The following is a 54,959-nucleotide window of genomic DNA, read 5'->3' as shown; positions in this document are numbered from 1 at the left end:
CGTCGTGACGGACCCGGTCGAGGGTGTGCTCGTTGCTGCCGGGCTCGGCGGGGCCGGCGGTGAACTGCTTCCAGTCGCCGCCCAGCGCGGCGTCCTTCGACAGGAAGGATCCGCGGTCGAAGGTGAAGCCGACGGCGACGTACTTCTCGCCCAGCATGTCGCGCAGGTAGGCGCCCTGCGTCTTCGGGTAGAGCGCCGGGTCGCCGGAGACGTAACCGGCGTGGGTGTTCTGCGCGGACATGAGGATCTTGCCGCCGTGGTGTCGCAGCCACCAGACGGTGTTGTCGGCCATGACCTGGTCGCGATAGCGCTCGACGACGCTCAGCCAGGACTTGTCGGCCAGGTCGTAGCCGGCGAACTTGGCTGTCTGGGCGATGAACCGGGCATCCTGGACGGCGCTGTCGTACGCGGCCGACGCCTGCGGCCCTCCCAGGCTGACAAGCAGGTCGAGCGCCTGCTGAGCCTTGGCCGCGAGCTGCCGCCGTTCGTCCAGCGGCCGGTTCAGGTAGGCGAAGACGTCGTCGAGCGGGCGCAACCCCTCGTACAGCGCGGCCAGGGGAGCGGTGGAGTCGGGGTGGGCGCCCCGGACGTACTGCGCGATGCGGGCGAAGACCTCCTCGCCCACCTTCGGCGCGCCGACGTCGTCGCCCATGACGTGCAGCGGGTGGCCGGGGTCGCGGCGGTTGTGCTCGCGCATCCACTCCAGCATCCCGACGAGTTCCTCACGCTCCCACGGCGAGGCCCGCAGCACCTCCTTGGCGATGGCCCGCAGGTCGCCCTTCCCCGTCCGCAGGTACTCGTCCAGCCGCACCCCTCCCGACCAGCTGGCCTCCAGCGCGAACGTGGTGAAACCCTTCTTCTCCACGAGATGACGGAAGACCCGCTCCTTCACCGTGAAGAACTCATGCGAACCGTGGGTCGCCTCGCCCATGCCGACGACCCGGGCGTCACCCACCATCCGGCCGAACGCCCTCAGGTCGCCGGACTCCGCGCCCGGCTCGGTCGAGCGCAGTTCCTGCGCCGCCGCCTCCAGAGCTCGCACGGGCTCGGCGGGCGCGGCGGGCTCGGCCGCGAAGGCCGCCTGGGCCAGGACGGGCACGAGGGTCAGGCCCGCCGCGAGGGCGGCGAGCTTCCGGCCAACGGTCATGTCACTTGCTCCTTGATGTCGCCGCTGCTTGACGCCAAGAACCGTATGACGCGCCCGGATGCCCAGACGATGCCGCTGACCTGCGCATTTTTCGGCGTGCACGCTGCCCGGAACAGGTAGGGCCAGCCCTACCGAGGCCGAGTCGTGCACCTCCAGCCGACCGGCCCTCTCGAACGCCGACTCCGTGACCAGCAGCACCTCCGTCGCGCTCAGGCCGGTCACCGGATGCATGCGCCGCCCCTCCGAGTCCTTCGCCGGCACCTTGACGACGGCCTGGGGCCACAACTTCCTGCGCACCCGTGGCCAGGCGTCCCCAGGCGGGCCGGCGCCTCATGCACGAGATCGGCCGCGTCCTCGGAGTTGCCGGTCAGCACGTAGCCGTACCGAAGGAGCGCGTCCCCCCGTGCTCGGACGAACTCGTCGAAATCTTCCACGAAACCAAGGATCAGAACGGAGGCCCTGCTGTTGCACGACGCTCCCGGGAGTGCCTCACCAGTTGGCCGGGTCGCGGCCGCCGCCTTCGGCGGAGGCCGCGATCAGGAGCCCGGCTGCACCAGGCCGGTCTCGTAGGCGAGGATGACCAGCTGCACCCGGTCTCGGACGCCGAGTTTCATCAGGGCGCGGGTGATGTGCGTCTTGGCGGTCAGCGGGCTGATCACGAGCCTGGCGGCGATCTGGTCGTTGGACAGCCCCTCCGCCACCAGACGGACGACCTCGCGTTCGCGATCGGTGAGCACGGCGAGCGCGGTGAGCCGGTCGCCGCTCAGCGGGGCGGGCCGGTGAGCGAACTGCTGGACGACCCGCCGGGTGACGCTCGGCGACAGCAGCGCCTCGCCCGCGGCCACCACGGCCACGGCGTGGCGCAGCTCGGCCGGTTCGACCTCCTTGGTGAGGAACCCGCTGGCGCCGGCGCGCAGCGCGGCGAAGACGTGGTCGTCGGTGTCGAACGTGGTCAGGATAATGACCTTGGTCCCCGGGCGTTCGGTCAGCACCCGGTGGGTGGCCTCGATGCCGTCCATCCCCGGCATGCGGATGTCCATGAGGATCACGTCGGGCTCGGTGGCGCGCGCCTGCCGGACGGCCTCGTCGCCCGTGGCGGCCTCGCCGACCACGGTCAGGTCCTTGGAGCGGTTGAGCAGGCTGCGGAAACCGGCCCGGACGAGGGCCTGGTCGTCGGCGAGCAGCACCTTGATCGTCATGTTGCCATGGGGATGATCGCGCGCACGGCGAACCCCTCGCTCCCTTCGATGCTCAGCGTGCCGCCCAGGGTGGTGACACGTTCGCGCATGCCGGTCAGTCCGTGGCCCCCGGCCAGGACGCCATCGGCCGGGGCGGTCGCGCCGCGGCCGTCGTCGGCCACCTCGACCGTCACCGCGTCGCTCGCATACCGCAGCCGCACCGACACCCGGGTGGCGTCGGCGTGTTTGATGGTGTTGGTCAGCGCCTCCTGGACGAGCCGGTGGGCCGCGACGGCCTGCGGGCCGGTGACCGTGGCGGCATCGCCCTCCTCGTGCAGCTCCACCTCCAGGCCGGCGGCCCGGGCGGCGGAGACGAGATCGGCGATGCCGCCCAGGTCCGGCTGCGGGGCGGCGTCACCGTCGATCCGCAGCACGCCGATGAGCGAGCGCAGGTCGGCCATGGCCTTGCCGCGCACGTCCATCGCGGTGCGCAGGGCCGCGCGCGTCTCCTCGGGAGAGTCGTCCAGCGCGTCGGCGGCCACGTTGAGATGCACGCCGACCACGGCCAAGGTGTGGGCGATGATGTCGTGCAGCTCGCGGGAGATCTCCAGCCGCTGTTCGGCGAGCCGGCGGCGGGCGTCCGCCTCGCGTGCCTGCTCCAGTTGCGCCCGCCAGCGCGCCTGGAGGTGGCGGGCGTTGCCGACCGCCAGCACCAGCGCCAGCCAGAGCACCTCGGCGCCGCCGGAGGCCAGCGCGCGGGCGGGCGAGCCGCCCGCGACGGCCCAGTCCCAGGCCGGCGCGTACAGCAGCAGGAACACTCCCACGCCGGCGGCCCAGCGGGTCCGCCCGGCCGCGGCCACGGTGTAGGCGGCCGCGGTCAGCGGCCACACCCAGCCGCCTTCGAACAGCCCCGCTCCCTGGAAGGCGACCAGCACCAGCGCCGAGGCCAGCAGGACGCCGACCGGCCGGCGCCGCCGCACCACCAGCAACCCGCCGAGCAGCAGCGCCATCGTGACCACCGGCCAGCCGATCGGAGCCCCGACCGCCGCCGTCCCGGTCAGGACGGCGATGGTCGTGAGCACTCCCGGCAGCACGACGGCCAGGACAGCGGAGATCATCGGCCGGTGCGGGGCAGACGGACGGCGGCCAGTGCCATCCAGCCGAGGGCGGCGGCGATGGCGATGCGCTCGGTCAGTCCCACAACGGGAGGAAGTGACCGGGAGACCATGACATCGACAAGAGTGACCACAAACAGGATCATTCCAGACACCAGGGCCACGGTCGCACCGGTGAGCAGGCCGTCCCGCGGCCACGCCCTGGTCAGCACCACGGCGGCGGCGGTGAAGGCGGCGAAGGCCGCCCAGGCGGAGAAGCCGTGCACGCTCTCCGAGACCGACGGGTCGTCCCATCGCCCCGGCGGGTCGGCGGGGAAGATCGCGGCCAGCAGCAGCCCCAGCGACCAGACGCCCAGCAGCCAGGTGCCCGCGCGGCTGGTGCGGGTACGAGCCACCGCCACCGTCAGCGCCGCCGCGCCGAGCGCGAGGGCGACCAGCCCGAGCGGCACCAGCCAACCGGCCCCCGTGTTGACGAACCTGCTGATCGTCTCGCCGATCGGGCTCATTTCCCTGTTGACCACGTCCGAGACGGCGAATGCCGCGACGCCGATGCCGACACCGGCGAGAACTGTCTTCTTCATGGCCCAGACGTTATGAGCGGCCTCTGGTGCCCGGCGTCGTCCATGCGCAGACACCTGCGCGTACACCGATCGGTGTACGCGCATGCACCCCTTGCAGGGGTCAGCCGGGAGAGCGGCGGGCCAGGCGCTCGGTGTGCGCCGAGCGCCCCGCGGGACGGCCCGCCGCGTGCGACGCCTCCTGGGCCAGGCCGTTGAGCGTGGTACGGACCACGCGCGTGGTCTGGAGATCGACCGCGCGCGGGTCGTCGAAGTGCACCAGGCCATCGGCCAGCAGCACGGCCAGCCCGTGCAGCGCGGCCCAGACCACGAACTCCGCCCCCTCACGGGCGGGCTCCGGCAGGCCGCCGGCCGCGGCGAGCCGGTCGAGCTCCGCGGTGAGGACGTCGTGCGGGTGGGGGGAGATGGCGGAGTCGGGGGCGGTGGCGCCGCCGCGCAACACGAGCCGGGCGACGGCCGGGTCGTCGAGCGACCAGCGCACATAGCCGCACCCCAGGGCGATCAGCCGCAGCTGCGGGTCGTCGGCCTGCCCGGGTGCGCGCTCGCATTCCAGCCGCAGGCGTTCCCCGAGCCAGGCGAGCGTGCGCTCGGACAGGGCGCGCACCAGCGTGTCGCGGGAGGCGAAGTGGTGGTAGGCGGCGCTGGGGCTGACGCCGACGCGGGCCGAGGCCTCGCGCAGGGACCAGTCGTCGGCGCCGCGCTCACGCACGAGAGCCTCGGCGGCGTCGAGCAATGCGCTGCGCAGGTCGCCGTGGTGGTATCGCCCTTTCGCCATCGCCCGATCTTAACACTGATCAGATCTCTGCTACGCTCGCCAGCATCTCAACAGTGTTCAGATTGGAGCCGGATCATGTGCCCCGCCGATGTGACGCCGAACCCGTCCCCTGACCTGACCGACCTTCCCGACGTGCGGACGAGCCCGCCGCCGGTCGTGCGCGGCGAGCCCGTCGAGGTCTCCGACGGCGTGTACGTCATCCCCGACAACCGCGTCGAGCTCGTCCCGAACGTCGGCATCGTCGTGGGCGAGCACGCCGCGCTGGTCGTCGACACCGGCATGGGCCCCCGCAACGGCGACCGTGTCCTGGAGCAGGCCCGGCGCCTGGCCGGCGACCGGCGGCTGTACCTGACCATCACGCATTTCCACCCCGAGCACGGGTTCGGGGCACAGGCGTTCAAGGGCGCCGCGACGATCGTCTACAACGCCGCCCAGCGCGCGGAGCTGCACCGAAAGGGCGCGGCCTACGTCGAGATGTTCAAGGGGCTGAGCGCCGCCGCGGCGGCCGAGCTCGAAGGCGTCGAGCTCGTCGACCCCGACCTGGTCTACGAGGGCCGGGCCGAGATCGACCTGGGCGGGCGCAAGGCGGCGCTGCGGGCGGTCGGGCCCGCGCACACGGGCTCCGACCAGGTCGTCGTCATCGACGACCGGGTGCTGTTCGGCGGCGACCTGATCGAGACCCGCATCTTCCCGATCGCGCCCTACTTCCCGCCGTACGACGTGGACGTGGACGGCCCCGGCTGGATCGGCGTGCTCGACGACCTGATCGCCGGCGCGCCCGAGATCGTCGTGCCCGGCCACGGGGAGGTGGGCGGCGTCTCCTTGATCCGCGACGTCCGCGACTACCTCGACTACGTGCACGGCGAGGTCGCACGGCTGCGCGCGGCCGGAGCCTCCGCCGACGAGACGGCCGCGCGGATCGACGAACAGGCGCGCGCCCGCTGGACCACCTGGGAACGCCCCGAGTGGATCGGCTTCGCCGCCCGCGCCTTCTACGCCGGCGAACACCGGTGACGTGAGCGGTCGTGCCCCCGCCGGGGGAGCGCTACGCGTCCGCCGTCACGCTGTAGGAGCCCGACGTGCAGCCGGTGATGCGCCAGCCGCCCGGCGCCTGCCGGACGGCGACGCCGCTGAGCCCGGTGCCGCGGACGGACGGCCGCACGTCGCCCGGGAACCAGACGTCGAGCCCGCACCCGCTGCCCTCGCCCCGGGCCGTGAGGCTCGCGCGGTCCGACGTCAGGCCGGTCAGGCGGCCGGGGGCGGAGCGGGGGTAGGGACGTGAGAGCTCGGCGACGTACTCGGCGGGCGGAGGCAGGTCCTTTCCGGTGGCGCAGTCCTCGATCATGAGGTTGCCGCCGGTCTCGGCGCCGGCACTGGCGTGGGCGTCGCCGCAGGACTGCTTCCAGACCCAGAACGCGCCTCCGATGCGGTGCCGGTCCTCCTGGTCGGTGTATCTCGCGATCGGGGCGGCGGCGGGGTCGCCGAACCAGCCCCACTCGCCCGACCAGAGCCCGGCGCCGTAGTACTTCGCCGCCCGGCTCGCCAGCTCGAAACCGCGCTCGATGCTCGTGACGGTGAGGCCGGTGCCCTGCTCGATGGTGATCGACTCGTTGTAGAGGTGGGGAGCGAAGACGAGCAGCCGGTCGTCGGTGAAGTCCTTGGGCACCGGGACCTCGAAGCCGAGACCCGACCAGAGCACGGACGGCTCGAAGAAGACCAGGTGGGGGAAGCCGCGCCGCTCGCCCGCCCGGATGGCCTTGATCGCCCGGTCGTAGTAGCGGCCGAGCAGGACGCCGGAGGTGATCGGTGGCGCCTCGCCGAAGCCGGGCTCGTTCAGCAGGTCGTATCCGGCGACCATCGGCTCGTTCGCGAACCGCTCCGCCAGCATGCCCCAGGCGGCGACCAGGCGGGTCTGGACGCCGTCCCGGTCCTGGTAGAAGTTGGTGAAGGCGCGGGCGACGGCCGGGGAGATGTCGCGTCCGGTGAACTCGCATCTGGGGGCGCCGTCGAAGCGGTCGGCCCAGGTGGGGGCGCCGTCCCAGCCGTGCATCGGGGAACCGTCGGCGCAGGTGGTGCCGGGGGCGGCGGCGACGCCCTTTCCCCACGCGTCCTGGTGCATGTCGATGACCGTGCGCAGGCCGTGCCGGGCGGCGGTCTCGACGGCCCAGGAGATCTTGGCGAGGTAGGCCGGGTCATAGTGGCCGGGCCGGGGTTCCAGCGCCGACCAGGACAGGGCGAGGCGGACGACGTTGAAGCCCATCCGCGCCATGCCGGCGAAGTCGGCCTCCGTGAGCGGTCGCGTCACCGCCTTGTCCTGAAATTGCTGGAAATAGTCTTCGAGCTGGTTGACGTTCACGCCACGCAGCAGCACCTCGTTGCCGTCGGCGTCGACGATCCTGCGGTCGGCCGAGAGCGTCAGCCCCGGGGTGCGCGGCGGCCGCGCGGTCGTGGCGCCGGGTTGCAGGAGCGGTAAGGCGAGCGCCGCCGCGGCCACGACGACCGCCATCGGGATCCGCGCGGCCGGGGCGACGCCCCTGCGTGCCGGACGGGTGGCGTCGAGGAGGGCGACGAGCAGTGCCGTCGCCAGGGCGAGCAGGGCGCCGAAGGAGAGCGCGGGGGCGAGGCGAAGCATGATCGCCGGCGCCCAGAACAGGCCGCCGCCCGCCAGGTCGCCGGGGATCCCGACAGCCACCTCGACCAGGCCCAGCGTCCCGGCCGCCCCCAGCGCGGAGAGCCCGGCCACGACGGCCCTGGGCGAGGTGGTGGCGCTGAGCCGGCGGTGCGACGCCCAGGTCAGCACGCCGAGCAGAGCGACGGCGGCCAGGCAGCCCAGCGGTCCCGCCTCGGGCGCGGGGGCCAGCGGGGAGTCGCCGATGGCATAGCCGACGGGCGAGCCGCCCCACCACACCCCGCCGACCGACGCGGCCAGGACCACGGCCACTCCCGCCGCAACCCATCCCGGCGCCGACGCCCCCGAGCCCTCGGCGGGCCCCGCGGCCGCCGACGTGGGAGAAGGCGGGACGAGGCGGCGGTGCAGAAGCTGGGCGAGCCAGGCGGCCGCCGCCACCGGCAGGCCGAAGACCGCCGCCTTGACGCCGGTGAAGCCGGTCGACCACACCAGGTAGAGCACGTCATCGAAGGTCATCGCCAGCGACATCAGCAGCTTCGCCGCCATCGCCGACCACACCACCGAACCCCACACCAGCAGCGCCGTACGCAGCGGGGCACGTCCACGGGCGACCGCCCAGGTCAGCGCTCCGACCCCCGCCAGCAGCAGCGGCACGTAGACGGCCGGCGCGGCCACCTGCCAGAGCCCGGCGACGGGCAGCAGATCGGCCCCGGTCCAGGTGTACGGCGCGGCCAGCCCCGAGGGGTCGAACACCGCTCCCAGCGCGATGACGGCGGCCAGTACCACGACGGCGATCGGCGACAACCAGCGGTTCCTCATAGTGACGGCGACCATACATGAGCATCGCTCACAAATGAAGAGCCAAGATCCGCGACAGCACGCGGCCGCGCTCGGCGTGGTGCGCCGTGAATCCCGCCGCCTGGGAGAAGGCGGCGGAGGGGTTCGTCACGCGACCTTGGACTCCGGCGCCTTCCAGGTGTTGCACGCGCCCGGAGTGCCCTTGGTGTAGCCCTGCGTGAACCAGTGGAGATCGTTGGCGCTGAGCTTGTCCTTGCTGAAGCGGTCGCGCCAGCGCTTGTCCTTCGGCGTGGGCTCCTCGGCCTTCAGCGTGGCCTTCCAGTTCTTGGACTTCGCGCCCAGGGCCTTGAGCGTCACGCCGGACAGGCACAGCCGCTGCATGTCGAAGCGACGTCCCTGCTCGTCGAGCTGCTTCTCGTCGGCGTCGTTCGGCATGGCCCAGTAGGCCGCACCGATGCCTGTCTGGCCCATGACCACGCCGCTCCACGCCTGGACGACCTGGGTGCGGATCGGCAGTTCGTCCTTGGCGCTGATCCAGTCGGCGGCGAGCTGGACCTGGAGCTGGGAGTAACAGGAGGATGTCGCCATGAGCGCCGATGCGACAGCGCATGACCTGGTCGAGGCCGCCTGGCGGGACATCCGCGACGACGGCCACGTACGCAAGGAATTGGCCGAAGCCGCCTACGCCGAGCCCCGGCTGCGACAGCTCTTCCCCTGGACCGGCATGGGAGAACTCCACTTCAGCCATTGCACCGGCAAGCGATGGACCTGGGACATCCCCTACGTCCAGCCCGCCATCGGCGGCGGCTACCGGATCTGTGGCCCCCTCCGCACCCAGTCGATCGGGCCCGCCGCGACCGCCGAGGAGGCGATCGCCGTCGTCGTCGAACACCTTCCGCCCGGCTGTGGTCCCGCCTTCGCCGGCACGCCCGCGGAACTCGCCGCCTACGAGGACGATGCCCGGATCCGGTCGGCCGCCCAGGAATGAACCCGCCGCCGAACCGCCTCGTGCGCGGTTCCGTCACCTGGCTCCGCCGTCGACGGCTGACGGCCAGGCGAGGAACGCCGACGGCAGCCCTCGGCCTTCCTGCGTGGCGGGACGACGGGCCGGCCTGTTCACCGGCCGGCGAGAAGGCCGCTCACCTCCCTGGCGAATCCGTCCACGTTGTCGATCATGATGTTGTGGCCGGTGTCCGGGACGGCGACCAGCCGCACCCCGGAGGCCGCCAGCTCGGCCGCCCCGCCGAGCTCGCCGTCCGCCTCCGGGTAGAGGTAGGCGCGCGGGATCGGCAGCCTCCGCAACCGTTCCCGCACATCCGCGCGCGCCAGGTGGACCGCGCTCCGGTGCAGCGCCTCCCGTCCGGCGAGCCTCATCGTGGCCGCCCAGTGCGGCCCGACCCGGGTCAGCGTCTCCTCCCAGCCGTGCCGGACGAAGTCCGCCTCGGTGTAGGCGGCGATGCCCGAGCTGCCCGGCCGCGGCGCGGGTTCGGCCGGGTCCAGATTGGCGTCCACCAGCACCAGCTCGGCCACCAGCTCCGGATGCCGCTCGGCCAGGTGCACCGCGACCGTCCCGCCCATGCTGTGCGCGACCACCTGCGCCGCGCGCACGTCCGCCGCCCGCAATGCGGCCGCGAGCGCGTCCGCGTGCTCCTCCATGGTGTAGCCGAACGCGGTGGGCCGGTCGCTGGTGCCGAACCCCAGCAGGTCCACGAACAGGCTCCGGTGTCCGGCCAGCTCGGGGCGGCTCGCGACCTCCAGGAAGTACGGCGCCGCCGCCGCGCCCAGCCCATGCACGTAGACGCGGACCGGCTCACGACCGGCCACCTCGGCCCAGCGGATGCGGCTCCCGTCCGGCAGCACCTGCGCGTCCCTCATGACCATCCCCTCCGAGATACCTCGATATCGATGTACCAAGACATCGAGATAGCATAGCGGCATGATTGAGCTGTCGATCCTGGGCTTCCTCTACGACGAACCGCTCCACGGATACGAGCTGCGCAAACACGTCGCCGCGCTGACCGGCCACGTCCGGCCCATCGCCGACGGCACCCTCTACCCGGCGATCAAACGTCTGGAGCGCGACGGCCTGCTCCAACGCGACCTGCAGCCCGGCGCCCAGGCCGCACCCAGGCACGTGCTCACCCTCACCGACGCCGGGCGCGCCGAGCTCCGGCGGCGGCTCGCCGAGCCGGACGAGCCGTTCATCACCGACGAGAACCGCTGGTTCACGATGCTGGCGTTCCTGCGCCACCTCGACGACCCCGCGCTCCAGGCGGGTGTGCTGCGACGCAGACTGACCTTCCTCACCGAACCGGCCAGCTTCTTCTGGGACGGCGACCGGCCCTTGCGGGCCGCCGACTTCGACGACCCGTTCCGCAAGGGCCTGTTCACGATCGCCACCGCCACCAGCAGGACCGAGATCGGCTGGCTACGGCAGACCCTGGCAACGCTGGGAGTCTAGAGCGCAGGACGCGTACCGTCCCAAGGACGTCATCCGGGCCCGCCCGAGGCCAGCGCCTTCACCTCGGCGGCCGTCACCGGCTGTCCCGCCACACCCCAGTCGCCGCTCTTGATCTCCTCGATCACGACCAAGGTCAGGGGACGCATGTGCTCACCCTCGATGGCGACGATCGCGTCGGTCAGCTTCCGCACCATCTCGGCCTTCTGGGTGGCGCTGAACACACCCTCGATCACCTTCACGTTGACCAGTGGCATGGGTTCCCCTTCCCCCCGATGGCACCTCACGCCGTCCAGCCGACATGCCCCTGGGCGAAGTGGGCAAACGCCGCCGGGGCGGCGGCGCGGGTGAGGAGCGCAGGCGGCGGGTATGCGCAGGTGGGAGCTGGTGTGAGGGCGAACGGGGGATCCATGCTGGGGCTGCCTGAGGGGATTCGAGGGTGCCTGTTCGACATGGACGGCGTGCTGACGCGCACCGCCACCGTGCACGCCAGGGCCTGGAAGTCGATGTTCGACGACTTCCTGCGGGCCTGGAGCGAACAGACCGGGGCCGCGTTCGTCCCCTTCGACGCGGGCGCCGACTACGACCGCTACGTCGACGGCAAGAAACGGGCGGACGGCGCGCGCGGCTTCCTGGACGCCCGAGGCATCAGCCTGCCCGAGGGGACGCCGGACGACCCGCCCGGCACGATGACCGTGTACGGCCTGAGCAACCGCAAGAACGCCCTGGTGCAGGCCATCATCGACCGGGACGGCGTGGACGTGTTCCCCGGCTCCGTCTGCTACCTGGCCGCGGTCCGGGACGCGGGGCTGCGCCGCGCGGTGGTGTCCTCCAGCGCCAACACCGAGCAGGTCCTCGCCGCCGCCGGGCTCGCCGGGCAGTTCGAGGCCCGGATCGACGGCGTCGTGGCCCGGGACCGCCGGCTCGCCGGCAAGCCGGCTCCGGACATGTACCTGGCGGGCGCCGAGGCGCTGGGGCTGCGGGCGTCGGAGGCGGCGGTGTTCGAGGACGCCCTGGCCGGAGTCGCCGCCGGCCGGGCGGGAAGGTTCGGCTACGTCGTCGGCGTGGACCGGGCTGGGCAGGCGGACGCGTTGCGCGACCACGGCGCCGACGTCGTGGTCACCGACCTGGCCGACCTGCTGGAGCGGGGCGCGCCGTCCCGGGAGGCCGGATGATCCGGCATCCGGCGTTCTCCGTCGAGCCGTGGGCGGTCCGGGAGCGGCATCTCGACCTGCGGGTGCTGGCGCAGACCGAGTCGGTGTTCGCGCTGTCCAACGGTCATATCGGGCTGCGCGGCAACCTGGACGAGGGCGAGCCGCACGGGGCGCCGGGCACGTACCTCAACGGGTTCTACGAGGTGCGGCCGCTGCCGTACGCGGAGGCGGGCTACGGGTACCCGGAATCCGGACAGACCGTAGTGAACGTCACCAACGGCAAGGTGATCCGGCTGCTGGTCGGCGACGAGCCGTTCGACCTGCGGTACGGGACGCTCCACCAGCACGAACGGGTCCTCGACCTGCGCGCCGGCACCCTGACGCGCACGGCGCACTGGAGCTCCCCGACCGGGGCCCCGGTCCGGATCACGTCCACCCGGCTGGTGTCCTTCACCCACCGCGCGGTCGCCGCGATCCTGTACGAGGTCGAGGCCGTCGAGCGGCCGTTGCGCGTGGTCCTCCAGTCGGAGCTGATCGCCAATGAGACCCAGACCTACGAGGGCGCCGACCCGCGCGCCGCCGCCCCGTTGCACGCGCCGCTGGTCGCGGAGGAGAACGTCCCGAGCAGCGACGGAACGGCGATCATGGTCCACCGCACCCGGGCCAGCGGCCTGCGCGTGGCCGCCGGGATGTGCCACGAGATCGACGGGCCGGACGGCACCCGGATCGAGGCGCAGGGCAGCGACGACGTCAGCCGGCTGACCGTGGCCACCCGCCTGTCGCGCGGCCAGACACTGCGGCTGGTCAAGTTCTTCTCCTACGGATGGTCGGCGCAGCGCTCGCGGGCCGCGCTGCACGACCAGGTGGCCGCCGCGCTGGCCTCCGCCCGCCTGGACGGCTGGGACGGCCTGCACGCCGACCAGCGACGCTACCTCGACGACTTCTGGGAAGGCGCGGACGTCGAGGTGGAGGGCGACGCCGAGGTGCAGCAGGCGGTGCGTTTCGGGCTGTTCCATCTGCTGCAGTCGGCCGCGCGCCTGGAGGAACGCGCCATCCCGGCCAAGGGCCTGACCGGCTCCGGCTACGACGGGCACGCCTTCTGGGACACCGAGATCTTCGTGCTGCCGGTGCTCACCTACACGCATCCCGCGGCCGTCGCGGACGCGCTGTGCTGGCGGCGGACCACGATCCCGCTGGCCCGCGAGCGCGCGAAGCAGCTCGGCCTGCACGGCACCGCCTTCCCCTGGCGGACCATCCACGGCGAGGAGTGCTCCGGCTACTGGCCCGCCGGAGCCGCGGCCTTCCACGTCAACGCCGACATCGCGCACGCCGCGATCCAGTACGTGGACGCCAGCCAGGACCTGTCGTTCGAACAGCGGACCGGTCTGCCGCTGCTGGTCGAGACGGCCCGGCTGTGGTGCGCCCTCGGCCACCACGACCCGGCCGGGCGCTACCGCATCGACGGTGTGACCGGCCCCGACGAGTACACCGCCGTGGTCGACGACAACGTGTACACGAACCTGATGGCCCAGCAGAACCTCCGCGCGGCGGCCGAGGCCGCGGACCGCCATCCGGGCCCGGCGGAACGGCTCCAGGTCACCGCCGAGGAGATCCGCCGCTGGCGGGACGCGGCGGAGGCGATGTCCGTGCCCTACGACGATCGGCTGGGGGTCCACCCGCAGTGCGAGGGCTTCACCCAGCACGCGGCCTGGGACTTCGCCGCCACCAGGCCCGACCAGTATCCGCTGCTGCTGCACTTCCCGTACTTCGACCTCTACCGCAAGCAGGTGGTCAAGCAGGCGGACCTGGTGCTGGCCCTGCATCTGCGCGGGGACGCCTTCACCCCGGAGCAGAAGTCCCGCAACTTCGCCTACTACGAGGCGCTGACCGTACGGGACTCGTCCCTGTCGGCCTGCACCCAGGCGGTGATCGCCGCCGAGGTGGGCCATCTGGAGCTCGCCTATCGCTATCTCGGCGAGGCGGCGCTGATGGACCTGGCGGACCTGGAGAAGAACACCATGGACGGCGTGCACATGGCCTCGCTGGCCGGGGCGTGGATCGCCCTCGTCTCGGGCTTCGGCGGGATGCGCGCGGGCCGGGGACGGATCTGCTTCGCCCCGTCACTGCCTCCCGGCATCACCCGGCTCGCCTTCCGGCTGCGTTACCGCGGCAGCCTGCTGAGCGTCGGCGTCGCCCCGGAGGCGACGGTCTACCGGCTGCTGCGGGGGCCGTCGATCACGGTGACCCACCACGGGGAGCAGATCCTCCTGGACGGGACGGAGGTCACCCGGCCCAACCCGTCGCGACCGGCGCCGGAGCAGCGGATCCACCAGCCGCCCGGCCGCGAACCGAGCCCACGCCGTCCCCGAACCTCCGGCAGGAGGGCGAGTGGCTAAGGCTGCCTGGCCCTGTGCCGGAGGCCTGCCATCAGTTGCAGGGGCTGGAGGACCAGGTGACGTAGCCGCTGAGCGTGCCCCAGGTCGAGACCGAACGGTCGCAGAACTGCGTCCTGACGCCCACCAGGTTGGTGCGCGCGGCGTCGGAGAAGTACTGGGTGTTGCACAGGTAACCGACCGGGCAGGCAGGCAGGGCCTGCGCGGCGGCCGGGACGGTGGCGAGCGTGGCGGCGGCCAGAACCGCGACGGCCAGTACGCGACGGATCATGGATCGTCCTTCCTGATTCGCAGGGAAACGGTACGATGCGCACGAAATGATCCGTCGCGTGGGATGAAAACGCAAGGGGATCACCCAGCCCGTCCCGCTCAGCCCTCTCCCTGGCCGGCGAGCAGGTGACCGGTCTCGGTGCGCCGATAGACCACCCGCCGGCCGGCCCGCGTGCCGACGACGAGGTCCGCGTCGCGCAGGACGGCCAGGTGGCCGCCGACGGTGCCGAGTGACAGGCCGAGGTGCGCGGCGAGCTCGCTGCTGGTCGCGGGGTGTTCGAGTTCGTCCAGGATGGCCGCTCGACCGGCGCCGATGAGCCGCTCCAGCGACCGGGCGCGCGGCGAACGGGCCGTGCCGTCGGCGGATCCGCGGGCCGGATAGACCAGCGCGTACGACGTCGGCGGCGCCTCGCACAGCCACGTGCCGCTGCTCAGCACGCTGACCGGGACGAACAGCATGCCCTCGTCGCCGACGACCCGGTCGGGGGAGGGCTGGTCGCTGAAGCGGATGGCGTCGTCGCCGACCCAGGCGCTGCGGCGGCTCATGTGCCGCAGCGCGCGCGGCCACCCGTAGGCGGCCAGCAACCCCGCCCGGTAGGTGACGTCGCGTTCCAGCAGCGCCCGCCGGCGCGGCCAGTCGGGGGCCACATGAGCGCCCCACACGTACCTGAGCAGGTCGGCGGTACGGGCCGCCCAGCCGCGTCCGGTCAGCCAGGCCAGATCGTGCTGCTTCCAGCTGTGCGCCACCGACTCCGTCAGCTCGGCGCGCACCTCCTCGTCGGGCACCTGCGCGACCGACACGAGCTCGCTGTCCAGAGTGGTGCGCATGCCGCCCGTCGGCGGAAGCACCACGTGGCTCGGCAGCCACTTGGTCGAGCTCAGCAACCTGACCAGGCCCTCGGCGAAAGGATCGGCCTCCAGGACGGCGCGGAACGCGCCGCGGTGGCGGCCGTGCCAGGACGCCAGCCACGGATCGGCGCAGGGCCTGTCGAGCACCATCAGCGATCCCAGCGTCTCGGCGAGCGGTGACAGCGCGAACCGCGACCGCGACAGGGCCAGGGTGCTCAACCGCAGCAGCGTCATCTTTCGCCTCCTGCCGAAACGATAGTGTGCGATCCGGTATGTCTGCAGACTCCTGCACATGCTCTCAGCCCTCCTGCGACAGACCGATTTCCGCTGGTTCCTCTCCGCGCAGGCGGTGTCGCTGCTGGGCAGTTCGATGGCGCCGGTCGCGCTGGCGTTCGGGGTGCTGGACGCCTCGGGCAACACCAGCGACCTCGGCGTCGTCCTGACCGCCTACATGGTTCCGCTGCTCGCCTTTCTCCTGGTGGGCGGGGCCGTGGCCGATCGGCTCCCGCGCCGGACGGTCCTGATGGCCGCCCACCTGGGCTCGGCCCTCACCCAGGGCGGCGTCGCCGCGCTGCTGCTCACCGGCAGGTACGCGCTGCTGCCGGTGGCCGCGCTGGGGTTCCTGAACGGCACTCTCGCCGCGTTCACCACGCCGGCCCTGCGCGGCATCGTGCCGCAGCTTGTCGCCAAAGACCGGATACGGCAGGCGAACGCGCTGCTGGGATCGGTGCGGAACGCCACGAAGATCCTCGGGCCGAGCCTGTCGGGGATCGCGGTCGCCGCCGTCGGCGGCGGCCCCGCCATCGCCTTCGACGCACTGACCTACCTCCTGGCCGCGGGATGCCTTGCCCGGCTGTCCCTCCCCGCGGCGCCGGCCGCGCCGCGGCCCTCCTCCGGGATGCCGGCCGACATCCGCGACGGCTGGACCGAGTTCCGCCGCATCCGCTGGGTGTGGACGGTGTCCGCGTGCTTCTGCGTGGTCAACCTGGTTCAGGTCGGCGCCTGGCAGATCCTGGGACCCGTACTGACCAGGCAGCTCAGCGGCGAGGAGACGTGGGGGTTCGTGCTCAGCGCCCGCGGCGTCGGCATGCTGGTCATGAGCGCGCTGATCTACCGGCTGGTGGTCAGGCACCTGCTGCGGCTGGGCCAGCTGATGAGCGCCCTCGGCGCGATCCCCCTGCTCGCGCTCGGTGCGCGCCTGGACGCCCCCTGGCTGATCGCGGTCGCCTTCGTCGCCGGACTGGGCTCCTCGGCCGCCGCCGTCAGCTGGGAGACCTCCCTTCAGGAGCACGTTCCCGCACACGTGCTCTCGCGCGTCTCGTCCTACGACGACCTGCTGTCCTACCTCGCGATCCCCGTCGGCCAGCTGGCAGTGGGACTGCTGGCCGACAGGTTCGACGGCTTCCAGGTGGCCGCGACCGCCGGTCTCGTCTACGCCGTGGCGGCCGTCCTCCCGCTGGCCTCCGCCGCCGTGCGCCGGCTCCCGCACGCCCAGGACGACCGTGCCCGTAGCGGCCCATAGGACACGGCCGTCCGGGACCGCACCCGGCTGCGATCATCGGAACATGACGATCGCCGCGATCTACGCTGAATTCGCCGCGCGCGAGGCGCACGGTGTGTCGCCCACGTACGAACGCCTGGCCTCCGCGGTGGCGCGGGATCCCGGCCTCCTGGACCTGCTCGCCGGGCTTCCGCCGGCCAAACGGCAGCCCAACCTGCTGTTCGGCGTGGTCAGGCTGCTCGGCGGGCCGGTCGACGATCCGGCCGCGTTCCACGACCACACGGTGGCGAACTGGCCCGCGATCGAGGCGGAGATGCGCACCCGGACCACCCAGACGAACGAGGCCGGACGGTGTGCCGTCCTGCTGCCGGTGCTCAACGCGCTCCCGCAGCCGCTCGCGCTGCTGGAGGTCGGCGCGTCCGCCGGGCTGTGCCTCTACCCCGACCGGTACGGCTACCGCTACGGCGATCACCTGGTCGGCTCCGGCGACCCGGTCCTCGCCTGCACGGCCGCCGGCCTGACGCCGCCGACCACCCTTCCCCAGGTGGTGTGGCGGGCCGGCCTGGACCTGAACCCGCTCGACGTGACCGACCCGGCGGATCTGGCCTGGCTCGACGCCCTCATCTGGCCCGAGCACACGCACCGCCGGGCCCGGCTGCGGGCGGCGGCGGCCGTCGTCGCAGCCGACCCGCCGCTGCTCGTACGGGGCGACCTGGTGGACGACCTGCCGGCCCTGGCCGCGCAGTCCCCGCCCGACGCGACGCTGGTGGTGTTCCACAGCTCGGTGCTGTACCTCGTGCCGACGCCGCGACGGACGGCGTTCGCCGAGGCGGTACGCGAGCTCCCCGCACACTGGATCGCGAACGAGACCCCCGACGTGCTGCCCTACGACACGCTCCCGACGCCGCCGGGCGAGGCGAACCACCACGTGCTCGCGCTGGACGGGCAGCCGCTCGCCTGGACCCGATCGCACGGTCAGGAGATCATCTGGTTCACGTGACGCGAGGAGACGGCCCAGGCGCGGGTCACCGTGCGGGGAGCCGCGGGTCCGGTCTGGGCAGCAGGCAGCCGGGGCGCTCCAGGTCGAGCTTGTTCCCCGCGCTGACGCAGGTGGCGAGCCAGTACGTCTGCGTTCCGTAGGCGGTGCCCTTGCGCACGCTGATGACGCCGTCGCGGTTCATCTCGCACGGGTTGTCCAGCGTGCACCGGCCGCCGTCGTGGTTGCTGGTGTTGTTGATGCCGACGACCTGGCCGCTCCTGGCGTCGACGACCGGGGATCCCGAGGTGCCGTGGCCGGTGTCGCAGCGCGGCGTGTAACGGATGACGTCCTTGGTCACGTTGCCCACCTCCAGCACCCGGTGGACCAGCGTGTCGATCTCACACGAGAAGACCTTCTTCATGCTTCCGGAGAGCACCCGGATGTCCGTGCCCGGTGCGGGACGCTCCGCCGACACCGTGAGCGGCCGGACGCGGTAGGCCCGCTCCAGCTGCCGGTAGGTCAGGTCCAGCTGGTACAACGCGACGTCGGTGCCGGTCAAGGTCACGTAGACCGCTCTGGCCATGTGCAGGGTGGCCACCGGCTCGCCGGCGCCGTCGAGCAGGTCCACCACGCGGTGGGACGGCTGGTCCACCAGGACCTCGTCCGGCACCGGCCAGGCGCCCTCGTAGCAGTGCCCGTTGGTCAGGACGAAGGCCCGGTCGTCGGCCGCGCTGGCCGGCATCCGCACCAGCGATCCCGAGCAACCGTCCACATTGACGGTGCCCGCCAGGTCTACGGCCGCCGCCCGCGTGGGGAGGGCCGGCAGGCTGAGGCCGAGGACGGCGGCACCCAGTGCCGCGCCGATTCGCCGAAACACACGCATCTCATGTCCGTTCATGGAAGGGGCCGCGGTCAGCGCGTACCGGGGCAGGTGCCCGCGGCGGTACGGCCGGTGCGGAAGAAATCGATCACCTTCGCGGCGCAGGGCAACCGGCGCAGCGAGGCGTGCGCGTCGTCCTGGACCGTCAGCAACGTCCCGCCGGCGGCCTTCGCCGTGTCCACCGCCCAGGCGTACGGCGTGACGTCTTCGTCGGTGTGGCCGGACAGCTGCAGGGGACTGGTTCCCCTGACCGGCTTCCACGGCCGCGCGGGCCACGGCCATTCCCCGCACCAGCCGCTGCGCTCGAAATAGCCGCCGGTCGCGGGGAAGGCGGCTCTCCGAGCCAGCGCGGCCGCCCACATCTGCTCGAAATCGCGGCCGCCGACACCCTCGTTGCAGAAGATCGCCTGGTACTGGATCAGGTTCAGGCCCAGCGGGTTCTCGTCGAACCCGAACACCTTCGCCGACTCCGGGGCGGGACGCGCCGACAGCGGGACGCCGCCTTCGCGGACGGTGGCGAGATCCCTGGCGGCGGAGATCCACATACCCGGCCCTCCGCCGAGCTGCTGCCTGACCCACTCGCCGTCGAGCACCGTGTTCGCGTCCACCTCACGGGGTTTGCGGCGGAGCTCGTCACGCAACGCGAAGATGGTCTCGCGGACCTTGGCGTCGGTCGTCCCGAAGTGGAACTCGCCGTCGTGCCGTGCCAGCCACGGAACGAAGGCGTTGAAGCGCTTCTCGGAGAGCGCGTCCGTCGTGGCGTCCATGGCGGCGAGGTCGATGACGGGAGGCATCACCGAATCCAGCCACATCGCGTTCACCCGGTCGTCGAACAGCGACCGGTAGTTCACGCCCACCGCGGTGCCGTAGGACACCCCGTAGAAATTGATCTTCGATTCGCCGAGGGCCGCGCGGATCGCGTCCACGTCACGCGCGATGTTCGTGGTGGTCAACTGCCGGACGAAGGCGGGATCCTTGGCGGCGCACCGCTTGTTGTACGCGGCGGTCTCGGCGAATCCGGCCTTCGCCGCCTCCTTGGGGGAGACGCTGGACGGCGACTCCTGGCCGCCCTTGTTCCCCTTGGCGGACGCGGCGGGCGACGGCTCCTCCGCGTCGCACTTGATCTTGTCGCTGTAGCCCACGCCCCTGGGATCGAACCCGATCAGGTCATGGTCGACGGCCAGCGGGCCGAGCTTGCCGGCGGCGTACGTCGCCGGCGCGTCGATGTTGCTGATGCCGGGACCACCGGGACTGATGACCAGCACGCCACGGCGCTTACTCGGATCGGCGGCCTTGACCCGGCTCACGGCGATCTTGATCTTGCGGCCCTGCGGGTTCGCGTGGTCCAGGGGAACCGTCAGCATGGAGCATTCGGTTTTGGTGTCGTTCTCGACGGGCCAGTCCTTGGCCGTCCTGGCGCATTCACGCCACGTCAGAGGCTCTTCGTCGGTGCGGGCGTCGGCCGGGCCGGCGGCTGCGAAGCTCGCCAGGCCGATCAGGCACGCGACCGCCACGCGCGCCGGACGAGTGCCTGGTGATACACGGGTGCTGAACATGGTCGCATCTTTCGACGGTCCTGCCCGCACACCTCCAAGCGCGCGGGGCACGCCGTCAGGCGTACGTCGTCCACCCTCGGGGGCAAAGGTTCCCACACCGTCGCACCCTCGTATCGGCGACCGCGCGGCCGTGTATCCGTCGCGTATCCGCGCAGAAGCCGCCCCCACCACGAGCTTGCACGGCATCCGCGCCCTTCTTAAGCAACTCTGGTTGACTAAGCTCCGAACAGTCAACTAAGGTTGCTTGTATGCCGGAAAACGTGCCTGGGGGAACCGTCGACGCGCTCGTCGAGACCGATCTGACGGACCGCGTCGAGGAGACGTCCACCCGCGAAAGCCGGTAACCGGTACCCCTGACCCCACGCTCCGGCCCAGGTGCGGGCCGCGATGCGCCACGCCTCGCGCCAGGCTTCGCCGGCGGTCGCCCCGGCACGAGGTCATCCGATCACGAAGAGAGGTCATCTCATGACAAGGAGCACCGATGTCGTGCTCGACGTCGACGGGCTGCGCATGCGCTACGGCTCGACCGACGTCCTGCACGACGTCACGTTCCAGGCCCGCCACGGCGAGGTCCTGGCCCTGCTGGGGCCGAACGGCGCGGGCAAGACCACCACGATCGAGATCCTGGAGGGCTTCCGCGTCCGATCGCAGGGCCGGGTCTCCGTGCTCGGCGCCGACCCCTCGCACGGCGACGAGTCGTGGCGGGCCAGGCTCGGGATCGTGCTGCAGTCCTGGCGCGACCACGGCAACTGGCCGGTACGCGAACTCCTCGCCCACCTCGGCGCCTACTACGCCCCCTACGCCACCCCCGGCATCCCGCGCCCCTGGGACCCCGACGAGTTGATCGCGAGGGTCGGCCTGGCCGAGCACGCCGGCAAGAAGCTCAAGACACTGTCGGGCGGCCAGCGGCGCAGGCTCGACGTGGCGATCGGGCTCGTGGGGCGCCCGGAGCTGTTGTTCCTCGACGAGCCGACCACCGGTTTCGACCCGCAGGCCAGGTCCGACTTCCACGATCTCGTACGCGACCTGGCCGACGCCCGCGAGACCACCGTCCTGCTCACCACCCACGACCTGGACGAGGCCGAGAAGCTGGCCGACCGCATCCTCGTGCTGAACGGCGGCCGGATCGTCGCCGACGGCACCGCCGCCGGGCTGGCACGGCGGATCGCCGGCGAGGACGAGGTGCGCTGGCTGCGCGACGGACGGCGGTACGTCGAGCGGACGCCCGACTCGACCACGTTCGCCCGCGAGCTGTTCGCCCGTCACGGCGACGACGTCCAGGAGCTGGAGATCGTCCGGGCCTCGCTGGAGCAGACGTACCTGGCGCTGGTGCGCGAGGCCGAGGGAGTGGCCCGATGAACGCGACCGTACTGCGCGCGGGCTGGTCCCGGGGGCTGATCGAGCTGCGGCAGTCGTTCACCAACGGCGCCGAGCTGTTCTCCCACTTCCTGTGGCCCGCCCTGATGGTTGCCACGCTGTTCTTCATCCGGGACCTGCCCGTCGGCGCCCTCCTTCTCGGCGCCCTGGCCTTGCCCGGCATCCTCGGCATGAACGCCGCGACCGGTCTGATCAGCATGAGCCAGCAGCTCACCGCCGACCGCGAGGACGGCACGCTGCTGCGGGCCAAGGCGACCCCGCACGGCATGCCCGCATACCTGATCGGCAAGGTGATCTCGGTGTCCGGAGGTCTGCTGGCCGACCTGGCGATCTTCCTCGTGCCCGCCGTGCTGCTCGTCGAGGGCCTGCGGATCAGCCCGGGCTCCTGGCCCGCACTGGCCTGGGTGCTGGCGCTCGGCCTGGTCGCGACCCTGCCCATCGGCGCCGTCCTGGGCTCGGTGTTCGCCACCGCACGCGCCCAAGGGCTGGTCCAGCTGCCGTTCCTGGCCCTGATCGGGATCTCCGGCATCTTCTACCCGATCACCTCGCTGCCCGAGTGGTTGCAGTGGATCGCCCAGGTCTTCCCCCTCTACTGGATGGGGCTCGGAATGCGCTCGGCCCTGCTGCCGGACGCGGCGGTCGCCGTCGAGATCGGCGCGTCCTGGCGACACCTGGAGACCGCCGGAGTGCTGGGCGCCTGGGCGGTGCTCGGCCTGCTCGTGGCGCCGGTCGTGCTGCGGCGGATGGCACGCGGCGAGTCAGGCTCCACGGTGGCGGCACGCCGTGAGCGTGCCCTGCGACGGGTCGCGTGAATGCCGTGACCGTCACGACGGCGCCCGGCCGATGCCTGACGCCGGATCAGGTGGCGGGCCATCAGGACAGATCGGCCCAAGGACGGGGTGGGGCTGAGGTGAAGAAGCGGAGCAGGCTGAGGAGTCGGCTGGCCGGAGGCGCGGTCCAGTGGCGTTCGCCCGGGCGCGGGACGGGGTCCTCCAGGCGCCCCAGCGCCCAGGTGAGGTGGCACCACAGCACGCGAGCTTCCCAGGTCGGCGGGCTCGTGGGGATGCCGGTTTCCTGCCGATAGCCGGCGAGCATGGCCGGGATGGAGGTGAGGGGCACCTTGGCGAAGTCGGCAGCGGGGTCGGCCCATGCGGCGTCGCCCCAGTCCACGATCCCGGTGAGCTGGGCCGTCTGCGGGGAGATGAGCAGGTTCTGGGGAGCGATGTCGCCGTGGATCAGGACCGAAGGCGGGCTCGCGGGGAGATGTGGTGAGAGCCGGTCGAACCATCCGGTGAGCCAGCGGGCGGTCTCGGCGTCGATCCAGCCGTCCTTGAGGAGGTGGTCGGTGAGCGCCCAGGGGTCCGCGTTGCCGTCGTCCGCGGGGACGCCGGCAGGGGCGGGGGCGGTGTCCGGAGTGAGCCGATGGAGTTTGCCCAGCTCCCGCCCGACCTGCCGGTAGAGACGTTCGGTGTCCGCGTCGGGCAGGTCAAGGCCTGCGAGATCTGTTCCGCGCGTCCGGGTGAGCACCATGTAGGGGACGTCCACAACCGAGCAGGTGTCGTCGAAGGCGACGATCTCCGGGGTGCGTACGCCGGCGCGCCGGGCGTACGGGATGACCGCGGCCTCCTTGACCAGGTCCGGAAGGAACTGCTCGGTCCGCGGGATACGCAGGACCAGGTCGTCGCCGAGCAGGAGGACATGGTTGGCCACCCCTTGCGGGAGGGGCCGTACGCGCTCGGCGGTGGTCCCGAACAGGCCGGCGATGGCGGCCAGGGTCGCGTCACTCGTCTCGTATCCCGACATGATCGTCATGCTGGCACGGACGGCCAGAAGCTGCGAACGAGGCGTTCCGCGTCTGGGTCTCGGCCACGACGGCCGCCTTCATCGGTCCGCCCCGCGCAGGCCGAGAACGCGTAGGGCGTTCTCCTTGTAGATGAGTGGCTTGGCCTCGTCCTTGACGTCCAGGGCGGCGAAATCGGCCATCCAGCGGTCGGGGGTGAGGACGGGGTAGTCGGAGCCGAACAGGACCTTGTGCCGCAAGGGTCCGGCGGCCTGGCGGACGAGCTGCGGCGGGAAGTACTTCGGCGACCAGCCGGACAGGTCGAGGTAGACGTTGGACTTGTGGCCGGCGATGGACAGGGAGGCGTCGACCCAGGGCACGGACGGGTGCGCGAGGATCATGGTGAGCCCGGGGAAATCGGCGGCGACGTCGTCGAGCAGCATCGGGTCGGAGTGGCGCAGCTTGATGCCGCGCCCGCCGGGCAGGCCGGCGCCGATGCCGGTCTGGCCGGTGTGGAACAGCGCGACGCTGCCCAGGTCCTCCAGCGCCCGCCAGAGCGGATAGTGGGCAGGGTCGTTGGGGGTGAAGCCCTGCAGGCTCGGGTGGAACTTGAAGCCGAGCACGCCGAAGTCCCGCACGAGCCGCCGGGCCTGGGCGATGGCGGCCTGGCCGCGGCGCGGGTCCACGGAGCCGAAGGGGATGAGGACGTCGGCGTGTTCGGCCGCCTGCCGGGCGATCTCCTCGCTGGACAGGGCCGGGTGGCCGAGTTCGGTGGTGGCGTCGACGGTGAAGACCACTGCGGCCATGTTGCGCTGCCGGTAGTAGGCGGCGACGCGGTCGATGGTCGGGGTGCGGTCCTGACCGGCTTTGAAGTACTTCGCCGAGGCCGCCATCAGCTCGGCGTCGAGGGACAGGCGGCCGTGGTGGTCGGCCTCGATGTGGGCGTGGACGTCCAGGGCCACGATGGCGTCCGGGTCGATGCGCGGGGTGTAGGTCATCGTTCCTTCTCGGCGTGTCAGGGAAGTTCTCGGTGTGTCAGGGAAGTTCTCGGTGTGTCAGGGAAGGGCGTGGCGCCGGTGCTTGGCCTGCAGCAGGCCGACGAGCAGCGCGTCGCGGTCGGCCGCCATGGCTTCCTGGTCGATGCCGTCGAGCTCGGCGCTGACGCCGTCGACGAGCAGGCCGGCGAGTTCGGGGGTGAGCCGCGGCGCGCCGAGGTCGTCCATCCAGGTCTGGGCGGGCGGGCCGAGGTGGCGCAGGGTGTGCGCCATCCCGCCGGGGCCGCCCGACAGGTGCTGGTTGACCAGCGGGCCGAGCAGGGCCCACCGCAGGCCGGGGCCGTGCGCGATGGCGGCGTCGATGTCGGCGACGCTCGCGACTCCCCGTTCCACCAGCGAGTACGCCTCCCGCCACAGGGCGGCCTGGAGCCGGTTGGCGAGGTGCCCGGGAACCTCACGGCGCACGAGCACCGGCCGCTTGGCGACGGAACGGTAGAAGTCCATCGTCCGCCGGGTGATGTCGGGGCCGGTGCGCTCGCCGGGCACGACTTCCACCAGCGGGATCAGGTGGGCGGGGTGGAAGGGATGTCCGACGAGCACCCTTTCGGGATGCGCGGGACACATCTCCTGAAGGTGGCTGGGCATCAGGCCCGACGAACTGCTGGCGATCGGCGCACTCGGTGGAGCCGCCTCGTCCAGCGTGGCCAGCAGTGCCCGCTTGAGGTCGGCGCGTTCCGGCCCGCTCTCCTGGACGAACCGCGCTCCGGCGACGGCGTCACCGCAGGTCGCGGTGAAGGTGAGCCGGTCGCGGGAGGCGCCGTCGGCCAGGCCGAGCCGGGTGAGCGCGGGCCAGGCCAGGTCGAGCGCGGCCCGCAACCGTTCCTCGGCGTCCGGAGCGGGGTCGAAGGCGGTGACGTCGAGGCCGCGGGCGAGGAACAGCGCCGCCCATCCGCCGCCGATGACGCCCGTGCCGATGACGGCGACCGGCTGGTCCGCCGGGCTCGTCACGCCCGCCTCGCACGGTCGCGGGCGATGGCGGTGAACGCGTCGAGCGCCGCCGGGTCCATGAGGGAGCCGGCCGAGGCGACCTCGTCAGGGGCGGCGCCCAGCAGGATCTTCTTGACGGGGACCTCCAGCTTCTTGCCGGTTCGCCCGTAGGGCATCGCGGGGACGGCCAGGAGGGCGTCGGGCACGTGCCGCGGGGACAGGGTGGCGCGGATGCGCGCGATCAGGCGGGCGCGTAACGGCTCGTCCAGGACGAACCCGTCGGCGAGGGTGACGAACAGGATCAGTTCCCCCATGTCGCCCTCCTTGCTCTCCAGGTGGACGACGAGGCTGTCGGTGACCTCTTCGACGTCCTGCAAGGCCCGGTAGAACTCGGCGGTGCCCAGCCGGACGCCGCCGCGGTTGAGCGTGGCATCCGATCGGCCGGTGATGACGCAGGAGCCGTGGGAGGAGAAACGGCACCAGTCGCCGAAGCGGAAGACGCCGGGATAGCGGCTGAAGTAGGTCTCGCGCATCCGGCGGCCGTCGTCGTCGCCCCACAGGCGTACCGGCATCGAGGGCATCGGCGCGGTGATGACGAGCTCGCCGACGCCGCCGATCACCACGTTGCCGTGCTCGTCGAACGCCTTGGCGTCCACACCGAGGCTCGGCCCGGACATCTCTCCCTCCCACACGGGCTGCAACGGCGATCCCTGGACGAGGCCGGTGCACACGTCGGTGCCGCCGCTGCCGACGTTCAGCAGGACAGCGGGACCGAGCTGTTCGGCCACCCACCGGAAGCCCTCGGCGGGGAAAGGGCTGCCGGCCACGCCGATCTGCCGCAGCCGGGACAGGTCGAACTCCTCGCCCGGCCGCACCCCTTCCTTGCGGCAGGCCATCAGGTAGCCGGGGCTGGCGCCCATGAGGGTGGCTCCGGTCTCCTGCGCGAGCCGCCACTGCGCGCGCAGGTCGGGGTGGAGCGGGTTGCCGTCGATCATCACGATCGAGGAGCGCACGAGCAGCGCGGAGACCAGCGTGTTCCACATCATCCACGCCGTCGTGGTGAACCACAGCAGCCGGTCGCCGGGGCCCAGGTCCCAATGGAAGGCGTGGTTCTTGAGGTGCTCCAGCAGGATGCCGCCGTGGCCGTGCACGATGGCCTTCGGCTTGCCGGTGGTGCCGGAGGAGAACAGCACGTACAGGGGATGGTCGAAGGGCACCGGCTCGAACCGCAGCGCCTGGTCCGTGGGCGCGGCGAGCTCCGTCCAGGCCAGGGCGCCGGGGAGGTCGAGCTCGCCGTACGGGACGTGCACGACGTGCTCCAGCGAGGGTATGCCGTCCCGGATCGCCTGGACCTGCTCGCGCCGGTCGATCTTCTTGTCCCCGTAGGTGTAGCCCGCCACCGCGAGCAGGACGGCCGGCTCGATCTGGCCGAACCGGTCCACCACGGCGGGGGCGGCGAACTCCGGGGCGCAGCTGGCCCAGATGCCGCCGAGGCTCGCCGTGGCCAGGAACGCGATCAGCGTCTCCGGGCAGTTGGGCAGGTAGGCGACCACCCGGGTGCCGCGCCGCACCCCGAGCCGCCGCAGGCCGGCCCGTACGCGCCGGACCTGCTCGGCGAGCTCGGCGAGGGTGAGCTCGACGCGCGGCCGGGTCTGGGAGTGGCCGACGACCGCGACCTGGCCGGCGTCCTCGGGCGTGCCGAGGCAGTGCTCGGCGTAGTTCAGGGTCGCTCCCGGGAACCAGCGGGCGCCGGGCATGCCCGGTTCGGCCAGGACGCTGTCGTAGGGCGTGTGGGCCTTGACCTCGAAGTAGGCCCACACGGCTGCCCAGAAGTCCTCGACGCCGGTGACCGACCAGTGCCGCAGCTCCTCCCAGGTCGGCACGGTCACGCCGCGCTCGCGGGCGAGCCAGCCGATGAAGCCGGTGGCGCGCGCTCCGGCGATCTGCTCGGGGCCGGGGACGTACAGCGGCTCCGCCGGGGGGAGGGGGGCGCTCATCGGGCGGCTCCCGGACGGCCGACCTTGGCGGCCCGGCCGTCGAGGAAGTCCCGTATCCGGGCCTTGGCCTCCGGGCTGCTCTGCGCCACGGCCGACATGAGCGATTCCAGCAGCAGCCCGGTCTCGGCGTCGGCGTCCGCGATGCGCGGCAGGGCGTGCAGGACGGCGTAGTTGGCGATCGGCGGGTTCCCGATGACCTGCCCGGCCAGGGCAAGGGCCTTGGCGATCCCGTCGCCTTCGGCCACCCGGTAGTCGACCAGGCCACGGGCCTCGCCTTCCGCGGCCGTCAGGACCCTTCCGGTGAGCATCATGTCGATCATCGGCTGGGCGCCGATCAGCCGGGAGACCCGGACCGAGGCGCCGCCGCCCACGAAGAGCCCCCGGCTGCCCTCGGGGAAGGCGAAGAACGCCGACTCCTCGGCGACGCGCAGGTGCGCGGCCGCCGCCAGTTCCAGGCCGCCGCCGATGACGGCGCCCTTCAGGACCGCGATCACCGGCAGGGCGCCGTGGTCGATCCGGCCCATCGCCTCGTGCCAGCCGCGCGAGTGGCGCAGGCCGCCGGCGGCGTCTCGTACGGTGAGCTCGCCGAGGTCGAGCCCGGCGGAGAAGTGCGCGCCCTCGGCGGCGAGCACCGCGGCCCCGGCCCACGCGGGCGGGGCGGCGAAGAAGGCGCCGAGCCCGGCGATCGTGGCGTCGTCCAGCGCGTTGCGTTTGGCCGGCCGGTTCAACGACAGCACCGCGATGTCCCCACGGCGCTCCAGCGTCAGAGACGGGGGCAGGTCAGGGCAGGGAGGGATCACAAGCTCTCCAATTGACAGGAAACCTGATGAAGAAGGCTGAAGTATCATCAGGTTTCCTGTCAATGCCTGGCTGGGATACTGTTCGTCATGGCCAGCGCCCCGCCCCGCCCCACCCCGTCGCTGCTGTACGCCGTCAAACGGCTCGAACTGGCGATCAGGTCGCGCCTGGACGAGATGCTGCGCGGCGCGGCCGTGACCACGCCGCAGTACACGGCGCTCACCGTGCTGCAGCACAAGGACGGGGTGACCGCCGCCCAGCTCGCCCGCGACTCCTTCGTCACCCCGCAGGCCATGGCCGACCTGATCGGCGCCCTCGACCGGCGTCACCTCATCCGCCGCTCGCCCAACCCGGCCAACAAGCGCGAACTGCTGCTCTACCTCACCGACGAGGGCCAGGCGCTCCTCGACGCCCACGCCGAGGCCGCCGCCGAGCTTGAGGACCGCATGATCTCGGGCCTGTCGCCCGAGCAGGCCGACACCTTCCGCACCGCCCTCACCGTGGCGTGGACGACTCTGCGCCCGCCCAGAAAGTGATCACTTCCCGGTTCCCGGCACGGAGCGGCGATCGGAGGAGGCCCGGACGTCGAACCTCGCCTGGAGCAGCCGGCCGCCCGCGACACCGCGGCCCTCGATGAGGTCGACGAGCATCCCGACCGCGATGTCGGCCGTCTCGACCGGCAGGAAGCTGAGCGTGCTGACGGGCGGATCCGTGAACGGCGCCGTGGGGTCCTCCGTCGCGCAGACCAGCAGCAGGTCGCCGGGCACCAACCTGCCGAGCTTGCGGATCCGGTCCAGGAGCAGCGACGGACTGACCTCGACGAGCACGACCAGCGCGTCCGGCGGCTCGGGATCACTCAGCAACCTCTCCACCGCGGCCAGCGCCGGCTCGAACCCGGGGCCGTCGAGCTGGGCCAGCAACGGGTCGCGGCCCCTTTCCGCACTCCAGTCGAGATAGGCCCGGACGGAATCGCGGTGGTAGCAGGCCGTGGTCGGGGCGCCGACCGCGGCGATCCGCCGGGCGCCCCCCTCCTCCAGGTGGTCGAGCACGCCGCGCAGGGCCGCGCCGTAGTCGAAGTCGACCCACGGCCACGGTGTCCCCGCCACGGCTCTGCGGTCGGAGACCACGGCCACCCCCGCGGCGAGGAAGTCTCCGACCAGAGGGTCTCCCTCGACCGGATCCACCACGAACACGCCGTCGAGAGGCAGGTCCGTCCAGTAGTCGTCGGGGCCGGTGGTGGGCAGCAGCACCACGCCGTATCCGTGGGTCATGCCCGCGCGGGTGGTGGCGGCGGTCAGCCGGGCGAAGTAGGCGAGCTCGGTGTAGAACCACGGATGCTCGACGAACTCGCGGGCGGCGAGGCCGAGCAGGCGTGAGCGCCCGGCGCGCAGCCGCCGCGCCGTGGCGTTCGGCCGGTATCCGAGCCGCCGCGCCACCTGCCGGACGTGCTCGCGGGTGGCGTCGGGGAGGCGGCCCGCGCCGTTGAGCGCGTCCGAGACGGTGGTCTTGGACACCCCCGCCGCGCGGGCGACGTCCACCAGGCGCACGCGCGCGCCGACCTTACGCTCTGGCTCTTCCATGGGTCCGATCTTTGCAGGATGTCAGCCGATTCGCCACCTCGCTGACCGTTGCTGAATCGTTCCTTCAGCGTCTTGTGCAGGAACGTTCCTTCACCAATACTCATGGCACTTTCCCGCACGAGGATGAGGTGGTCCGATGCGTACCGCTCGACTCGCCGCCGCGGCGCTGGCCGTACTGGCGGCCACTGCCTGTGGAGGGGGCGCGGCCGCCCCGAAGGCCGCCGGCTCCGGAACCTTCACCGTCACGACGGACCTGCCGCCGGCCAAGGGCCCGGTGGATGCCGTGACCTGGGCGCTCTACGCCGAGCCGCAGTCGCTCGACTACGCCTACGCCTTCGATTACCCGCCCAACACCGTGCTCGCCAACGTGTGCGAGCAGCTCATGCGGATCACCCCCGGCTTCCGGGTGGAGCCGGGGCTGGCCAGCAAGGCCGAATCCCCGGACCCCGGGCGCTGGGTGTACACGATCCGCCAGGGCGTGCGCTTCCACGACGGATCGCCGCTCACCGCCGACGACGTGGTGGCGAGCATGCGGCGGCACATGGATCCGGCGGTGGGTTCGTACTGGGTCTCGTCCTACCAGAACGTCAAATCGGTGGAGAAGACCGGCCCCATGGAGGTCACCGTCCACCTGAAGAAGCCCGACCACCTGTTCAACGAGCAGATGGGCACCTCGGCCGGGACCATCGAGAGCGCCGCGTTCCTGGCCGCGCAGGGCGCCGGGTACGGCACCCCCGACAAGGGCGTGAACTGCACCGGGCCGTACTCCCTCGACAAGTGGGAGAAGGGGCAGGCGATCAACCTGAAACGCTTCGACGGCTACTGGGACCCCGCGCTCAAGGCCAGGGCCGCGACCGTGCGGAACGTCTTCATCTCCGACCCGGCGGCCCGCGTCAACGCCCTGCTCTCGGGCGAGGCGGACGGCAGCTACCTGGTCCCCACCACCGGCTTCACCCGCCTGGGCAGCGCCTCCAGCGGCAAGCTGTACTTCGGCCCCAACACCGCGGCCGTCAGCCTCATCCCGCTCGACCTCAAGGGCCCGCTCGGCGACCTGAGGCTGCGCAAGGCGCTGTCCATGGCGCTCGACCGCAAGGCCATTCTCCAGGCCAGCGTGGCCGGGGTGGCCACACCGGCGAAGGCGCCCGCGGCGATCGGCGCGTGGGGCATCGCCCCCGAGGCGGCCAAGCAGTACTACGCAAAGCTCCCCGAGCTGAGCACCGACCTCGAAGGGGCCAGGAAGCTGGTCAAGGAGGCCGGCGGGACGGGCAAGAAGATCGTGATCGCCACGAGCACGATGGCTCCCGACATCGGCGTCATCGCCAACGCCGTCCAGGCCGCGGGCCAGGCCATCGGCCTGCGGGTCGAGCAGAAGGCGGTGGCCCCCGACGCCTACTCCGCGTTGTTCTCCGACCCCAAGGCCCGCCAGGGCGTCGACCTGGTCATGACCATCTGGTACGACTCCACCCCCGATCCGCTGGAGTTCTACGGAATCCTGCAGACCGGCAACTTCGCCAACTACGGCGGCTACTCCGACCCCGAGTACGACAGGCTCGTCGACCAGGCGGGCGCCGAGGCCGACCCCGCGGCCCGCGCCGCCGTGGTCGCCAAGCTCCAGGAGATCGCCGTCCGGGACATGGTGTGGATCCCGCTGTACGAGGTGCCGCACAGCATGTTCCTCAACAAGCGGCTCACCGGCGCGCCCACCGGCATCACCCAGCTCGTCTACCCGTGGGCGGCAGCGCTCGGGTCGGCGAACTGATGGGCGCCTTCCTGGCCCGCAGGCTCGCCGGGCTGGTGGCGACGCTGGCCGGGGCGTCGTTCGCGGTGTTCTCCGCCGTGTACCTGGCTCCCGGCGACCCGGCCTCCTTCCTCACCCAAGGGCGTTCGGCCTCTCCGCAGGCGATCGCGGCCATCAGGGCGCAGTACCACCTGGACGATCCGTTCCTCACGCAGTACCTCAAATGGGTTGGCGGCGCGGTGACCGGGGACTTCGGCCGGTCGGTGCAGTTCCGGCAGGACGTGACCGGGCTGCTCCTGGCCAGGCTGCCCACGACGCTCTTCCTGATCGGCTACGCGGGGCTGCTCATCGTGGTCGCGGGGCTGATCCTCGGCGCCCTGGCCGCGCTGCGGCCCGGCCCGCTCGACAGGATCGTCCTCATCGGCACCGGGGTGGCCACCGCGACTCCCTCCTTCGTCGCGGCGATCGGGCTGATCTCGCTGTTCTCCGTCCAGCTCGGCTGGTTCCCCGCCTTCGGCAACGGTGCGGGGCCGGTCGACCGCGTCTGGCATCTGACCCTGCCCGCGGCCGCGCTCGCCCTGACGTTCGCCGGTCTGCTGGCCCGGGTCACCCGCTCGTCCATGCTGGAGGAGCTGGCCCGCGAGCACGTCGAGGTGGCACGCTCGCGCGGCGTCCAGGAGAACGCGGTGATCCGGCGCCACGTCCTGCGCAACTCCCTCGGCCCGATCAGCACGGTCACCGGCACGGTGATCGCCGGGCTGCTCGTCGCGACCTCGATCGTGGAGACCGCCTTCGGCCTGTCCGGGATCGGGCAACTGCTGGTCAGCTCGGTCACGGTCAAGGACTTCCCGGTCGTGCAGGCCGTCACCACCTTGATCGTCGTCGTCTTCGCGGCGGCCAACCTGCTGGTCGACCTGGTTCAGCCGGCCATCGATCCGCGCCTGCGCAGGGCTTAGTGAAGGAGTCCTCTTGACAGCCGTGACCTTCCACCGCCGCTACCGGCTTCCCGCGGACCGGATGACCGTCGCCGGCGTCGCCGTCCTGACTGTCCTGGTGACGGTGGCGATCCTGGCGCCGGTCGTGGCGCCGCACGATCCGCTCGCCATCGACTTCCCGGCCGCGTTGAGCGGCCCGAGCGCCGATCACCTGCTCGGGGCCGACCAGTCCGGCCGCGACATCCTGTCCCGCCTGATCCACGGCGCGCGGGCGGGACTGCTCGGCCCGCTCCTGGTGGTGACCCTGTCGACGGTGGCGGGCACCCTGCTCGGCGTCCTGGCCGCCTGGACCGGCGGTGTGCTCGACGCGGTCCTGTCCCGCGCCATGGACTTCGTCTTCGCCTTTCCCGCGCTGCTGCTGGCGATCACGCTGGTGGCCATGTTCGGCCCCGGCCTGACCGCGCCCGTCGTGGCGATGAGCATCGCCTACACCCCCTACGTCGGACGGCTGGCGCGCGGCGTCGCCCTGCGCGAGATGTCCCGCCCCTACATCCACGCCTACCGGGTGCAGGGCTGGTCCGGGTGGGTCATCTGCCTGAGACACCTGGTCCCCAATGTCGTCCCGCTGATCCTCGCCCAGTCGGCGATCAACTTCGGCTACGCGCTCATGGACCTCGCGGCGCTGTCCTTCCTCGGGTTCGGCACGCAACCGCCCGTCCCCGACTGGGGCGCCATGATCAACGAAGGGGCCTCCGCCCTGCTCCAGGGCGCCATGCTGCCCGCGCTGGCCCCCGGCGCGGCCGTCGTGATCACGGTGGTGGCCTTCAGCGTCGTCGGCGAGGGCATCGCCGACCGCGTCTCCGGGAGGGAGCGCTGATGCTCCAGATCGACGATCTGACCGTACGGCTGGCGCCCGGCCAGGCGGCCCGGCCCATCCTGGACGCGGTGTCGCTGCGCGTCGCCCAGGGCGAGGCCGTCGGGCTCGTCGGCGAGTCCGGGTCAGGCAAGTCCGTCACCTGCCGGGCCGCGCTCGGCCTGCTGCCCGGGCGGACCGCCGTGAGCGGGCGCGTCCTGGTCGACGGCCAGGACGTACTGGCGCAGACCGCCGCGGGGCTGCGTGACCTGCGCCGCCGCCGAGTGGCGATGATCTTCCAGGATCCGCGGGCGTCGATCAATCCCGTCCGGCGGATCGGCGACTTCGTCACCGAGGGGCTGCGGGCGGGCGGGCTGCCGTACCGGCAGGCTCTCGATCGGGCGGAGGTGCTGCTGGAGGCGGTGGGGATCGAGGACCCGAAAGCCGCGCTGCGCCGTCACCCGCACGAGTTCTCCGGCGGGATGCTGCAACGGGTGATGATTGCCGGGGCGCTGGCCGCGGAGCCCGACCTGCTGCTCGCCGACGAGCCGACGACCGCCCTGGACGTCACGACGCAGGCGGAGGTCATCGCGATCCTGTCCCACCTCAGGACCGCGCGCGGGATGGGCATGCTGTTCGTCACCCACGACCTGGAGCTGGCCGCGGCCATCTGCGACCGCATCTACGTGATGTACGCGGGCCGGATCGTCGAGGAGCAGGCCACCGGCGAGCTCTTCGCCCGGCCCCGGCACCCGTACACGGCCGGGCTGCTGGCGGCCACGCCCCGGCTGGAGTCGCACGAGCCGCCGCACGGCGTGCCCGGCAGGCCGTTGTCGCTGGCCGAGTCCCCGGCCGGGTGCGCCTTCGAGGCCCGTTGCGGTCTGGCCGTCGAGCGATGCCGGGAGCGACGGCCCGACCTGGAGATCCTGGAACGCGCGCGGGTGGCGTGCCTGAGAGCTGGAGAGCCGGTCCATGACTGAGAACGTGCTGGAGGTCGAGGGGCTGCGCAAGGCGTACGGCCACAAGGCGGCCGTGGACGGCGTCTCCTTCTCGCTGCGGGCCGGCGGCTCGCTCGCCGTGGTGGGCGAGTCGGGCTCGGGCAAGACGACGACCGCGCGGATGCTCGTCGGCCTGGAGCTCCCGGACGCCGGGCGGATCAGCGTCGAGGGCCGGAACCGCTCGCGCGCCCCGCGGGGCCGCCGGGCCAGGCTGTCGCGGGCGCGCGAGATCCAGATGGTCTTCCAGGACCCCTACCTCTCCCTGGATCCGCGGATCAGCGTGAGCGAATGCGTGGAGGAGCCGCTACGGCTGCATTTCGCCCTGGACAAGCAGGCCCGGCGGGCCCGGCGCGAGGAACTGCTGGAGCGCGTCGGGCTCGGCGAGCGTGAGGCCGCCGTACGGCCCAGGCGGTTGTCCGGCGGCCAGCGCCAGCGGGTCGCCATCGCCCGCGCGCTGGCCACCGCGCCGAAGGTGCTGATCCTGGACGAGGCCACCTCGGCGCTCGACGTGTCCATCCAGGCGCAGATCCTCGACCTGCTGGCGCGGATCCGCCGCGACCTCGACATCGCCTACCTGTTCATCACCCACGACCTGGCCCTGGTCCGGCACGCGGCCGACGACATCGTCGTGCTCCACCGCGGCAAGGTCGTCGAGGCCGGGCCGACCTCGCAGGTCCTGGCCGCCCCCCAGCATCCCTACACCCGCCTGCTGCTGCACTCCGTGCCGCGGCCGGGCTGGGATCCCGCCCAGATCGCCGCCGACCGGCGCGCCCTCCAGGAGATCATGTGAGTGAGCTCGCACACCTGTCCGCCACGCAAGCCCTGAAGCTGTTCAGGACCCGGGCCCTGTCGCCCGTCGAGCTCGTGACCGCGGTCATCGAGCGGGCCGAGGCCGTCGAGCCGCGGGTCAACGCGCTCAGCGAGACGATGTTCGACGAGGCGCTCGACCAGGCCAGGAAGGCCGAGCGCGCCTACCTCGGCAACGGGTCGCCGCGACCGCTCGAAGGGCTGCCGGTCGCCACCAAGGACGAGCAGCCGATCGCGGGAATGCGCGCCAGCGACGGTTCCCTGGCCTACGCCGACCACGTCGCCGACACCACCCATCCGGTCGTCGAACGGGTCGTCGCCGCCGGCGGGATCGTCCATGCCCGCACCACCACGCCGGAGTTCTGCTGCGCCGCCTACACGCACTCCCGGCTGTGGGGCCTCACCCGTAACCCCTGGAACCTGGACTACTCGCCCGGCGGTTCCTCCGGCGGCGCGGGCGCGGCCCTGGCGTCGGGGACGGCGACGCTCGCCACGGGGTCCGACATCGGCGGCTCGATCCGGCTGCCCGCCGCGGCCACCGGCACGGTCGGATACAAGCCGCCTTACGGGCGGGTGCCCGCGATGTCGCCGTACAACCTGGACCACTACTGCCATGACGGGCCGATGGCCCGTACCGTCGCCGACTGCGCGCTCCTGCAGAACGTCATCGTCGGGCCGCACCCGGCCGACGTCGTCTCCATCCGCCCCGCCGCGCACATCCCCGAACGCCTCGGCGACGTCGCGGGGTTGCGCATCGCCTATTCCCCCGACCTGGGGAACTGGGAGATCGAGCCGGACGTCGCGGCCAACACCCGCGCGGTCGCCGACGCGCTGGCCGCGGCCGGCGCCATCGTGGAGCAGGTGGAGGTGCCGTTGCGGCGCGCCGACGTCATGCGCGCGGCCTTCATCCACTTCGGCGCCATCTTCGGCCCCATGGTCGCCGGCGTGGCGGAGACGCACCGCGACGAGCTCACGCCCTACGCCCTCGCCTTCGCCGAGGACTCGCGCGCCGCGCTGGCGCGGGACGGCTTCCTGGCCGGGCTGGAGCTGGAGGGCCGCATCTACGCCGTGATCGGCGACCTGCTCGACCGGTACGACGCGCTGATCTGCCCCACCGCGGGCACCGCCGCGCTGCCCGCGGGCGAGGACTACGTGGACACCAAGCTGACGGTCAACGGGGTCCAGTTCGACCACTACCTGGAGTACTCGCTGACGACCGTCTTCAACATCGCCAGCCGCTGCCCCGTGCTCAACGTCCCGTCCGGTCTCGCGTCGAACGGCGTGCCGACGGGGACGCAGATCGTCGGCCGCAGCTACGACGACGCGACGGTCTTCCACATCGGCGCCGCCGTCGAACGCGTCCTGCCGTGGCCCACCCGCCCGCAGCTCTGAGGAGACTTACATGACTTTTGCCGACAGAACTGCCGACAAATCTGCTGACATCGTGTTCCTCAACGGCCGGGTGCGTCCCATGGCCGGCGCTCCCAGCCGCGCGGTGGCCGTACGCGACGGGCGGATCCTGGCGCTCGGCGAGGTCGAGGAGGTGCGCGACCTGGCCGGCCCGCGGACCGAGACCGTCGATCTGGCCGGCCGGACCCTGCTTCCCGGATTCCAGGACGCCCACGTGCACCCGGTGCTGGCCGGGCTCTCCATGACCCGGTGCGACCTGCACGAGGCGCGGGACGCCGCCGACGCCCTCGCCGTCGTCCGCGCGTACGCCGCGGCCCATCCCGAGGTGCGCTGGATCTCCGGCGGCGGATGGTCCATGGAATGGTTCCCCGGCGGCACGCCGAGCCGGATCGCCCTCGACGAGGTCGTCCCCGACCGGCCGGTCTACCTGACCAACAGGGACGGGCACGGCGCATGGGTCAACACCGAGGCCCTGCGGCTGTGCGGGGTCCACGACGGAACCCCCGACCCGAACGACGGGCGCATCGAGCGCGAACCCGACGGAACCCCTCAAGGAACCCTGCACGAGGGCGCAGCCTCGCTCGTGGGCAGGCACGTGCCCGAGCCCACGGACGAGGACCTGCTCCGCGGCCTCCAGGCCGGCCAGCGACGCCTGCACCAGGCCGGAGTGACGGCCTGGCAGGACGCGATGGTCGGCCCGGAGGTCCAGCGCGCCTACGAAGCCGCCGCCGACGCCTCGACGCTCACCGGGCGCGTGGTCGGCGCCCTGTGGTGGGATCGGGACCGGGGCGAGGAGCAGATCCCCGAACTGCTCGCCCGCCGTACCACCACCGGACGGTTCGCAGCCACCAGCGTGAAGATCATGCAGGACGGCGTGGCGGAGAACTACACCGCCGCCATGACCTCCCCCTACCTGGACGGCTGTGGATGCCGGACCGGCAACAGCGGCATCAGCTTCGTCGGGCCCGAGGACCTGCGCGCCCACGTCACCCGGCTGGACGCCGTCGGGGTCCAGGTCCACGTGCACGCCGTCGGCGACCGGGCCGCCCGCGAGGCGCTGGACGCGTTCGAGGCGGCGCTCAAGGTCAACGGGCGCAAGGGCAACCGGCATCACATCGCCCATCTCCAGGTCGTCCATCCCGACGACGTGCCACGGTTCGCGGCCCTGGAGGTCACCGCCAACATCCAGCCGTTGTGGGCGGCGCACGAGCCGCAGATGGACGAGCTGACCATTCCCTTCCTCGGCGACCGGCGCGCCGCCTGGCAGTACCCCTTCGGCGACCTCCTGCGCTCGGGCGCCGCCCTCGCCGCGGGCAGCGACTGGCCGGTCAGCAGCCCGGACCCGTTCCTCGGCATCCACGTCGCCGTCAACCGGATGCTCCCCGACGGATCGGGGCGGCCGTTCCTGCCCGCGCAGCGCCTCCCGGTGGCGGCGGCCCTGTCGGCGTACACGATCGGCACCGCCCGGCTCAACCACCTCGACACCCGGACCGGGACCATCGAGCCCGGCAAGCTCGCCGACCTCATCGTCACCGACGCCGACCCGTTCGCCGTACCCCCCGGTGACCTGGGCGGCATCACCGTCCTCGCCACCTACGTGGAGGGACGACGGGTGCACACGCATCCGTCCTTCTGACCGCCCGCCGCCGAGTGAACCGGTCCCCCGTCGAGGATGGGGGAGCCCGGTCAGGATCACGGGGTGGTGCCCATGCCGTACTGGGCCGCCTGCAGCGACCACAGCTCCGCGTATTCGCCGCCGAGATCCAGCAGCTCCTGGTGGCTGCCGCTCTCGGTGACCCGGCCGTCCTGCAGGACGAAGATGCGGTCGGCGTGCTGCACCGAGTGCAGGCGATGGGTGATGAGGATGACCGTGCGTCCGCCGGCCAGGGCGCGCACCCCGGCGAAGGTCTCGGCCTCGGCGCGGGGATCGAGGGCGGCGGTCGGCTCGTCCAGGACCAGCACGGGCGCGTCGCGGAAGTACGCGCGGGTGACCGCGATGCGCTGCCACTGCCCGCCCGACAGGTCGACCCCGCCCTGGTACTCGGGGGCGAGCAGCGTGTCCCAGCCGTCCCGCAGGGAGGCGATGAGATCGGTGGCGCCGGAGGCCGCGGCGGCGCAGGCGAGCGCTTCGGGGGTGGGGCCGGTGGTGTGGCGGCCGATGGCGACGTTGGCGGACACGGTGAAGGGCCATCGTTCGTAGCCCTGGGACAGCAGGGCCACCTGGTCGAAGAGCTGGGTTCGGTCGAGGTCGGTGGTGGGTGTGCCGTCCCAGGTGACCGATCCGGATTCGGGGAGGTAGAGGCCGGTGAGAAGTTTCGCCAGCGTGGTCTTCCCGGAGCCGTTGTGCCCGACCAGGGCGACGATCTGACCGCGGCTGATGGCCAGGTCGACGCCGTCGAGGGCGGGCTCGTCGGCGTTGGGGTAGCTGAAGCGCAGGCCGCGTGCCTCGATCAGGTCGGGACCGTCGGCCCGCCGCAGGCCGGTGCCGTCGCGGGGGATGGCCAGGCGTTCGGCCTGGCGGCAGGCGGCGGCCCAGTCCTCGGTGTAGAGGCCGTGTTCGAACACGTTGTTGATCGAATAGATCAGGTTGCCCAGCTGGCTGGTGCCGGTCTGGATGGACAGGACGGCGGTGCCGGCGGCGGCCAGCTGCATGCGTCCGGTGATCAGGAGCCAGCCGAGCACCACGTAGGTGGCGCCCGTCGTCAGGCCGCTCAGTCCCCCGGCCAGCAGTTCGCCTCCGGCGTCGGCGCGGGCGAGTCGGGCCTGCTCCCGCGCCGAGCGCAGGGCCATCCGGTCGTGGTGGCGGAGCAGGAAGTCCCCGGCGGCGTGCGCGCGGATCTCCTCGGCGGGGTCGGCTCCGACCAGGAGCTGGGCAAGGCTGCGCTGCTGCCGTAGGGGAGTCAGCCACCGCAGGCGGGAGGCCTTGCGGCGCAGAGTGGAGCGCACCAGCGCCCAGGCGCGCGGCAGGATGATGAGCGGCAGCAGCGGCAGCAGCAGAGGGTGCAGCACACCCAGGACGCCGGCGGCGGCGGTCATGCCCATCAGCGCTTTCAGCATGCGGATGACCTGATCGATGACGATGTCGATCCATCCGGCCCCGAACTGCGCGGCCTCCAGGAGATCGTGGAACTGGGCGCCCTGGAAGTGCAGCAGCTCGACGTTCGCGGCGCGGCTGAGGAGCTCGTCGTAGGCGAGGTGCTCGACCTTCGGCTGGAGCCGGCCGGAGGCGGCACCGGACCAGGCGGTCAACACCGCGACGCTGATGCCGGCGGCCGCGACCAGGACCAGCGCCGGCACGGCGGCCCTGACGCGGTCGGGGGTGGGCCCCACCGCGAGGATCTGCTGCAGGACCCGGTTGGTGGCCAGCAGGCCGAACGCGGTCGCGGCGCCGACGATGAGCTGGCAGGCCACGACGATCACGAGCGCGGCCGGGTCGGCTCGCCAGGACAGCCGCAGGCAGATGCCGATCAGCGAGGGCAGCTTACGCATGATCACGCCGAAGCCGACCGCCAGGTCGGCCTCGTGCCGCGCCCATCCCATGCTGTACTGGAGGCCGCCTCCGAAGATCGGATCCGTGGCGGGCTCCTGCACGGCGGCCCGCTGCCCGGTGTGGTCGGCAGGGGGAGGATCAGATTCGGACCTTACCGTCACGGACGAGGCTCCGTTCTCTCGGTTCTTCCGCTTGCCGTCGGCGTCCCTTCTCGCCCGGATGGCGATGTCGTGCGTGTGATCGTGGCGTCGACGCGGGCCCCCCGTTGCCCTGGCTGCCGGCGGACCTCGCTCGGCGAGGCGGTCGCAGGCTCATGGTGGAGGGCGGCGGGCAGATCTCCGAGGATGAGCGGTCTCGTGCTCGATGTCGCCCGGCATCTGCCGCTTGGCTGAGCGGGCGCGATCCGGCGCATGAGGGCCCCCGGAACGGCCCCACGAACGCAACGCCCGTACGTCAGGCAGCGCCGCTTCCGCTGAGCTCACCACCCGCCTGCTGTTGACGGTGCGGCCCCGTCTGCCGCGACGCGTTGAAGCTCGATGCCGGTCCACGCCAGTGCCAGTGTCAGCACGATCATTCCCGCGGCGGCTGTCCGGTTGATGGCGCTCATGGGGGTCATGCGATCACCTCAACACGCACGCGCCCCACCCGGAAGACGATGGTGACGGAACCTCGCGGGCACACTATTCGCGCGAGGTCGGCACTGACCTGGCTGGACAGAGGAACGGGGCACCAGGTGCAGAGCCGCGCCGAAGACACTTCCGACGTCCTCGGCGACCTTGAGGTCCTGCCCACCCAACGCGTTCCATGTCGCCCGCAGGCGTTCCGCCGGCCGGCAAGCCGGCATGCAGGAAGATCGCCATGGGCCGTGGTCCTGGCCGGCGCTCACCGACAGCCCTGTCCGGCTCGCCGGGATCGGTGTAGTAGTTCGCGTAGACGTGGAGGTAGTGCTCACCCTCGGTGAAGCCGTTGGTTCGATACCAGCGCGATGTTCCCGGATCGTCCCTCGTCCAGGCGTCGAGCGTGCGTGCGCCGAGCTTGCGTGCTCGGGCACCGCCGCCGCACGACGGGTCTTCCAGCACCTCCAGCGGCCCGGCGACCGCGACGACCACTCCGGCGTCGGGCTCGGGCCAGCCCTGTCGCGCGGACTGGCCGAGGTCATGGTCAGCCCCTCCCCGAGGGGACCCCGGGGAGGGGCTGACCATGACCCGCACGCTGTCCGTCGCGGGGCGGCTCGGCCGTCCGGCCTAACCCGCCGGGCGGGTGGGCGGCGGGCCGAACAGGGTCGCGCTGTCGACGGTGGCGACGGCGCCGGAGTCCGTCCGGGTGGGATGCCCGTCGGCGCCGATGATCGGCAGCCGGTCCGGGAGCCCGCTCGGGTCGAACCCGCCCTCGCCGTTGATCCAGGACGGGCGCGGCGGCTGCGCTGGTGGCGTCTTGGCCTGGAGGCCGTACTTGGATGTGAGCCAGACGTTGCCCGAGGGCAGGTAGCCGCCGTACCACGAGCCGTTCCAGGCGTAACCGAAGCCCAGCGAGGCGTACCAGGCGGTGCCGCAGGGGGCGGGGTTGGAGCCGTAGCCGTCCCACATGTACCAGTCGGCGTGGCTGGTCACGTCGGGCGTGTAGCGGAAGCCGGAGTCCATGCCCTGGCAGGTGCCCCACTCCTGCCTGTCGAAGTTGTAGACGAGCACGATCAGCCGTACCGCGAGGTAGCCGGCGGGCAGCGACCACTGGCGGGCGCACGGGATGGTGCCGGTCGGCACCCAGGTGTCCACCCAGGCCGACTTGTACGAGCCGGCGTCGATGCTGCTGAAGTCACGCACCTCGGCGTGGACGCTGACACACAGGAAGTTGGAGCGGTAGACGTAGTCCTCGTTACTGGCCCGGCCGTCCTCGGCGTGCGCCGGGGCGACCGAGGTGATCAGGACCAGGACGGTCGCGGCGACGGCGCACAGGGCACGGCGCACCCGCCTGGCGGCCGTCCGGGGTTGTCCTCGCATCGTGCCTCCTTCTCAGTTCCCGGCCGAGGTCATGCGGACCACGACGCCGTCGGGGATCGGCGGGTGGTTCTTCTGGACCACCGAGGGCGGCGCGGCGGGCGGCGCGAACGCCTCCCGCACCGACACGTGGCCGGCGGGCGTCGTGCCGTTGTGGACGGGGATCTCGCTGGGGGCGGTGGCCCAGTCGATGCCGCCGTCGGGCCGCAGCCAGGCGGGCGGCTCCGGGCGCGCAGCTTGAGCCTCGGCCCGGGCGGCGTAGAAGGGCCAGGCGAACCACATGTTCCCCGAGGGCACCCAGCCGCCGTACCACTCCCCGTTGTAGACGTAGCCGCCGCTGTAGGTGGCGTACCAGGCGGTGCCGCAGGGCGGCAGCGGCGGGTTGCCGCCGTAGTTCCAGTTGATGAACATGTGCGACCCGGTGAAGTTGCTGTAGATGAACCCGTCGCCGTTGACGGGGTCGAGCGGGCTCCGGCACAGGCCCCATGCGGAGGTGGCGAAGTCGTAGACGAGGAGCTGCAGCTTGGCGGCCATGTTCCAGGGGGGCCGGTCCCAGGTCCTGGCGCAGTCCACCCACTGCTTCCAGACCGGGACGTACATGCGGGTCAGGCTGTCGACCGTGGTGCTGGACTCGATGGCCCCGCCGGGGTTGCTGATGGTGGACCCCACGTCGACGCAGAGGGCGGTGGATCGGTACACGGTGCCGCCGTTGGAGACCTGGTCGGCCGAGGCGGTGCCGGCGACGGCGAGGAGCAGGACCAGGACGGCCGCGACGACCGTCGATCTGCGGAGTGCGCGCATGCTGAACCCTCCACAAGGCAGGGACGGGCCGGAACCGGCCGTTCGCCTGCCATGGTCAAGCGGCGCCGGAGTTCGCACAATCTCTTCGGCCAGGCACCGAAGAGCCCCTCCGTCAACCGGGAGACTGCCGGAAATCGATCGTCCGTGGACGATGGGCGCATGCGCCTGGGATTCCAGGTGGCTGACCTCGCGGCCACCCCGCCCATAGAGCCCTGGTCGCTGGAGGCAGCGACCAGGGCTTTTCGTTGTGCGGGGCGATGGACCAGCGGGAGTCCGAGGCGGGCGTACAGCTTTGTCTTCGGTGCCGCGTCGGCCCGATGCACAACCTTGACGATGTCCCGCCGCAGCCGATGCTGCAGCCCTGTCCGGCGGCAGGGTATGGCAAGATCACCTTGCTGAACGGGCGGGCGCGGCAACCGCGTCGCGGCCGGCGTCGGGGGAAACCGGAGGAAGTCGGGCGATGCGAGCAAGCAACGCAGGGCGGATGCGCAAGGTGCTGGTCGCGGGCGTGATCGTCGTGTCGGGGCTCGGTGCCGAGCCGGCCATGGCCGGTGCCGCTCCTGCGGTGCCGGAGTCGGTGGCCGCGGACCCGGCCTGCTCGGGTGGCGTGCTGAACGCCGTCGCCGACGCCGGTGCGAAGGGCGACGGGCAGGCCGACGACACCGCGAGCATGCGGCAGGCGATCACCACCGCGTACGCCTCGGGACGCTGCCTCTACCTGCCGGGCGGCCTCTACCGCATCACCGGCGGCCTCGACTGGAGCAAGCCCGCCTCCATCCTCGGCGACCCCGACACACCCGCCATCCTGCACAGCACAACCAACGCGGCCCTCGCCGACACCACCTACGCCAACCGCTGGGACCGTACGCCCGTACTGGACAACGTGGTGTTCGACGGCCTGCGCTTGGACGTCAACAGCCCCTACAAGACCGGGCCGATCATCCGGCGCAGCGTGTTCGTCAACCGCATGGGCGACGGGGAGACGCCCACCGGGGGCGACGAGCAGCAGACGAGCTCGGCCCAGGTCGCCGTGGCTCTCACCAACGTGGTCGGCGCCAAGGTTCAGGACTCGGTCTTCCTGTCGGACCGGCAGGTGGACGGCGGCGCCCCGCTGTTCACCTACCGCACCCGCGACCTGACGATCAGCGGCAACGTCCTGGGCGCCGACCTGTCCTCGACGGCATGGCTGAGCACCTGGGCCGGCGGACGCTCCTGGTCCCAGGCCCCGGCCGCGCGCCTCGCCGAGGTACGCCGCCGTACCGGCCTGCCCGCCGCCCTCGGCCACATCCAGCGCGGCATCAGCATCAAGGGCGACATCAACGCGACCGTCTCCGGCAACATCGTCAACCGTGACCCGCGCAGCCGCGCCAAGAGCGATCACGGCGTGTACGCCTGGGGCTTCGACGGCCTGCGGATCACCGGCAACTGGCTGCGCGGCTGGCCCCAGGACGCCAGGGGCGGGCTCAAGGTGCGCAACGGCACCGGCGCGACCATCGCCGGCAACCTCCTGTACGGCACCGCGCTACTGCTCTACACCTACGACGTGACCAACGCCCCCAAGGTCTTCCAGGACGTCGTTGTCTGCGGCAACGTCTACGACGTCAGCACGGTCACGCCCGCCGCCGACCACAGCGGGATCATGTACTGGCGCAACTTCTCCGGCACCGGGGCCGAGCAGGCGATCGCCGTCTTCGGCAACCGCTTTCTCGACCCGCTCGCCGGGACCCCGGGCCGCCCCGACGTCTCCCAGGTCGCCGGGGACGCGGCGGCCTTCACCGCGTCCGACAACACCTACGCCGACGGCCGCGCCGTGCCGGTCGTGGGCATGCGCGACGCCGCCCCCACCGCCGACCAGCGCGCCCGTTGCGCCGGCAGCACCGTCCCGGAGCTCTCCATCCCCGGTTACCAGGGATAGGAGCCACCCGATCACCTCTTCGCGCCCGATGTCTGGAACCGATCGAAGCAGTGAGCTGAAACGTGCTGCGGGTCGCCGAGCCGGATGCGGGTGTCGTGGTGGTGCAGCACGACGGTCCCGTCCGGCTCCCTCGACCTCGACACCGGCCACACCTCGCCGGACGACTCGCCCGGAACCCGCGCGGGGGCATCGAGGTCGAAGCGTTCGGCTTCGACGTCGGCCCGAAGCTGGTCAACAGGGCAACGGCCGCGCGGTTCGTTGCGCACAGGGCAGGACGCCCGCGTCCCTGCTGCCCCGCCGGGCCCGCATGAGAACGCCGACACCAGACCCGGCACCCCTCCTAAGATGGCGATCATGCGTTTCGTCGCCCTTGTCGCCGCAACCACGCTCGCCTGCCTGCTGTTATCCGGCACCTTGTTGTCGGACACAGCACACGCGGCGTCCGCCTTCCCCATCCGGGCCCGAGTTCTGACCGCGAACAAGCTGTACCGTACGGGCGAACTCCAAGCGAGCCAGTGCCCGGAGCGCGAAGTCGGGCCGAAGACCGTCGCCTCCGCCAAGCGGTACCTGACCGCGGTGCTGAACTGTCTCAACCGGTCGTGGGGCGCCCACTTCAAGAGGGCAGGCATGCCCTTCGCCAAGGCCAAGATCGGATTCATCACCAAGCCACGCAAGTACTGCGGGGAGCCCTGGGGCTCCGCCGCAGCCATTTACTGCAAGGCGGAACGGCGTTTTCTCGTTCTTCTGGACGACAACATGCTCGACGACTCCACCGACCTGTTCCTGTTCCAGACGGCCGCCCACGAGTACGGGCACCACGTGCAGAACCTCACCGGGATCAGCCGCAGCTACTACCACTATCCGTACCGGAACAAGAGTGAACTGAACGAGCAGATCCGCCGCAAGGAGTTGCAGGCGGAGTGCCTAGGCGGAGTGTTCACCGGCAGCGTCTGGGACTCCTTGACTCAACGCAGCGAGGAAGACTGGGAGATCTTGCTCCAGATAACGCGCGACAGCGGGGACGAGCAGTATAAGAACCGCGACCACGGCAAGGGCCGCAACATCGCCATCTGGCTCGACAAGGGCTTCCGCGCCAGATCCCCGCAGGCGTGCAACACCTGGACGGTCTCCTCGTCCAAGGTTTCCTGATCGCGGAGAGCCCCTGTCTGTCGCATCGCCTGGCCGGCGCGACGCTCATGGGCGGGCGTTGATCTCCTGGGCAGGGCGACGCCTCAGTGTGGATGGGCCGAAGGGCGAGGGGCGACGACGAGTTTGACCCTGTTCGTCTCGTGACTTCCGAGCGCCTCGTGGACGTACCACGCGTCCGGGACGCTCTCCGGGCGCAGGACATGGGCGGTGTAATCCCATCCGGCTCCGTCACGAGGGAATGGTTCGGGCGGGGCCTGATGGTAGGACTCGACGGTGGCACCTCGCTCCCGGAGCAGGGCCTTGACCTCGGCCACCGTGCGATTGGCCAGGTCTGCTCCTTCCAGGATCTCGCCGCGCGCGGTGGGGTCGCCCGTGAGCTCGTACCGCTCGCCGGGGCGGGCGGGACGGCCGGAGATGAGCTCGAAAGGACTGCGGAGGCTGACGGGAATGCTCACCCCGGCCTGGCACCACGTGCGGCCGCAGTCAGTGCCTTTGATCAGTTTGATGCGGTTGTCGCCGGGTTCGCCGTCGATGGTGAACCCGTCGGCGTGGAAGGTCACTGTCCGCTGGGGAGCGGACACCGAGACGAGCGTGCCGACCAGGCTCGGTGAGGCGGGCTCCATGGTCAGGGTGACGTTCAGGCCGTGCGCGGCGAAGTCCTCACGAAACCGCCGAGGGTCGGCGTCGGGATCCACGATCCGCACATCGATGTAATCGCCGTTCTTGGCGAACGCCAGCGCCTTCGCTGGTCCCACGATGAACGGCCCCACCTCCCTCGGCTGGAGCAGGACCGGCAGAGCGATCGCCATGCCCACCAGAACGACCGTCACGGGAACGAGGGCGAGCCACCGTCGCCGGATCCAGCGTCGCCGTGGCTTGGCCGAGACCGGGGCGGAGTCACCGAGGATGGTTTCCAGCGTTGCCGTCAGATCACCTGGCCGGGCCTGCACGTGCCGGGCTGGATCGTGGGCCTGGAACAGGCGGGTGAGCTGGTCGAGATCGCTGTTCACAGGATGTTCCCCTCATAAGACGGCTTGCGCTCGGCGACGGGTCGTGCGTCCTCGGAGAGCAGGTATCGCAGTCGTTTACGGGCGCGGTGCAGCCTCATCGCGGCCGTCGGCCGGGAACAGCCCACCACCGCCGCCGCCTGACGCAGGTCGAGCCCTTCCCACGACATCAACAGCAGCAACTCACGATCGGCCTCACTCAGTCCACGCAACGCGGCCAGCGCCTCCTGCCGTGCGGCCACGCCGGCGGCATGGTCTTCCCCCGTGTCGGAGAGCATCACGGACCCGTCCCAGAGGAGGGCGTCTCGCCGGTTGTCTCGTCTGATCGCGTTCGAGATGAGGTTCCGGGCGGTCGCGTACAGCCACGGCAACGGCTGGTCGGACGGGAAGCGGTGGTACTTCTCCCAGGCCACCTTGAACGTCTCGGATGCCATGTCCGCAGCCTCCACCGGACCCACGCGTCGCCAGGCGTAGCGCAGCACCGCCTCTTAGTGTTCGTGGAACATACGGGGGAAGCCGGCCTCATCGCTCACGCTCCGTCTCCTCTGTGCTGTTCTGATGCACCGTGCACCATCTACCGGATAGATGTCGCGAGCCGGGTGAGTATCACCGCGTTGAGAGCGCACTGTGGTTCCACTCGTCGGCTGCGCAGTTCGCGGCGGCGCTTCGCGTCATCCTCAGGTACGCGCCCGAGGGAGAGGTGCTTCCAGCCTTCGCAGATCGGTGGCATGCCAAGTGAGCGTCATCGCGCGGGCGGGGATGGCGCGCAGGAAGCTGTGAACAGTCGTGGCAGAGCCGAACTTTCTGGCCGGTCCGACACCGCGGGCACCCGGCGACAGCTCACCAAGGAAGCAGCCGACGCCGCACAGGTTCCCAAGGTCTCCCACGCGCGTTCCAAGTGAGCACCAGCGGTTTCGAAGGAGGCGGACGGAGACTGCCGCTCATGCGTGTTCCTGTCGTACTCCAGCACAGCATGGTCGAATGCGGCGCCGCATGCCTGGCGATGGTCCTCGGCGCGTACGGACACCGCGTCTCGTTGCCCGCGCTGGCGGACGAGATGGGCGTGGGCCGGGACGGTGTCAGCGCGCTCGCGCTGGTGCGCGTCGCCCGGGCGCACGGCCTGGACACCCATGCGCTCTCGGTGCCCGCCGCCCAGGTGCCGGAGCTGCCGTTCCCCGCCATCGTCCACTGGCGGGCCAAGCATTTCGTCGTCGTGGAGCGCATGGCCCGGGACGTGGTGACGATCGTCGATCCGGGCGTCGGGCGGTTCAGGATCGGCAGATCGGAGTTCGCCCGTGACTACAGCGGCGTGGTGCTCACGTTCGCTCCCGGGGCCGGATTCCAGCGCGGGCGCTTCGGGGATCGGCGGCCCTGGTGGGCGCGCTACGTCCGGTTCAGCGTCTTGGACCACCGGGCTCTCGTGGCCGCCTTGGTGCTGCTCAGCCTGCTCCTTCAGGGGCTCGGTCTGGCCCTGCCCGTCGTCACGGAGAACGTGGTCGACCGGGTGCTCGGCCGCGCCGAAGTGGAGCTGCTGCCCCTGCTGGGGGCGGCCGCGGCCGGGGCGGTGCTCGCCCATCTGACGGTGAGCGGGATGCGGGCCTGGGCGCTGGCCGTGCTGCGGTCGCGGTCCGACGCGGTGCTGTTCGACGATCTGGCGCGGCGGCTGCTCGCCCTGCCGTTCCGGTTCTTCGCCCACCGGGGCTCGGCCGACCTGGTCTCGCGGATCAACGCGGCCGGCGTGCTGCGGGAGGTCCTCACGGGCCAGGTGTTGTCGGCCCTGCTCGACGCGCCGCTCGCGGCCGGCTATCTGATCGCGGTCACGGTACGGTCGCCGCTGCTCGGCAGTGTGCTCCTGGGCCTGGCGGCGGCGCAGATCCTGGTGCTGCTCCTCACCAGGCAGCGCCTGCGCGACCTGGCGCACCGCGAGCAGGAGGCCCGCAACGACGCGCAAGGGCTGCTGGTCGAGGCCGTCAGAGGCATCGAGACGATCAAGTCGGCCGGCGCGGAGACCCAGGTCCTGGACCGCTGGGGGAAGCTGCTGACCGTCCAGTCCCAGTGGGTGCGGCGTGGTGCGTCGGCGCAGGGAGCGCAGGACAGCCTGCTCGCGGCGCTGGGGTTCGCCGCGCCGCTGGCTCTGCTGTGGGCCGGTGCGTGGCAGGCGGTTGACGGTGTGCTCACGCCGGGAGCGCTGCTGGGAGTGCAGGCATTGGCCGCCGCCGCCCTGGCCCCGCTGGCCTCGCTGACCAGAAGCCTGCGCGGGCTGCAGACCGCCCGTGCCCAGGCGGACCGGCTGGCCGACATCTGGGAGGCCGAACCGGAACCCCTGGCGCCGCCCCTGCCCGCGACCGGCACGCCGCGGACCCGGATCGAGCTGCGCGGAGTCGGCTTCAGGTACGCGCCCGAGAGCCCCTGGATCGTCCGAGGGGTCAATCTGCGCGTCGCCCCCGGGCAGAAGGTCGCGCTCGTGGGCCGGTCCGGATCCGGCAAGACCACGCTGGCGCGGCTGCTGCTCGGGCTGGTCCCGCCGGTCGAAGGCCGGATCCGGTACGACGGCGCGCCGCTGTCGCGCAGGCCGCGGCCCCGGTTCGGAGTGGTCACGCAGGAGCCGGCGCTGTTCACCGGATCGATCGCGGACAACATCTCGCTGGGCAGCCCCGACGCCGATCCACGAGAGGTGGCGGAGGCGGCAAGGCTGGCCTGCGTCCACGACGACATCCTGGCCATGCCCCTCGGCTACCACACCCTGCTCACCGAGGGCGGGGGCCTGTCCGGTGGCCAGCGCCAGCGCATCGCCCTGGCCAGGGCCATCCTCGCCCGGCCCGAGATCCTCCTGCTGGACGAGGCCACCAGCCATCTCGACGCTCACACCGAGGCGGCGCTGAGCGCCAATCTGGACGCCCTCCCGCAGACCCGGATCGTGATCGCGCACCGCCTGAGCACGATCCGGGACGCCGACCTGATCCTGGTGCTCGACCGGGGCCGGATCGTCGAGGGCGGCACACACGACCAGCTGGTGGCGGCGAGCGGCTTGTACGCGTCGCTCGTCCGTTCGCAACTGTCCGGTAGGCCCCTTCAAGCCGGCACAAGCTGATGCCAAGGGCTGATCGGCAATCTCTTTCCCGGCGAACGACAAGAGAGGAGGACCTTCATGGACATCAAGCCGCGTACCGAACTCCGGGACATCACCCCGATCGGCGCCGAGCTGGACGAGAGCGCGCTCAGCACCCTCAACGGCGGCATGTACGACGACGAGCAGTGCAAGCGCCTGTCGTGGTACGACCCGCCGGGCATCTGCACGCACGACTACTGATCCATCCGCAGGGCTCAGGGCCGCCACTCCGCGTCATCCGCGGGGCGGCGGCCGCGACGCCGCCGACTGTAAGGAGAGTTCCGTGAACGCCAAGCCGCGTACCGAACTCGGGGACATCACCCCGATCGGCGCCGAACTGGACGAGAGTGCGCTCAGCATCCTCAACGGCGGGCAGGACCCCGACTGGGGTGACGTCATGATGTGCTACTTCGACCCGCCCGGCTGGTGCGGGATGGACTGATCTCCGATCACCCCGCGGCCGCCGTCCCTCTGTCCCAGGAGGCGGCGGCCACCCTTCCGACAAGCCCGGTCTCGTCCAAGGAGTTTCCGTGTCCTGCCCGCATGTCCTCGTCCTCACCTGTGACGGCGACGTCCACGCCGACCGCGTCAGGGAGCTGCTGGTCCGGCGCGGCGTGCGCACCACCGTCTTCGACAACGGGGACTATCCCGCGCGGGCGCACGTCGAGCTGGCCTACGACGGCCGGGGGCGCACGCGGCGGCTGCTGCACACCGGGTCGGACACGCTCGACCTGGACTCGGTGACCACCATGTGGTGGCGGCGGCCGCGGCCGCCGGCGGCGCATCCGGCCGTCACCGACCCCGCGGTGGCCGCCTACACCGCCCAGGAGGCCACCGCCGTGCTCTCCGGCCTCTGGGAGTCCCTGCCGTGCCGTCCGGTGCCCGGCCGGGAGTCGGCGCTCACGCGCGCCAGGCACAAGCCGTCCCAGCTCACGCTGGCCGCCGAGCTGGGGTTCGAGATCCCGGAGACGCTGATCACGAGCCGGGCGGACGCCCTTTGGGACTTCCACAACCGGCATGACGGGCACATCATCACCAAGGCCATCGGCCAGCCGTGGGTGGAGGATCTCGCCGGGGGGCACTCGGTGCTTCGCAAGTGCGAGTTCGTCTCGGGCCGCGACCTGGCGTACGCGGAGGGGCTGCGGTTCTGCCCCGTCATCGCGCAGCCGTACGTCCGCAAGCGGATGGAGCTGCGGGTCACGGTGGTCGGGCGGCGGACGTTCACGGCCGAGATCCACTCCCAGGTCAGCAACCGGGCCAGCGTGGACTGGCGAAGCTACGACCTCGGCGCCACCCCGCACGCCGTCCACCCGCTGCCGGACGAGATCGCCGACCGGTGCGTGGCGCTGACCGAACGCCTCGGCCTCGTCTACGGCGCCATCGACCTGATCCTCACGCCGGACGGCCGGTACGTGTTCCTGGAGATCAACCCCAACGGACAGTGGTTGTGGATCGAGGACCTGACCGGCCTGCCGATCAGCCAGGCGCTGTGTGACCTGCTTGCCCAGCCGTGATCCGCGCACGGCCGAACGAAAGGATTTGACGTGAACCTGCTGCCCGACGGGTCACAGAAGCGGGCCGGACTGCCGCCCGGACTGCTCGCCGACGCGCTGGAATGGCTGCGCGGCCTCGACGGCGTGCCGCCGGAGAGCGCCCGCGAACGGCTGACGGCCCTGCGCACCCGCCATCCGGAGACACCGATGCGGCTGCTCTGGCAGAGCGAGGCCGCGACCGGCGACTACCACTACGACCTGCTGTTCCCCATGCCAGGGGCGACCGTGTCGCTGGCCGTGGCGCCGGACCGCGCCATCCCCTGGCCCCTCCGTGGAGGTCAGCGTTCCGGCGGCCATCTCCTGCTGCGCGTCAACGGCGCCGACGTGACCTGGGAGAAGGCCGTCTCGGTGCTCGACGTGCTGTGGGAGGACACCGACCTGGCCCGCAGGCTGGTCAACTCCGCCCTCGTCGAACAGGCTCTGGCCACCCGGAACGCGGCCCCGGACCCGGACCGGCTCCAACAGGCCATGGACGCCTTCCGCCGGGCCCGCGGCCTGCTGACCGCGGAGGCGACGCGGCGCTGGATGGGCGAGCGCGGCCTGACGCACGCCCGTCTGGAGGAGATCGTGACCGGCGAGGCAGCGGTGGCGGAGCTGCGTCGCGAGGTGCTCGACGGGCGCGTGGAGGAGTGCTTCGCCGCCCGTCGCGCGGACTTCGACTGGTTGCGGGTGGTCAGGCTGCGGTACGCCGACGCAGCCCGCGCCGCGACCGCCGCCGCGACGCTGCGGGACGGGAAGGCCGACCCGGTCGCGCTGGCCACGGAGGAGGTGCTGGCGGGGGCGGCCACGTGCCGCATGGAGGCGAACGACAGGAGCTCGCTGATCGGGCTCTTCGGCCCCGAGGCCGAGGAGGCCGCCGCCGGTGACGTGCTCGGGCCCGGGCGGCTCCCGGACGGCGGGCTCTGCGTCGCGCACGTGCTGGCGGTGGAGCCGGCGGTCCTGGACGAGATCCGCCGCGGGCTCATCGAGCGGCACCTGTTCGAGGAGTGGCTGACGGAGCAGCGGCGGACCGCCCACCTGGAGTGGTTCTGGGGCAGCCGGGCCCGCACGGACGCGGCCGACGCCGAGCTACGCGCCTCCTGAGCCCCCGGCGAGGGTGCGATCTCACGACGGCGGGCGCTGGAGCGCGGCCCTCCGGGCCGGCCGCCCAATCTGGTAGAAAGCCGCCCATGACCACCATCCCGCGGCCCAGCTTCATCTCCCTGCTGAGCGCCCTGGCCGTCGGCGCGGTATTCGGCGCCGCCACCTCGCTGGCCAACGCCGCGGCCACTACGACCGTGGATCTGGAGAGCGCCGAGGCCGCCACCCGAGGGTGGTCGATCATGGAGATCGTCAGCATCCTGCTGGACGCCGGCTGGGCGTGGGCCGGACTGGGGGTGCTGGCGGGATGGTGGGCCACCCGTGGCCCAGGAGGTGTCCTCACGGGCCGCCGGCTGGCGCGGGGCGCCGTCGTCGGCGTGGTGGCCTTGCTCGCCGCCACCGCTGCCTACTACCTCGCCGACACGATCGTCCACGACGTCTCATCCGGCTCCTACGTCCATGACACGGTCTACTGGTGGGTGGCGAGCGCCTTGTTCGGTCCGGTACTCGGTGCCATCGGAGCCTGCGCCGGGCATCCGGGAGTGATCGGTGTGCTCGCCCGGCTGACCGTGCCGGTGGGCGCGGCCGTCCAGATGGCCGTGCTGCCACCGGGCAGGAACGATGTGCTCAGGAACATCGGGCAGTGGGTCGTGTGGACGGCGGCCGCTGTGACTGTCGGCCTCGTGTTCGCCTGCTTCCTGCGCGTACGGTGGCGAGCCTCAAGAGCCGAGGCGGCGCGAAACGATCTCCGGTGAGGCGGGCAGCGATCTTCAGTTGGCCCGTATCGGTCTAAGCCTGTCTCAAAGTGTTGATCAATGGCGTGTCGTAGCCAGACACGCAGAGAGGTCTCCGGTACAGGGTTCAACGACCAAGAAGAACTTCATACCTCGGCGACCTCGTGGCCACCTCAGCGGTGACGCGGCGGTTCGACAGTCGTTTGCGCCGTGGCGAAGCCGCGGAGAGGTCCGGCAGGGGGCGGGGGAGGGGGTTGCAGGGGTTCCGGGCGGGGTTGCCGGAACGTTGGGCGGCATGGTTCGGGTGGAGGCAAGGGCCGCGCATGCCGCGGCGGAGGCGATGAGCCCGGCCAGCGCTAACGCTGCCCGAGTGGCCCAGGAAGGTCTGGTCCCCACCTCTCCATTGGACGCCTCCGCTTGGTCCTTCTTGTTGAGCTCTCGGTACTGGCAGGCGTGTTCGGCCACGACTGCTCTGCGCGATGAGGCATCCTCAAACCTAAGGCGTGCCGCCGCCGGACGATCTCGTGGAGCCCCTCCGACGTGGCCGCCATGGTGCCGATCGCCGCCGGCGCTTCAGGTTTTGGCCGGTGCCTTGGTGGAGGGTGCCGGTGGCTGGCAGGCCAGGGGGGTCCGGCAGAGGGCGCGCAGGTCGCTGAAGGCTTGCAGGAGGTGCGCGTCCAGGCTCTGCGAGGGGTCGTCGATCCAGGCCTGGGCCGCTTGGTGGAAGGTGGCCCACCCGATCTGCGCGGCCAGGCGGGCCGACCGGTCGGCGACACCGCGCTGCCGCAGCGCTTCGGCCACGGCTTCGGCGATCGACGCGGCCTTGGCCAGGTCCCGCTCGCGCAGTGCCGGCGTCGCCGCGATGACCTGCAGGCGTGGTTCGGCGAAGGGGCGGTTGTCCTCAAGGAGGTGCTCGACCTTGCGGAAGGCGTAGAGCAGCAGGTCGAGCGGCTGGAGACCGTCGGGTGCCTCCGCCACCGCCTGCACCAGGGACGCGCGCAGGTCTGCTTCGCCGTCGAAGAGCACCTCGCGTTTGTCAGGGAAGTGCCGGAAGAACGTGCGTTCGTTGAGGCCGGCCCGGGCGGCGATCTCGGCCGTGGTGGTCCGGTCGAACCCGCGTTCCCGGTACAGCTCCAGAGCCGCCTGCTGCAGGCGGCGGCGCGCTTCTGCTCCGCTCCGTGGCACGCTCCGCAGGATACCGCATACGCCAGCGACTGACGCTACTTGACGCCAGGCACTGGCGTTACCTACAGTCAGCGGCTGGCGCTACGTAGTGCCAGTAACTGGCGTTAAGTAAGAGGGTCTCATGCATGTCTTCGTCACCGGCGGTTCCGGCCAGACCGGCCCCGCCGTCGTCACCGAACTCATCGCGGCCGGTCACACCGTCACCGCTCTGGCGCGCTCGGACGCCGCGGCCGCCCGGCTGGCCTCGCTCGGGGCCACCCCCCACCGCGGCTCCCTGGACGACCTCGACAGCCTGCGCCGCGGCGCCGAGGCCGCCGACGGAGTCCTGCACATGGCCTACGGCGGCGACTTCTCCGATCTCGACGACATGATGAGGCGCGACCGGACGGCGATCGAGACGCTCGGCCGGCCGCTGGAACACTCGGGC

General features: G+C 71.8%; 53 protein-coding genes (2 of these 53 running past the window's edge). 26 read left to right on the top strand and 27 right to left on the bottom strand.

From position 1 onward, the window contains the following. The 5 genes from ACIBQ6_RS13820 to ACIBQ6_RS13800 all read right to left on the bottom strand — a co-directional run. On the bottom strand, positions 1–1,147 hold the 5' portion of the coding sequence (locus ACIBQ6_RS13820) for an erythromycin esterase family protein (protein WP_397212109.1). Its footprint begins 179 nt before the window's first position; only the first 1,147 of its 1,326 coding nucleotides appear in the window; it begins with the start codon at positions 1,145–1,147; its stop codon lies off the left edge, out of view. Between the two features lie 536 nt (positions 1,148–1,683). Further along, positions 1,684–2,346 (bottom strand): response regulator, encoded by a 663-nt coding sequence (locus ACIBQ6_RS13815; protein WP_397212107.1) that lies wholly within the window; start codon positions 2,344–2,346, stop codon positions 1,684–1,686. Further along, positions 2,343–3,443 carry a sensor histidine kinase gene (locus ACIBQ6_RS13810; protein WP_397212105.1) on the bottom strand — a complete coding sequence of 367 codons (1,101 nt, stop codon included), beginning with the start codon at positions 3,441–3,443 and terminating at the stop codon, positions 2,343–2,345. Before ACIBQ6_RS13810 ends, ACIBQ6_RS13815 begins: the two co-directional genes overlap by 4 nt. Further along, on the bottom strand, positions 3,440–4,021 hold the full coding sequence (locus ACIBQ6_RS13805) for a DUF998 domain-containing protein (protein WP_387683155.1): 582 nt from the start codon (positions 4,019–4,021) through the stop codon (positions 3,440–3,442). Before ACIBQ6_RS13805 ends, ACIBQ6_RS13810 begins: the two co-directional genes overlap by 4 nt. A 100-nt stretch (positions 4,022–4,121) precedes the next feature. Continuing rightward, complete coding sequence (locus ACIBQ6_RS13800; RefSeq protein WP_397212102.1) at positions 4,122–4,793, bottom strand: TetR/AcrR family transcriptional regulator; 672 nt, start codon at positions 4,791–4,793, stop codon at positions 4,122–4,124. Between the two features lie 75 nt (positions 4,794–4,868). On the opposite strand from ACIBQ6_RS13800, the gene ACIBQ6_RS13795 reads away from it, so the two are divergent. Next, complete coding sequence (locus ACIBQ6_RS13795; protein ID WP_358299733.1) at positions 4,869–5,807, top strand: MBL fold metallo-hydrolase; 939 nt, start codon at positions 4,869–4,871, stop codon at positions 5,805–5,807. A 31-nt stretch (positions 5,808–5,838) separates the two neighbouring features. Here the strand turns inward: ACIBQ6_RS13795 and ACIBQ6_RS13790 are convergent, their stop codons facing one another. Beyond that, positions 5,839–8,241 carry a glycoside hydrolase family 5 protein gene (locus tag ACIBQ6_RS13790; protein WP_397212100.1) on the bottom strand — a complete coding sequence of 801 codons (2,403 nt, stop codon included), beginning with the start codon at positions 8,239–8,241 and terminating at the stop codon, positions 5,839–5,841. Between the two features lie 126 nt (positions 8,242–8,367). Further along, on the bottom strand, positions 8,368–8,808 hold the full coding sequence (locus ACIBQ6_RS13785; RefSeq protein ID WP_358299739.1) for a hypothetical protein: 441 nt from the start codon (positions 8,806–8,808) through the stop codon (positions 8,368–8,370). On the opposite strand from ACIBQ6_RS13785, the gene ACIBQ6_RS13780 reads away from it, so the two are divergent. After that, complete coding sequence (locus tag ACIBQ6_RS13780; protein ID WP_397212097.1) at positions 8,807–9,208, top strand: DUF6193 family natural product biosynthesis protein; 402 nt, start codon at positions 8,807–8,809, stop codon at positions 9,206–9,208. The genes ACIBQ6_RS13785 and ACIBQ6_RS13780 overlap by 2 nt on opposite strands. 128 nt (positions 9,209–9,336) lie before the next feature. Here the strand turns inward: ACIBQ6_RS13780 and ACIBQ6_RS13775 are convergent, their stop codons facing one another. Further along, entirely contained in the window at positions 9,337–10,095 is a 759-nt protein-coding gene (locus ACIBQ6_RS13775) for an alpha/beta hydrolase (protein WP_358299745.1), read from the bottom strand. 61 nt (positions 10,096–10,156) lie between these two features. On the opposite strand from ACIBQ6_RS13775, the gene ACIBQ6_RS13770 reads away from it, so the two are divergent. After that, on the top strand, positions 10,157–10,681 hold the full coding sequence (locus ACIBQ6_RS13770) for a PadR family transcriptional regulator (RefSeq protein ID WP_397212095.1): 525 nt from the start codon (positions 10,157–10,159) through the stop codon (positions 10,679–10,681). 29 nt (positions 10,682–10,710) lie between these two features. On the opposite strand, the gene ACIBQ6_RS13765 is transcribed toward ACIBQ6_RS13770, so the two are convergent. Further along, positions 10,711–10,935 carry a 4-oxalocrotonate tautomerase family protein gene (locus tag ACIBQ6_RS13765; protein WP_358299751.1) on the bottom strand — a complete coding sequence of 75 codons (225 nt, stop codon included), beginning with the start codon at positions 10,933–10,935 and terminating at the stop codon, positions 10,711–10,713. 153 nt (positions 10,936–11,088) lie between these two features. On the opposite strand from ACIBQ6_RS13765, the gene ACIBQ6_RS13760 reads away from it, so the two are divergent. Both ACIBQ6_RS13760 and ACIBQ6_RS13755 read left to right on the top strand, forming a co-directional pair. Then, entirely contained in the window at positions 11,089–11,853 is a 765-nt protein-coding gene (locus ACIBQ6_RS13760) for an HAD family hydrolase (RefSeq protein WP_397212093.1), read from the top strand. Beyond that, a complete protein-coding gene (locus tag ACIBQ6_RS13755; protein ID WP_397212091.1) occupies positions 11,850–14,228 on the top strand; it encodes a glycoside hydrolase family 65 protein in 2,379 nt (792 codons plus the stop codon). The genes ACIBQ6_RS13760 and ACIBQ6_RS13755 overlap by 4 nt, the downstream gene beginning before the upstream one ends. A 31-nt stretch (positions 14,229–14,259) precedes the next feature. On the opposite strand, the gene ACIBQ6_RS13750 is transcribed toward ACIBQ6_RS13755, so the two are convergent. Beyond that, complete coding sequence (locus ACIBQ6_RS13750) at positions 14,260–14,496, bottom strand: DUF6289 family protein (RefSeq protein WP_358299760.1); 237 nt, start codon at positions 14,494–14,496, stop codon at positions 14,260–14,262. Positions 14,497–14,594: 98 nt separating this feature from the next. Further along, on the bottom strand, positions 14,595–15,578 hold the full coding sequence (locus tag ACIBQ6_RS13745; protein ID WP_397212088.1) for a winged helix-turn-helix domain-containing protein: 984 nt from the start codon (positions 15,576–15,578) through the stop codon (positions 14,595–14,597). 58 nt (positions 15,579–15,636) lie between these two features. On the opposite strand from ACIBQ6_RS13745, the gene ACIBQ6_RS13740 reads away from it, so the two are divergent. Together ACIBQ6_RS13740 and ACIBQ6_RS13735 are read left to right on the top strand one after the other, a co-directional pair. Then, entirely contained in the window at positions 15,637–16,866 is a 1,230-nt protein-coding gene (locus ACIBQ6_RS13740; protein ID WP_397212086.1) for an MFS transporter, read from the top strand. Between the two features lie 43 nt (positions 16,867–16,909). Beyond that, a complete protein-coding gene (locus ACIBQ6_RS13735) occupies positions 16,910–17,845 on the top strand; it encodes a DUF2332 domain-containing protein (RefSeq protein ID WP_358299769.1) in 936 nt (311 codons plus the stop codon). A gap of 25 nt (positions 17,846–17,870) precedes the next feature. Here ACIBQ6_RS13735 and ACIBQ6_RS13730 read toward each other — a convergent pair whose 3' ends face one another. Both ACIBQ6_RS13730 and ACIBQ6_RS13725 read right to left on the bottom strand, forming a co-directional pair. After that, positions 17,871–18,707: a serine protease gene (locus tag ACIBQ6_RS13730; RefSeq protein WP_397212084.1), complete on the bottom strand. Its 837-nt coding sequence runs from the start codon at positions 18,705–18,707 to the stop codon at positions 17,871–17,873. Between the two features lie 29 nt (positions 18,708–18,736). Next, positions 18,737–20,431 carry an alpha/beta fold hydrolase gene (locus ACIBQ6_RS13725; protein ID WP_397212082.1) on the bottom strand — a complete coding sequence of 565 codons (1,695 nt, stop codon included), beginning with the start codon at positions 20,429–20,431 and terminating at the stop codon, positions 18,737–18,739. Between the two features lie 294 nt (positions 20,432–20,725). On the opposite strand from ACIBQ6_RS13725, the gene ACIBQ6_RS13720 reads away from it, so the two are divergent. Both ACIBQ6_RS13720 and ACIBQ6_RS13715 read left to right on the top strand, forming a co-directional pair. After that, positions 20,726–21,619 (top strand): ABC transporter ATP-binding protein, encoded by an 894-nt coding sequence (locus ACIBQ6_RS13720; RefSeq protein WP_358299778.1) that lies wholly within the window; start codon positions 20,726–20,728, stop codon positions 21,617–21,619. Beyond that, positions 21,616–22,449, top strand: a complete 834-nt coding sequence (locus ACIBQ6_RS13715) for an ABC transporter permease (protein ID WP_358299781.1) — start codon at positions 21,616–21,618, stop codon at positions 22,447–22,449. Before ACIBQ6_RS13720 ends, ACIBQ6_RS13715 begins: the two co-directional genes overlap by 4 nt. A gap of 61 nt (positions 22,450–22,510) precedes the next feature. Here the strand turns inward: ACIBQ6_RS13715 and ACIBQ6_RS13710 are convergent, their stop codons facing one another. The 5 genes from ACIBQ6_RS13710 to ACIBQ6_RS13690 all read right to left on the bottom strand — a co-directional run bounded on the left by ACIBQ6_RS13710 (position 22,511) and on the right by ACIBQ6_RS13690 (position 28,244). Beyond that, positions 22,511–23,440: a phosphotransferase family protein gene (locus ACIBQ6_RS13710; protein ID WP_397212079.1), complete on the bottom strand. Its 930-nt coding sequence runs from the start codon at positions 23,438–23,440 to the stop codon at positions 22,511–22,513. Positions 23,441–23,518: 78 nt separating this feature from the next. Continuing rightward, positions 23,519–24,415: an amidohydrolase family protein gene (locus ACIBQ6_RS13705; protein WP_397212077.1), complete on the bottom strand. Its 897-nt coding sequence runs from the start codon at positions 24,413–24,415 to the stop codon at positions 23,519–23,521. Positions 24,416–24,472: 57 nt separating this feature from the next. After that, positions 24,473–25,420 carry a 3-hydroxyacyl-CoA dehydrogenase NAD-binding domain-containing protein gene (locus ACIBQ6_RS13700; protein WP_397212075.1) on the bottom strand — a complete coding sequence of 316 codons (948 nt, stop codon included), beginning with the start codon at positions 25,418–25,420 and terminating at the stop codon, positions 24,473–24,475. Then, complete coding sequence (locus ACIBQ6_RS13695) at positions 25,417–27,396, bottom strand: acetoacetate--CoA ligase (RefSeq protein WP_397212073.1); 1,980 nt, start codon at positions 27,394–27,396, stop codon at positions 25,417–25,419. The genes ACIBQ6_RS13700 and ACIBQ6_RS13695 overlap by 4 nt, the downstream gene beginning before the upstream one ends. Beyond that, positions 27,393–28,244, bottom strand: a complete 852-nt coding sequence (locus ACIBQ6_RS13690) for a crotonase/enoyl-CoA hydratase family protein (protein WP_397212071.1) — start codon at positions 28,242–28,244, stop codon at positions 27,393–27,395. Before ACIBQ6_RS13690 ends, ACIBQ6_RS13695 begins: the two co-directional genes overlap by 4 nt. A 39-nt stretch (positions 28,245–28,283) precedes the next feature. Here ACIBQ6_RS13690 and ACIBQ6_RS13685 point away from each other — a divergent pair, with 39 nt between their 5' ends. Beyond that, the gene (locus ACIBQ6_RS13685) at positions 28,284–28,730 is read left to right on the top strand and encodes a MarR family winged helix-turn-helix transcriptional regulator (RefSeq protein ID WP_397212069.1); all 447 of its coding nucleotides are present in this window, start codon (positions 28,284–28,286) and stop codon (positions 28,728–28,730) included. Here the strand turns inward: ACIBQ6_RS13685 and ACIBQ6_RS13680 are convergent, their stop codons facing one another. Beyond that, positions 28,731–29,774, bottom strand: coding sequence for a LacI family DNA-binding transcriptional regulator (locus tag ACIBQ6_RS13680; protein WP_397212067.1), 1,044 nt, complete (start codon positions 29,772–29,774; stop codon positions 28,731–28,733). Positions 29,775–29,910: 136 nt separating this feature from the next. On the opposite strand from ACIBQ6_RS13680, the gene ACIBQ6_RS13675 reads away from it, so the two are divergent. The 7 genes from ACIBQ6_RS13675 to ACIBQ6_RS13645 are packed head-to-tail and all read left to right on the top strand — an operon-like array spanning position 29,911 to position 38,151. Next, positions 29,911–31,533, top strand: a complete 1,623-nt coding sequence (locus ACIBQ6_RS13675; RefSeq protein WP_397212065.1) for an ABC transporter substrate-binding protein — start codon at positions 29,911–29,913, stop codon at positions 31,531–31,533. Continuing rightward, a complete protein-coding gene (locus tag ACIBQ6_RS13670) occupies positions 31,503–32,468 on the top strand; it encodes an ABC transporter permease (protein WP_397212063.1) in 966 nt (321 codons plus the stop codon). The genes ACIBQ6_RS13675 and ACIBQ6_RS13670 overlap by 31 nt, the downstream gene beginning before the upstream one ends. Positions 32,469–32,490: 22 nt before the next feature. Then, positions 32,491–33,324 carry an ABC transporter permease gene (locus ACIBQ6_RS13665; RefSeq protein ID WP_397212168.1) on the top strand — a complete coding sequence of 278 codons (834 nt, stop codon included), beginning with the start codon at positions 32,491–32,493 and terminating at the stop codon, positions 33,322–33,324. After that, positions 33,324–34,280 carry an ABC transporter ATP-binding protein gene (locus ACIBQ6_RS13660; protein WP_397212061.1) on the top strand — a complete coding sequence of 319 codons (957 nt, stop codon included), beginning with the start codon at positions 33,324–33,326 and terminating at the stop codon, positions 34,278–34,280. The genes ACIBQ6_RS13665 and ACIBQ6_RS13660 overlap by 1 nt, the downstream gene beginning before the upstream one ends. Further along, the gene (locus ACIBQ6_RS13655; protein WP_358299802.1) at positions 34,273–35,088 is read left to right on the top strand and encodes an ATP-binding cassette domain-containing protein; all 816 of its coding nucleotides are present in this window, start codon (positions 34,273–34,275) and stop codon (positions 35,086–35,088) included. Before ACIBQ6_RS13660 ends, ACIBQ6_RS13655 begins: the two co-directional genes overlap by 8 nt. Next, positions 35,085–36,497 (top strand): amidase, encoded by a 1,413-nt coding sequence (locus tag ACIBQ6_RS13650; RefSeq protein ID WP_397212059.1) that lies wholly within the window; start codon positions 35,085–35,087, stop codon positions 36,495–36,497. Before ACIBQ6_RS13655 ends, ACIBQ6_RS13650 begins: the two co-directional genes overlap by 4 nt. Positions 36,498–36,507: 10 nt before the next feature. Further along, a complete protein-coding gene (locus ACIBQ6_RS13645; RefSeq protein WP_397212057.1) occupies positions 36,508–38,151 on the top strand; it encodes an amidohydrolase in 1,644 nt (547 codons plus the stop codon). 56 nt (positions 38,152–38,207) lie between these two features. Here ACIBQ6_RS13645 and ACIBQ6_RS13640 read toward each other — a convergent pair whose 3' ends face one another. From ACIBQ6_RS13640 to ACIBQ6_RS13625, 4 genes are all read right to left on the bottom strand, one after another. After that, positions 38,208–40,166 (bottom strand): ABC transporter ATP-binding protein, encoded by a 1,959-nt coding sequence (locus ACIBQ6_RS13640; RefSeq protein ID WP_397212055.1) that lies wholly within the window; start codon positions 40,164–40,166, stop codon positions 38,208–38,210. 317 nt (positions 40,167–40,483) lie between these two features. Next, positions 40,484–40,612 carry a hypothetical protein gene (locus ACIBQ6_RS13635; RefSeq protein ID WP_397212053.1) on the bottom strand — a complete coding sequence of 43 codons (129 nt, stop codon included), beginning with the start codon at positions 40,610–40,612 and terminating at the stop codon, positions 40,484–40,486. Between the two features lie 637 nt (positions 40,613–41,249). Beyond that, positions 41,250–42,002: a hypothetical protein gene (locus ACIBQ6_RS13630; RefSeq protein WP_397212051.1), complete on the bottom strand. Its 753-nt coding sequence runs from the start codon at positions 42,000–42,002 to the stop codon at positions 41,250–41,252. 12 nt (positions 42,003–42,014) lie between these two features. Next, on the bottom strand, positions 42,015–42,800 hold the full coding sequence (locus tag ACIBQ6_RS13625; RefSeq protein WP_397212049.1) for a hypothetical protein: 786 nt from the start codon (positions 42,798–42,800) through the stop codon (positions 42,015–42,017). 460 nt (positions 42,801–43,260) lie between these two features. On the opposite strand from ACIBQ6_RS13625, the gene ACIBQ6_RS13620 reads away from it, so the two are divergent. After that, a complete protein-coding gene (locus ACIBQ6_RS13620; protein WP_397212047.1) occupies positions 43,261–44,715 on the top strand; it encodes a glycosyl hydrolase family 28-related protein in 1,455 nt (484 codons plus the stop codon). Positions 44,716–44,726: 11 nt separating this feature from the next. Here ACIBQ6_RS13620 and ACIBQ6_RS13615 read toward each other — a convergent pair whose 3' ends face one another. Further along, entirely contained in the window at positions 44,727–44,981 is a 255-nt protein-coding gene (locus ACIBQ6_RS13615; RefSeq protein ID WP_397212045.1) for a hypothetical protein, read from the bottom strand. Between the two features lie 88 nt (positions 44,982–45,069). On the opposite strand from ACIBQ6_RS13615, the gene ACIBQ6_RS13610 reads away from it, so the two are divergent. Then, a complete protein-coding gene (locus ACIBQ6_RS13610) occupies positions 45,070–45,864 on the top strand; it encodes a neutral zinc metallopeptidase (RefSeq protein ID WP_397212043.1) in 795 nt (264 codons plus the stop codon). 83 nt (positions 45,865–45,947) lie between these two features. On the opposite strand, the gene ACIBQ6_RS13605 is transcribed toward ACIBQ6_RS13610, so the two are convergent. Next, the gene (locus ACIBQ6_RS13605; RefSeq protein WP_397212041.1) at positions 45,948–46,874 is read right to left on the bottom strand and encodes a hypothetical protein; all 927 of its coding nucleotides are present in this window, start codon (positions 46,872–46,874) and stop codon (positions 45,948–45,950) included. Beyond that, positions 46,871–47,353, bottom strand: coding sequence for an RNA polymerase sigma factor (locus tag ACIBQ6_RS13600; protein ID WP_397212039.1), 483 nt, complete (start codon positions 47,351–47,353; stop codon positions 46,871–46,873). The genes ACIBQ6_RS13605 and ACIBQ6_RS13600 overlap by 4 nt, the downstream gene beginning before the upstream one ends. Before the next feature lie 461 nt (positions 47,354–47,814). On the opposite strand from ACIBQ6_RS13600, the gene ACIBQ6_RS13595 reads away from it, so the two are divergent. From ACIBQ6_RS13595 to ACIBQ6_RS13570, 6 genes are all read left to right on the top strand, one after another. Continuing rightward, positions 47,815–49,962: a peptidase domain-containing ABC transporter gene (locus ACIBQ6_RS13595; RefSeq protein WP_397212037.1), complete on the top strand. Its 2,148-nt coding sequence runs from the start codon at positions 47,815–47,817 to the stop codon at positions 49,960–49,962. 57 nt (positions 49,963–50,019) lie between these two features. Beyond that, the gene (locus tag ACIBQ6_RS13590; protein ID WP_397212035.1) at positions 50,020–50,181 is read left to right on the top strand and encodes a hypothetical protein; all 162 of its coding nucleotides are present in this window, start codon (positions 50,020–50,022) and stop codon (positions 50,179–50,181) included. 82 nt (positions 50,182–50,263) lie between these two features. Next, the gene (locus ACIBQ6_RS13585; protein WP_397212033.1) at positions 50,264–50,422 is read left to right on the top strand and encodes a hypothetical protein; all 159 of its coding nucleotides are present in this window, start codon (positions 50,264–50,266) and stop codon (positions 50,420–50,422) included. A gap of 88 nt (positions 50,423–50,510) precedes the next feature. Beyond that, on the top strand, positions 50,511–51,494 hold the full coding sequence (locus ACIBQ6_RS13580; RefSeq protein ID WP_397212031.1) for an MvdC/MvdD family ATP grasp protein: 984 nt from the start codon (positions 50,511–50,513) through the stop codon (positions 51,492–51,494). A 30-nt stretch (positions 51,495–51,524) separates the two neighbouring features. Next, positions 51,525–52,616 carry a TIGR04500 family putative peptide maturation system protein gene (locus ACIBQ6_RS13575; RefSeq protein WP_397212029.1) on the top strand — a complete coding sequence of 364 codons (1,092 nt, stop codon included), beginning with the start codon at positions 51,525–51,527 and terminating at the stop codon, positions 52,614–52,616. Between the two features lie 86 nt (positions 52,617–52,702). Then, positions 52,703–53,368: a hypothetical protein gene (locus ACIBQ6_RS13570; RefSeq protein WP_397212027.1), complete on the top strand. Its 666-nt coding sequence runs from the start codon at positions 52,703–52,705 to the stop codon at positions 53,366–53,368. 552 nt (positions 53,369–53,920) lie between these two features. Here the strand turns inward: ACIBQ6_RS13570 and ACIBQ6_RS13565 are convergent. Further along, on the bottom strand, positions 53,921–54,532 hold the full coding sequence (locus ACIBQ6_RS13565) for a TetR family transcriptional regulator (protein WP_397212025.1): 612 nt from the start codon (positions 54,530–54,532) through the stop codon (positions 53,921–53,923). A 121-nt stretch (positions 54,533–54,653) separates the two neighbouring features. Here ACIBQ6_RS13565 and ACIBQ6_RS13560 point away from each other — a divergent pair, with 121 nt between their 5' ends. Beyond that, on the top strand, positions 54,654–54,959 hold the beginning of the coding sequence (locus ACIBQ6_RS13560; protein ID WP_397212023.1) for an SDR family oxidoreductase. The gene runs 606 nt beyond the window's last position; 306 of the gene's 912 nt are visible here — the first part of the coding sequence; its start codon is at positions 54,654–54,656; the stop codon falls past the right edge of the window.

Source organism: Nonomuraea sp. NPDC049655, assembly GCF_044465465.1.
GTDB lineage: Bacteria > Actinomycetota > Actinomycetes > Streptosporangiales > Streptosporangiaceae > Nonomuraea.
The sequence above is the reverse complement of the archived record's forward strand: the minus strand, read 5'-3'. Positions and strand labels throughout refer to the sequence as shown.

What these genes read in the sequence shown, in the direction of transcription:
- ACIBQ6_RS13690 (WP_397212071.1), bottom strand. Translation starts at nt 28,244, where the DNA reads ATGATACTTCAGCCTTCTTCATCAGGTTTCCTGTCAATTGGAGAGCTT.
- ACIBQ6_RS13765 (WP_358299751.1), bottom strand. Translation starts at nt 10,935, where the DNA reads ATGCCACTGGTCAACGTGAAGGTGATCGAGGGTGTGTTCAGCGCCACC.
- ACIBQ6_RS13815 (WP_397212107.1), bottom strand. Translation starts at nt 2,346, where the DNA reads ATGACGATCAAGGTGCTGCTCGCCGACGACCAGGCCCTCGTCCGGGCC.
- ACIBQ6_RS13675 (WP_397212065.1), top strand. Translation starts at nt 29,911, where the DNA reads ATGCGTACCGCTCGACTCGCCGCCGCGGCGCTGGCCGTACTGGCGGCC.
- ACIBQ6_RS13705 (WP_397212077.1), bottom strand. Translation starts at nt 24,415, where the DNA reads ATGACCTACACCCCGCGCATCGACCCGGACGCCATCGTGGCCCTGGAC.
- ACIBQ6_RS13590 (WP_397212035.1), top strand. Translation starts at nt 50,020, where the DNA reads ATGGACATCAAGCCGCGTACCGAACTCCGGGACATCACCCCGATCGGC.
- ACIBQ6_RS13630 (WP_397212051.1), bottom strand. Translation starts at nt 42,002, where the DNA reads ATGCGAGGACAACCCCGGACGGCCGCCAGGCGGGTGCGCCGTGCCCTG.
- ACIBQ6_RS13610 (WP_397212043.1), top strand. Translation starts at nt 45,070, where the DNA reads ATGCGTTTCGTCGCCCTTGTCGCCGCAACCACGCTCGCCTGCCTGCTG.
- ACIBQ6_RS13775 (WP_358299745.1), bottom strand. Translation starts at nt 10,095, where the DNA reads ATGAGGGACGCGCAGGTGCTGCCGGACGGGAGCCGCATCCGCTGGGCC.
- ACIBQ6_RS13595 (WP_397212037.1), top strand. Translation starts at nt 47,815, where the DNA reads ATGCGTGTTCCTGTCGTACTCCAGCACAGCATGGTCGAATGCGGCGCC.
- ACIBQ6_RS13795 (WP_358299733.1), top strand. Translation starts at nt 4,869, where the DNA reads ATGTGCCCCGCCGATGTGACGCCGAACCCGTCCCCTGACCTGACCGAC.
- ACIBQ6_RS13655 (WP_358299802.1), top strand. Translation starts at nt 34,273, where the DNA reads ATGACTGAGAACGTGCTGGAGGTCGAGGGGCTGCGCAAGGCGTACGGC.
- ACIBQ6_RS13735 (WP_358299769.1), top strand. Translation starts at nt 16,910, where the DNA reads ATGACGATCGCCGCGATCTACGCTGAATTCGCCGCGCGCGAGGCGCAC.
- ACIBQ6_RS13710 (WP_397212079.1), bottom strand. Translation starts at nt 23,440, where the DNA reads ATGTCGGGATACGAGACGAGTGACGCGACCCTGGCCGCCATCGCCGGC.
- ACIBQ6_RS13625 (WP_397212049.1), bottom strand. Translation starts at nt 42,800, where the DNA reads ATGCGCGCACTCCGCAGATCGACGGTCGTCGCGGCCGTCCTGGTCCTG.
- ACIBQ6_RS13715 (WP_358299781.1), top strand. Translation starts at nt 21,616, where the DNA reads ATGAACGCGACCGTACTGCGCGCGGGCTGGTCCCGGGGGCTGATCGAG.
- ACIBQ6_RS13740 (WP_397212086.1), top strand. Translation starts at nt 15,637, where the DNA reads ATGCTCTCAGCCCTCCTGCGACAGACCGATTTCCGCTGGTTCCTCTCC.
- ACIBQ6_RS13570 (WP_397212027.1), top strand. Translation starts at nt 52,703, where the DNA reads ATGACCACCATCCCGCGGCCCAGCTTCATCTCCCTGCTGAGCGCCCTG.
- ACIBQ6_RS13695 (WP_397212073.1), bottom strand. Translation starts at nt 27,396, where the DNA reads ATGAGCGCCCCCCTCCCCCCGGCGGAGCCGCTGTACGTCCCCGGCCCC.
- ACIBQ6_RS13810 (WP_397212105.1), bottom strand. Translation starts at nt 3,443, where the DNA reads ATGATCTCCGCTGTCCTGGCCGTCGTGCTGCCGGGAGTGCTCACGACC.
- ACIBQ6_RS13620 (WP_397212047.1), top strand. Translation starts at nt 43,261, where the DNA reads ATGCGAGCAAGCAACGCAGGGCGGATGCGCAAGGTGCTGGTCGCGGGC.
- ACIBQ6_RS13755 (WP_397212091.1), top strand. Translation starts at nt 11,850, where the DNA reads ATGATCCGGCATCCGGCGTTCTCCGTCGAGCCGTGGGCGGTCCGGGAG.
- ACIBQ6_RS13685 (WP_397212069.1), top strand. Translation starts at nt 28,284, where the DNA reads ATGGCCAGCGCCCCGCCCCGCCCCACCCCGTCGCTGCTGTACGCCGTC.
- ACIBQ6_RS13730 (WP_397212084.1), bottom strand. Translation starts at nt 18,707, where the DNA reads ATGCGTGTGTTTCGGCGAATCGGCGCGGCACTGGGTGCCGCCGTCCTC.
- ACIBQ6_RS13785 (WP_358299739.1), bottom strand. Translation starts at nt 8,808, where the DNA reads ATGGCGACATCCTCCTGTTACTCCCAGCTCCAGGTCCAGCTCGCCGCC.
- ACIBQ6_RS13790 (WP_397212100.1), bottom strand. Translation starts at nt 8,241, where the DNA reads ATGAGGAACCGCTGGTTGTCGCCGATCGCCGTCGTGGTACTGGCCGCC.
- ACIBQ6_RS13805 (WP_387683155.1), bottom strand. Translation starts at nt 4,021, where the DNA reads ATGAAGAAGACAGTTCTCGCCGGTGTCGGCATCGGCGTCGCGGCATTC.
- ACIBQ6_RS13745 (WP_397212088.1), bottom strand. Translation starts at nt 15,578, where the DNA reads ATGACGCTGCTGCGGTTGAGCACCCTGGCCCTGTCGCGGTCGCGGTTC.
- ACIBQ6_RS13635 (WP_397212053.1), bottom strand. Translation starts at nt 40,612, where the DNA reads ATGAGCGCCATCAACCGGACAGCCGCCGCGGGAATGATCGTGCTGACA.
- ACIBQ6_RS13720 (WP_358299778.1), top strand. Translation starts at nt 20,726, where the DNA reads ATGACAAGGAGCACCGATGTCGTGCTCGACGTCGACGGGCTGCGCATG.
- ACIBQ6_RS13780 (WP_397212097.1), top strand. Translation starts at nt 8,807, where the DNA reads ATGAGCGCCGATGCGACAGCGCATGACCTGGTCGAGGCCGCCTGGCGG.
- ACIBQ6_RS13800 (WP_397212102.1), bottom strand. Translation starts at nt 4,793, where the DNA reads ATGGCGAAAGGGCGATACCACCACGGCGACCTGCGCAGCGCATTGCTC.
- ACIBQ6_RS13750 (WP_358299760.1), bottom strand. Translation starts at nt 14,496, where the DNA reads ATGATCCGTCGCGTACTGGCCGTCGCGGTTCTGGCCGCCGCCACGCTC.
- ACIBQ6_RS13770 (WP_397212095.1), top strand. Translation starts at nt 10,157, where the DNA reads ATGATTGAGCTGTCGATCCTGGGCTTCCTCTACGACGAACCGCTCCAC.
- ACIBQ6_RS13680 (WP_397212067.1), bottom strand. Translation starts at nt 29,774, where the DNA reads ATGGAAGAGCCAGAGCGTAAGGTCGGCGCGCGCGTGCGCCTGGTGGAC.
- ACIBQ6_RS13760 (WP_397212093.1), top strand. Translation starts at nt 11,089, where the DNA reads ATGCTGGGGCTGCCTGAGGGGATTCGAGGGTGCCTGTTCGACATGGAC.
- ACIBQ6_RS13645 (WP_397212057.1), top strand. Translation starts at nt 36,508, where the DNA reads ATGACTTTTGCCGACAGAACTGCCGACAAATCTGCTGACATCGTGTTC.
- ACIBQ6_RS13660 (WP_397212061.1), top strand. Translation starts at nt 33,324, where the DNA reads ATGCTCCAGATCGACGATCTGACCGTACGGCTGGCGCCCGGCCAGGCG.